47 protein-coding genes and 1 tRNA gene (1 of these 48 running past the window's edge) are annotated in these 57,671 nt (G+C 72.0%); 37 read left to right on the forward strand and 11 right to left on the reverse strand.

Annotation, left to right across the window (positions count from 1 at the left end; all coding sequences use genetic code 11):
- Nucleotides 1-199 precede the first annotated feature (199 nt).
- The 15 genes from NYZ98_RS17680 to NYZ98_RS17750 all read left to right on the forward strand — a co-directional run bounded on the left by NYZ98_RS17680 (nt 200) and on the right by NYZ98_RS17750 (nt 19,710).
- Nucleotides 200-1,231 (forward strand): rod shape-determining protein, encoded by a 1,032-nt coding sequence (locus NYZ98_RS17680; RefSeq protein WP_262843899.1) that lies wholly within the window; start codon nt 200-202, stop codon nt 1,229-1,231.
- Between the two features lie 33 nt (nt 1,232-1,264).
- Nucleotides 1,265-2,971 (forward strand): rod shape-determining protein MreC, encoded by a 1,707-nt coding sequence (gene mreC, locus NYZ98_RS17685; RefSeq protein WP_262843900.1) that lies wholly within the window; start codon nt 1,265-1,267, stop codon nt 2,969-2,971.
- Nucleotides 2,968-3,498: a rod shape-determining protein MreD gene (gene mreD, locus NYZ98_RS17690; protein ID WP_262843901.1), complete on the forward strand. Its 531-nt coding sequence runs from the start codon at nt 2,968-2,970 to the stop codon at nt 3,496-3,498. The genes mreC and mreD overlap by 4 nt, the downstream gene beginning before the upstream one ends.
- Entirely contained in the window at nt 3,495-5,543 is a 2,049-nt protein-coding gene (mrdA, locus tag NYZ98_RS17695) for a penicillin-binding protein 2 (protein WP_262843902.1), read from the forward strand. The genes mreD and mrdA overlap by 4 nt, the downstream gene beginning before the upstream one ends.
- On the forward strand, nt 5,540-6,703 hold the full coding sequence (gene rodA / locus NYZ98_RS17700) for a rod shape-determining protein RodA (protein WP_262843903.1): 1,164 nt from the start codon (nt 5,540-5,542) through the stop codon (nt 6,701-6,703). Before mrdA ends, rodA begins: the two co-directional genes overlap by 4 nt.
- Nucleotides 6,704-6,747: 44 nt before the next feature.
- Entirely contained in the window at nt 6,748-8,670 is a 1,923-nt protein-coding gene (locus tag NYZ98_RS17705) for a TIGR03960 family B12-binding radical SAM protein (RefSeq protein ID WP_262843904.1), read from the forward strand.
- A gap of 217 nt (nt 8,671-8,887) precedes the next feature.
- Nucleotides 8,888-9,634: a TIGR03936 family radical SAM-associated protein gene (locus tag NYZ98_RS17710; protein ID WP_262843905.1), complete on the forward strand. Its 747-nt coding sequence runs from the start codon at nt 8,888-8,890 to the stop codon at nt 9,632-9,634.
- Nucleotides 9,635-9,738: 104 nt separating this feature from the next.
- Complete coding sequence (locus tag NYZ98_RS17715) at nt 9,739-12,738, forward strand: ribonuclease E/G (RefSeq protein WP_262843906.1); 3,000 nt, start codon at nt 9,739-9,741, stop codon at nt 12,736-12,738.
- A 185-nt stretch (nt 12,739-12,923) separates the two neighbouring features.
- A complete protein-coding gene (gene rplU, locus NYZ98_RS17720; protein ID WP_262843907.1) occupies nt 12,924-13,238 on the forward strand; it encodes a 50S ribosomal protein L21 in 315 nt (104 codons plus the stop codon).
- A gap of 12 nt (nt 13,239-13,250) precedes the next feature.
- On the forward strand, nt 13,251-13,508 hold the full coding sequence (rpmA, locus tag NYZ98_RS17725; RefSeq protein ID WP_262843908.1) for a 50S ribosomal protein L27: 258 nt from the start codon (nt 13,251-13,253) through the stop codon (nt 13,506-13,508).
- A 184-nt stretch (nt 13,509-13,692) separates the two neighbouring features.
- A complete protein-coding gene (gene obgE, locus NYZ98_RS17730; RefSeq protein ID WP_262843909.1) occupies nt 13,693-15,042 on the forward strand; it encodes a GTPase ObgE in 1,350 nt (449 codons plus the stop codon).
- An 81-nt stretch (nt 15,043-15,123) separates the two neighbouring features.
- Entirely contained in the window at nt 15,124-16,284 is a 1,161-nt protein-coding gene (gene proB, locus NYZ98_RS17735; protein WP_262843910.1) for a glutamate 5-kinase, read from the forward strand.
- Nucleotides 16,277-17,566, forward strand: coding sequence for a glutamate-5-semialdehyde dehydrogenase (locus NYZ98_RS17740; RefSeq protein ID WP_262843911.1), 1,290 nt, complete (start codon nt 16,277-16,279; stop codon nt 17,564-17,566). Before proB ends, NYZ98_RS17740 begins: the two co-directional genes overlap by 8 nt.
- 76 nt (nt 17,567-17,642) lie before the next feature.
- Nucleotides 17,643-17,822 (forward strand): hypothetical protein, encoded by a 180-nt coding sequence (locus NYZ98_RS17745; protein ID WP_262843912.1) that lies wholly within the window; start codon nt 17,643-17,645, stop codon nt 17,820-17,822.
- Nucleotides 17,823-17,979: 157 nt separating this feature from the next.
- Nucleotides 17,980-19,710, forward strand: a complete 1,731-nt coding sequence (locus NYZ98_RS17750; RefSeq protein ID WP_262843913.1) for a serine/threonine-protein kinase — start codon at nt 17,980-17,982, stop codon at nt 19,708-19,710.
- 222 nt (nt 19,711-19,932) lie between these two features.
- Here NYZ98_RS17750 and NYZ98_RS17755 read toward each other — a convergent pair whose 3' ends face one another.
- Nucleotides 19,933-20,946, reverse strand: a complete 1,014-nt coding sequence (locus NYZ98_RS17755; RefSeq protein WP_262843914.1) for a M48 family metallopeptidase — start codon at nt 20,944-20,946, stop codon at nt 19,933-19,935.
- Between the two features lie 119 nt (nt 20,947-21,065).
- On the opposite strand from NYZ98_RS17755, the gene nadD reads away from it, so the two are divergent.
- The 5 genes from nadD (at nt 21,066) to NYZ98_RS17780 (ending at nt 24,598) form a co-directional block, all read left to right on the forward strand.
- Entirely contained in the window at nt 21,066-21,671 is a 606-nt protein-coding gene (gene nadD, locus NYZ98_RS17760) for a nicotinate-nucleotide adenylyltransferase (RefSeq protein WP_262843915.1), read from the forward strand.
- A 49-nt stretch (nt 21,672-21,720) separates the two neighbouring features.
- Complete coding sequence (gene rsfS / locus NYZ98_RS17765; protein ID WP_262843916.1) at nt 21,721-22,128, forward strand: ribosome silencing factor; 408 nt, start codon at nt 21,721-21,723, stop codon at nt 22,126-22,128.
- Nucleotides 22,121-22,777, forward strand: a complete 657-nt coding sequence (locus NYZ98_RS17770) for a histidine phosphatase family protein (protein ID WP_262843917.1) — start codon at nt 22,121-22,123, stop codon at nt 22,775-22,777. Before rsfS ends, NYZ98_RS17770 begins: the two co-directional genes overlap by 8 nt.
- 209 nt (nt 22,778-22,986) lie before the next feature.
- A tRNA-Ala gene (locus tag NYZ98_RS17775) sits at nt 22,987-23,059 on the forward strand.
- Between the two features lie 207 nt (nt 23,060-23,266).
- Nucleotides 23,267-24,598 (forward strand): D-arabinono-1,4-lactone oxidase, encoded by a 1,332-nt coding sequence (locus tag NYZ98_RS17780; protein WP_262843918.1) that lies wholly within the window; start codon nt 23,267-23,269, stop codon nt 24,596-24,598.
- An 85-nt stretch (nt 24,599-24,683) separates the two neighbouring features.
- Here NYZ98_RS17780 and fdhD read toward each other — a convergent pair whose 3' ends face one another.
- The 5 genes from fdhD to NYZ98_RS17805 all read right to left on the reverse strand — a co-directional run bounded on the left by fdhD (nt 24,684) and on the right by NYZ98_RS17805 (nt 31,371).
- Complete coding sequence (fdhD, locus tag NYZ98_RS17785; RefSeq protein WP_262843919.1) at nt 24,684-25,514, reverse strand: formate dehydrogenase accessory sulfurtransferase FdhD; 831 nt, start codon at nt 25,512-25,514, stop codon at nt 24,684-24,686.
- Entirely contained in the window at nt 25,511-26,476 is a 966-nt protein-coding gene (locus NYZ98_RS17790) for a 2Fe-2S iron-sulfur cluster-binding protein (protein ID WP_262843920.1), read from the reverse strand. The genes fdhD and NYZ98_RS17790 overlap by 4 nt, the downstream gene beginning before the upstream one ends.
- A 61-nt stretch (nt 26,477-26,537) precedes the next feature.
- On the reverse strand, nt 26,538-28,388 hold the full coding sequence (locus tag NYZ98_RS17795; protein ID WP_262843921.1) for an NAD(P)H-dependent oxidoreductase subunit E: 1,851 nt from the start codon (nt 28,386-28,388) through the stop codon (nt 26,538-26,540).
- A gap of 6 nt (nt 28,389-28,394) precedes the next feature.
- Nucleotides 28,395-30,320: a molybdopterin oxidoreductase family protein gene (locus NYZ98_RS17800; RefSeq protein WP_262843922.1), complete on the reverse strand. Its 1,926-nt coding sequence runs from the start codon at nt 30,318-30,320 to the stop codon at nt 28,395-28,397.
- 61 nt (nt 30,321-30,381) lie between these two features.
- On the reverse strand, nt 30,382-31,371 hold the full coding sequence (locus tag NYZ98_RS17805; protein ID WP_262843923.1) for a 2-dehydropantoate 2-reductase: 990 nt from the start codon (nt 31,369-31,371) through the stop codon (nt 30,382-30,384).
- A 223-nt stretch (nt 31,372-31,594) separates the two neighbouring features.
- On the opposite strand from NYZ98_RS17805, the gene NYZ98_RS17810 reads away from it, so the two are divergent.
- From NYZ98_RS17810 to NYZ98_RS17825, 4 genes are all read left to right on the forward strand, one after another.
- Nucleotides 31,595-33,298 (forward strand): thiamine pyrophosphate-binding protein, encoded by a 1,704-nt coding sequence (locus NYZ98_RS17810; RefSeq protein ID WP_262843924.1) that lies wholly within the window; start codon nt 31,595-31,597, stop codon nt 33,296-33,298.
- A 12-nt stretch (nt 33,299-33,310) separates the two neighbouring features.
- Complete coding sequence (frc, locus tag NYZ98_RS17815; protein WP_262843925.1) at nt 33,311-34,537, forward strand: formyl-CoA transferase; 1,227 nt, start codon at nt 33,311-33,313, stop codon at nt 34,535-34,537.
- Nucleotides 34,538-36,670 carry an acetate--CoA ligase family protein gene (locus NYZ98_RS17820; protein ID WP_262843926.1) on the forward strand — a complete coding sequence of 711 codons (2,133 nt, stop codon included), beginning with the start codon at nt 34,538-34,540 and terminating at the stop codon, nt 36,668-36,670. It begins immediately after the preceding gene.
- A 303-nt stretch (nt 36,671-36,973) separates the two neighbouring features.
- The gene (locus NYZ98_RS17825) at nt 36,974-38,359 is read left to right on the forward strand and encodes an OFA family MFS transporter (protein WP_262843927.1); all 1,386 of its coding nucleotides are present in this window, start codon (nt 36,974-36,976) and stop codon (nt 38,357-38,359) included.
- A 221-nt stretch (nt 38,360-38,580) separates the two neighbouring features.
- Here the strand turns inward: NYZ98_RS17825 and NYZ98_RS17830 are convergent, their stop codons facing one another.
- On the reverse strand, nt 38,581-39,327 hold the full coding sequence (locus NYZ98_RS17830) for a GntR family transcriptional regulator (RefSeq protein WP_262843928.1): 747 nt from the start codon (nt 39,325-39,327) through the stop codon (nt 38,581-38,583).
- Nucleotides 39,328-39,435: 108 nt separating this feature from the next.
- A complete protein-coding gene (locus tag NYZ98_RS17835; protein ID WP_262843929.1) occupies nt 39,436-40,737 on the reverse strand; it encodes an MFS transporter in 1,302 nt (433 codons plus the stop codon).
- A 96-nt stretch (nt 40,738-40,833) separates the two neighbouring features.
- Here NYZ98_RS17835 and sucC point away from each other — a divergent pair, with 96 nt between their 5' ends.
- The 6 genes from sucC (at nt 40,834) to NYZ98_RS17865 (ending at nt 48,009) form a co-directional block, all read left to right on the forward strand.
- Nucleotides 40,834-42,006, forward strand: coding sequence for an ADP-forming succinate--CoA ligase subunit beta (gene sucC, locus NYZ98_RS17840; protein WP_262843930.1), 1,173 nt, complete (start codon nt 40,834-40,836; stop codon nt 42,004-42,006).
- A 61-nt stretch (nt 42,007-42,067) separates the two neighbouring features.
- A complete protein-coding gene (sucD, locus tag NYZ98_RS17845) occupies nt 42,068-42,967 on the forward strand; it encodes a succinate--CoA ligase subunit alpha (RefSeq protein ID WP_262843931.1) in 900 nt (299 codons plus the stop codon).
- Between the two features lie 11 nt (nt 42,968-42,978).
- Nucleotides 42,979-43,782: a hydroxypyruvate isomerase family protein gene (locus tag NYZ98_RS17850; RefSeq protein ID WP_262843932.1), complete on the forward strand. Its 804-nt coding sequence runs from the start codon at nt 42,979-42,981 to the stop codon at nt 43,780-43,782.
- A complete protein-coding gene (locus NYZ98_RS17855) occupies nt 43,779-44,657 on the forward strand; it encodes a 2-hydroxy-3-oxopropionate reductase (RefSeq protein WP_262843933.1) in 879 nt (292 codons plus the stop codon). Before NYZ98_RS17850 ends, NYZ98_RS17855 begins: the two co-directional genes overlap by 4 nt.
- Complete coding sequence (gene gcl / locus NYZ98_RS17860) at nt 44,654-46,378, forward strand: glyoxylate carboligase (RefSeq protein ID WP_262843934.1); 1,725 nt, start codon at nt 44,654-44,656, stop codon at nt 46,376-46,378. The genes NYZ98_RS17855 and gcl overlap by 4 nt, the downstream gene beginning before the upstream one ends.
- An 89-nt stretch (nt 46,379-46,467) precedes the next feature.
- Nucleotides 46,468-48,009: an aldehyde dehydrogenase family protein gene (locus NYZ98_RS17865; protein WP_262843935.1), complete on the forward strand. Its 1,542-nt coding sequence runs from the start codon at nt 46,468-46,470 to the stop codon at nt 48,007-48,009.
- Between the two features lies 1 nt (nt 48,010).
- On the opposite strand, the gene NYZ98_RS17870 is transcribed toward NYZ98_RS17865, so the two are convergent.
- Entirely contained in the window at nt 48,011-49,468 is a 1,458-nt protein-coding gene (locus NYZ98_RS17870) for an MDR family MFS transporter (RefSeq protein ID WP_262843936.1), read from the reverse strand.
- A 104-nt stretch (nt 49,469-49,572) separates the two neighbouring features.
- Between NYZ98_RS17870 and NYZ98_RS17875 the strand changes: the two genes are divergently transcribed.
- From NYZ98_RS17875 to NYZ98_RS17900, 6 genes are all read left to right on the forward strand, one after another.
- The gene (locus tag NYZ98_RS17875; RefSeq protein ID WP_262843937.1) at nt 49,573-50,286 is read left to right on the forward strand and encodes a TetR/AcrR family transcriptional regulator; all 714 of its coding nucleotides are present in this window, start codon (nt 49,573-49,575) and stop codon (nt 50,284-50,286) included.
- Between the two features lie 137 nt (nt 50,287-50,423).
- On the forward strand, nt 50,424-51,284 hold the full coding sequence (locus tag NYZ98_RS17880) for a DUF11 domain-containing protein (RefSeq protein WP_262843938.1): 861 nt from the start codon (nt 50,424-50,426) through the stop codon (nt 51,282-51,284).
- Nucleotides 51,285-51,375: 91 nt separating this feature from the next.
- Nucleotides 51,376-51,756 carry a hypothetical protein gene (locus tag NYZ98_RS17885; protein ID WP_262843939.1) on the forward strand — a complete coding sequence of 127 codons (381 nt, stop codon included), beginning with the start codon at nt 51,376-51,378 and terminating at the stop codon, nt 51,754-51,756.
- On the forward strand, nt 51,753-52,142 hold the full coding sequence (locus NYZ98_RS17890; RefSeq protein ID WP_262843940.1) for a hypothetical protein: 390 nt from the start codon (nt 51,753-51,755) through the stop codon (nt 52,140-52,142). Before NYZ98_RS17885 ends, NYZ98_RS17890 begins: the two co-directional genes overlap by 4 nt.
- A gap of 57 nt (nt 52,143-52,199) precedes the next feature.
- A complete protein-coding gene (locus tag NYZ98_RS17895; protein ID WP_262843941.1) occupies nt 52,200-52,961 on the forward strand; it encodes an SRPBCC family protein in 762 nt (253 codons plus the stop codon).
- A 294-nt stretch (nt 52,962-53,255) separates the two neighbouring features.
- A complete protein-coding gene (locus NYZ98_RS17900; RefSeq protein WP_262843942.1) occupies nt 53,256-54,515 on the forward strand; it encodes a CynX/NimT family MFS transporter in 1,260 nt (419 codons plus the stop codon).
- 34 nt (nt 54,516-54,549) lie between these two features.
- Here the strand turns inward: NYZ98_RS17900 and NYZ98_RS17905 are convergent, their stop codons facing one another.
- Nucleotides 54,550-55,572 (reverse strand): aldo/keto reductase, encoded by a 1,023-nt coding sequence (locus NYZ98_RS17905; protein WP_262843943.1) that lies wholly within the window; start codon nt 55,570-55,572, stop codon nt 54,550-54,552.
- A gap of 102 nt (nt 55,573-55,674) precedes the next feature.
- Between NYZ98_RS17905 and NYZ98_RS17910 the strand changes: the two genes are divergently transcribed.
- Nucleotides 55,675-56,661, forward strand: a complete 987-nt coding sequence (locus NYZ98_RS17910) for an AraC family transcriptional regulator (protein WP_262843944.1) — start codon at nt 55,675-55,677, stop codon at nt 56,659-56,661.
- Here the strand turns inward: NYZ98_RS17910 and NYZ98_RS17915 are convergent.
- A protein-coding gene (locus NYZ98_RS17915; RefSeq protein WP_262843945.1) for a CU044_5270 family protein crosses the window boundary here: on the reverse strand, nt 56,618-57,671 show its 3' portion. Its footprint extends 218 nt past the window's final position; the window shows 1,054 of its 1,272 coding nt (coding positions 219-1,272); its start codon lies beyond the right edge, outside the window; its stop codon occupies nt 56,618-56,620. The genes NYZ98_RS17910 and NYZ98_RS17915 overlap by 44 nt on opposite strands.

A 57,671-nucleotide genomic window follows, 5' to 3' on the forward strand; every position in this document is an offset into this window, starting at 1 on the left:
GGGGAAATGGGGGGGTGTCTCGAGGGGTGGCGGGTGGGAAGGGGGGATAAGTGCAGGTAGATGGGGTGTCGTCCTGGAACCGCGCCAAGATTTTTCTGAGCCGGACGGCTCGTTGCTCTCGCGAGTGGGTACGTCACGTTACGATTTGAATGCGAATCGTAATCTCTCGCGAACGACCTGAAGGAAGGTTTCCTTCCCCATGGGCAGCAAGCTGGCATTCCTCGGCCGTGACATGGCCGTCGACCTGGGCACGGCCAACACGTTGGTCTACGTGCGCGGGCGCGGCATCGTGCTCAACGAGCCGTCGGTGGTCGCGATCAACACCACCACCGGCAAGATCGTGGCAGTGGGCATCGAGGCCAAGCGGATGATTGGCCGGACGCCCGGCAACATCGTGGCGATACGCCCGCTGAAGGACGGCGTGATCGCCGACTTCGACGTGACAGAGCGCATGTTGCGCTATTTCATCCAACGGGTGCACAAACGGCGACACTTCGCCAAGCCGCGGATCATCGTGGCCGTTCCCAGCGGCATCACGGGAGTCGAGCAACGAGCCGTCAAGGAAGCCGGGTACCAGGCCGGCGCGCGCCGGGTGTACATCATCGAGGAGCCGATGGCGGCCGCGATCGGTGCCCGGCTGCCCGTTCACGAGCCCACCGGCAACATGGTGGTGGACATCGGAGGCGGCACCACCGAGGTCGCGATCATCTCCATGGGCGGCATCGTGACGAGCCAGTCCATCCGGGTCGGCGGTGACGAGCTCGACCAGGCGATCATCGCCTTCGCGAAGAAGGAGTACTCCCTGATGCTCGGGGAGCGCACCGCCGAGGAGATCAAGATCGCGATCGGCTCGGCGTGCCCGGTCGGGGACGACTGTCACGCCGAGATCCGGGGACGCGACCTGGTCACCGGGCTGCCCAAGACGATCGTGGTGTCGGCGGACGAGATCCGCAAGGCCACCGAGGAGCCGCTCAAGTCCATCGTCGACGCCGTCAAGTCGACGCTGGACAAGTGCCCTCCCGAGCTGTCGGGCGACCTCATGGACCGGGGCGTGGCCCTCACCGGCGGCGGGGCGCTGCTGAAGGGCATGGACGACCGCCTGCGCGACGAGACCGGCATGCCCATCCACCTCGTCGAGAACGCCCTCGACTCGGTGGCGCTCGGCTCGGGCAAGTGCGTCGAGGAGTTCGAGGTCCTGCAGCAGGTGCTGGTGCCGGAGCCGAGGCACTGATGGAGCAGGGGCTTTGATGGGGCCGGGACGCTGATGAGGGATACCCGCCGTGCGCGGTTGATCCTTGGCCTGTTGCTGGCCGTGGCGCTCGTCCTGATCACCGTCGACCACCGCCAGCGCGGTGACTCGCTGTTCGACCCCGTCCGCGCCGTCGGGGCGTCGCTGTTCGGCGTGGCCGAGCGGGCGGGCACCGGCGTCGCGCGGCCGGTGGGCGACTTCATCGACACGTTCACCTCCGCACCGGAGTCCAAGAGGCGCATCGAGGTGCTGCGCGCGGAGAACGCCAGGCTGAGGCGGGAGCTGACCGCCCACAGCCTCGACCGCGAGAGGTCCGCCGAACTGACCCGCATGCTGGGGCTGTCCGGCCTCGGCGGGTACCGCGTGGTGGCGGCGCAGGTGATCGCCAGGCGGGGGGTGCCGGGGTTCGAGGACGCGGTCGAGATCGACGCGGGCACGGGCGACGGCGTGAAGCCGGAGATGACCGTGCTCAATGGGGACGGTCTGGTCGGCCGGGTCGTCCATACCGCGCCGGCGTCCGCCACGGTGGTCTTGCTGACCGACCCGGCGTCGTCGGCGGGGGCGCGTGTGGAGGGGAGCAACGAGATCGGCCTGATCACCGGTCTCGGCCCGGTCGCCGAGGGGCGGCTCGTCCGCTTCCGGCTCCTCGACGCCGCCGCGCCGCTGACCGCCGGGCGGCGCATCGTCAGCTTCGGCTCCCAGCACGGCATGCCGTACGCGCCGGGGGTGCCGCTCGGCACCATCCAGCGCGTGGAGGCCACGCCCGGCGAGCTCACGCGGGTGGCGTACGCGCGGCCGTTCGTGGACTTCAACGCGCTCGACGTCGTCGGGGTGGTCGTCCAGGCGCCGCAGCGTGATCCCCGGGACGCGATGCTCCCCAAACCCCCCGCGGCGGCGGCACGCGCCGATTCCGTCACACCGCCGCACCGTACGTCTCCCCCCGCCTCGCCGTCGCCCGTGCCGTCCTCGACGGCACGGGGTGCGCGTGAGGGGGGCCGAGGGCAGCCGGGCGCCACGCGGGCGCGCCCGGTACGGGTCCAGCGGCCCCAGGCCCGGTCACGCCCGAACGGCGCGCACGGGCGTCCGTCCGGGGTCCGCCATCCGGCGAGCGGCCGCCGTCCGAGCAGCGCTCGCGCTCGTCCGGGTGGCGCCGTGGCTCGCCCGGATGGTGCCGCGGCCCGCCCGGGTGGCGGAGGGCGCGCCCGCTCCACCAAGGATCACGCGGCTCGGGACGGCGACCAGCACCGTCCCGCGGGCAGGCGAGATCACCCCACCAAGATCCGCGAGCACACCGCCCGCGCCTCCGGCGGCGGCGAACGCGGGCACCGTCGATCAAGGAGCGACGAGCTCGAACGGTCGCACGCCGCCGCGCCTGGAGGCTCGGTGGAGCGCTTGCGGGGTGTGGCGTTCGGAGCGTTGAGGAGTGGCGTCTCCAAGGGCTCGCGTGCTGCTGCGCCCGGGGGTGCGGGGGCCGGGGGCCCAGAGCGGTTCCGGGGTGTGGTGGTCGGGGTGTTCAGGAGGGGTGTGCCTGGGTGGCTGGGGGGTGACGGTTCCGGGGGTTCGGGTGCGGGAGCGGCTCCGGGGTGTGGCGGTCGGGGTGACCGGGTGGGGTCGTGTTCGTGGGGCGGGGGCGTCGAGTTGTCGAGGGGGAGTGGGGCCGGCCGGGTGGTGGGGGTTGTGAGGGGGGCGTGGCGAGGTGGGCGAGAGGACATGAAGGCGTGATCCGAGCGATGGCGGCGGTCCTGCTCGTCGGCCTGATCATGGTCGTGCAGGTCACCGTCGTGAACCGCCTTCCGCTGCCGGGCGGCGGCGGCCCTGACCTGGTGCTGCTCGGGGTGGTGGTGTTCGCGCTGGCGCGCGGCGCGGTGGGCGGCGCCGCGATCGGCTTCGCCATGGGATTCGGCACCGACGTGCTGCCGCCCGCCGCCCATGTCATGGGCCAGTACGCCCTGGTCTTCTGCCTGGTGGGCTTCATGGTGGGCCGCGCGGCCGAGCGGGCACCGGGCTCGTCGGCGGTCGCGGTCATCGTCGCGGTGATGCTCGCGCCGGTCATGTCGGCCGGGGTGGGCGGGCTGCTCGGCGATCCCCGCGCCGACTGGCGGACGCTGGCCGCGCTGTGGCCGTCCCTGGTGATGTACAACCTCGCCCTCGCGGCGCTGATCTTCTGGGTGGTGTCCCGGTTCTCCCGCGAGCGCCGCAGGCGCGCGGCGGTGCCCACCGGCGCCTACCCGGTCCGGAGGCATGTGTGATCCGGGTCCGGTCCAGGCTGGTGGTGCTGCAGTTCCTCGTGCTGACCCTGCTCACCGTCCTGACCCTGCGCCTGTGGCAGGTGCAGGTCGTGCGCGGGGCCCAGTTCGTGGCGGCGGCCACTGAGACCCGCACCCGCGACGTGATCGTCCCGGCGGTGCGCGGGCAGATCCTGGACGCCGCCGGGCGGCCCCTGGTGCGCAACCGCACGGCGCTGGTGGTCTCGATCGACCGCGCCGAGATCGAGCGCATGCGGGACGGCGGCAAGGCCGTGCTCAAACGGCTGGCGGCGGTGCTCGGCCGTCCGGTCAAGGAGCTGCGGGAACGCGTCCGCCCGTGCGGGCCGCATGTGACCCGCCCCTGCTGGCCCGGTTCGCTCTACTCGCCGATCCCCATCGACGACAACGTCAGCCCCCGGGAGGCGCTGCAGATCCTGGAGCGGCAGGAGGACTTCCCCGGAGTCATCGCCGAGGTGCAGGCCGTCCGGGAGTACCCGCTCGGCGCGGGCGCCTCGCAGACCCTGGGCTACTTGCAGCCGGTCACCGAAGAGGAGCTGACCAAGCGGTCCAGCCTCAAGGCGAACTTCTCCGGTGTCGACCTCGTGGGCAGGGACGGCCTCGAGTACGTCTACGACGAGGCCCTGCGCGGGTCGCCGGGGCTGCGCAGGGTCCAGGTGGACCGTATGGGCAAGGTCCTCGGGGTCGAGCGGCAGACCTCGCCGGTGCCGGGCGACATCCTGATCACGAACATGGACGCGAACGTGCAGAAGGTCGTGGACCGGGCGCTCGCGAACGCGATGAAGAACGCGCCGAAGGCCGACGGCGCCGCGGCGGTCGTCCTGGACGTGAAGACCGGCGGGGTGATCGCGATCGGGAGCATGCCCGGCTACGACCCGGCGGTCTGGGCCGGCGGCATCTCCGAGAAGGACTACCAGCGGCTGCTGTCGGAGAAGGCGGGCCTGCCGCTGATCTCCCGGGCCACCCACGGCCAGTACGCGCCCGGCTCGACGTTCAAGATCTCCTCGGTGTCCTCGATGATCAGGGACGGCTATCCGCTGCGCGGGAAGTACGACTGCCCGGGCGCCGTCGACGTCGGGGGCCGGTCGTTCCACAACTTCCACGGCATCGGCATGGGCGTGATAGATCTCCACACGGCCCTGGTGAAGTCCTGTGACACGATCTTCTACCAGGCGGCCAACGAGATGTGGCGGCGTGACGGCGGGAACACGCCCGTGCGGCACCCCAAGGAGCCGATGACCACCACGGCCAGGGCGTTCGGGTTCGGGCGGAAGACCGGCATCGACCTGCCGGGGGAGGTGGCCGGGCGGGTGCCCGGCCGCGAGTGGAAGAAGAGCCTCTGGGCGGCCACGAAGCACCTGAGCTGCGCGCGGGCCAGGACCGGGTACCCGGAGGTCGAGAAGAAGGACCCCTCCCGGGCCGCCTACCTGAAGACGCTGGCCCACGAGAACTGCGTCGAGGGGTTCGAGTGGCACGTCAGCGAGGCCGCGAACCTCTCCATCGGGCAGGGGGACGTGCTGGTCACGCCGCTGCAGCTCGCGGCGGCGTACGCGGCCCTGGTGGGCGACGGCAGGCTGCGCAGCCCGCGCATCGCCAAGGCGCTCGTCCGGCCCGACGGCACGCGGGTGCAGGAGATCGAGTCTCCGGTGACCGGCCGGCTGCCGATCGACAAGGAGACCCGCGACTACATCCACGCCGCGCTCAGCGAGGTGACCTCCGACGGCACGGCCGCCGGCGCCTTCAGCGGCTTCCCGATGAACGTGGTGAAGATCGGCGGCAAGACCGGTACGGCCGAGGTCTACGGCAAGGAGGACACCTCCTGGTTCGCCTCGTTCGCCCCGGCCGCCGACCCGAGGTTCGTGGTCGTCGTCACGATCTCGCAGGGAGGCCAGGGCGCCATGGCCGCCGCCCCGGCCGCGCGGGAGATCTACGAGGGCATCTACGGCATCAAGGGCAAGGCGGCCCTGCCGGACGGCAAGCCGGCCACGCGCCTCCCGGCGATCAGGCGGGACGGGACGGTGGTCCAGTGAACCAGGCCCTGGTGCCGCGCGACCGCTCCTTCGTCCGCAGGGCGATGGGCGCGCAGTCGGCGGTGTGGCGGGTCGACGGGGTGCTGCTGGTCGCGGTCATGGCGTTGTCGATCATCGGCACGCTGCTGGTGTGGTCCTCGACGCGCACCTGGGCTGCGGGTGCGCCGACGGGGATGGTCAAGAAGCACGTGCTCAACCTCGCCATCGGGTGGGTGCTGTGCGGCATCGCCGCGCTGGCCGACCAGCGGACGCTGCGGATCTACGCGCCCGCCGTGTACGGGGTGGCGCTTCTCGGGCTGCTCGCGGTGATCACCCCGCTCGGCTCGACGATCAACGGGTCGCATTCGTGGATCCTGCTGGGCGGCGGGTTCGCGGTCCAGCCGTCGGAGCTGGCGAAACCGGCGCTGATCCTCATGTTGAGCGCGCTGCTCGCCGAGCCCGCCCCGGGCACCGACCGGCCCCGGACGCTCGACTTGCTGCTGTGCGTCGCCGCCGCGGCCATCGCGATGGGCATGGTCATGCTCCAGCCCGACTTCGGCACCACGATGGTGCTCGCGGTGATCACCGGTGGCACCCTGATCTTCGCCGGCCTGCGGAAGCGCTACATCGCCGGGCTGGCCGTGGCGGCGGGGTCGGCGGCGGCGGCCGTGTGGCTCCTCGGCCTGCTCAAGCCATACCAGGTGGCGCGGTTCACGGCGTTCATCAACCCGGCCAACGACCCGCGCGGAGCGGGGTACAACAGCACCCAGGCGCTGATCGCGATCGGGTCGGGGGAGCTGTTCGGCAAGGGGCTGTTCCACGGCGGGCAGACCACGGGGCGGTTCGTCCCCGAGCAGCACACCGACTTCATCTTCACCGTGGTGGGCGAGGAGTTCGGGTTCCTCGGCTCGGTCACGGTGGTGGCGCTGCTCGGCGTGGTGCTGCTGCGCGGCCTGCGCATCGCCCGGCATTGCGAGAACCGGTTCGGCGCGCTGGTGGTCGGCGGCGTCGTGTGCTGGTTCGCCTTCCAGACGTTCATCAACGTCGGGATGACCATCGGCATCATGCCGATCACCGGGGTCCCGCTGCCGTTCGTGTCCTACGGGGGGACCGCGACGTTCGCCAACATGATCGCCCTCGGGTTACTGCAGGCGATCCACATCCGCGAGCGCGCGTACTAGGCCGCTGGCGCGAGCCCCGGCGGGCAGGAACTACGCTTGGGGGCATGTCTGTCGAGTCGCTGTTCCCCCGCCTGGAACCGCTCCTGCCCAAGGTGCAGAAGCCGATCCAGTATGTGGGGGGTGAGCTCAACTCGACCGTCAAGGACTGGGACGACGCCAGCGTCCACTGGGCGCTGATGTACCCGGACGCCTATGAGGTCGGGCTGCCCAACCAGGGTGTCGCGATCCTCTACGAGATCCTCAACGAGCTGCCGGGGACGCTGGCCGAGCGCACCTACGCCGTCTGGCCCGATCTCGAGGCGCTCATGCGCGAGCACGGAGTGCCGCAGTTCACCGTCGACGCCCACCGCCCGGTGCGTGCGTTCGACGTGCTGGGCGTGTCGTTCTCCACCGAGCTGGGCTACACCAACCTGCTCACGGCGCTCGACCTGGCCGGGATCCCGTTCACCGCGGCCGACCGTGGCGAGGACGACCCGATCGTGCTCGCGGGCGGCCACGCGGCGTTCAACCCCGAGCCGGTCGCCGAGTTCCTGGACGCGGCGGTGCTCGGCGACGGCGAGCAGATCGCGATCGCCATCTCCGAGGTGATCCGCGAGTGGAAGGGCGAGGGGAGTCCCGGCGGGCGCGACGAGCTCCTGATGCGCCTGGCCTCGACCGGCGGGGTGTACGTCCCGAAGTTCTACGACGTGGAGTACCACCCCGACGGGCGGATCAAGCGGGTCGCCCCCAACCGGTCGGGCGTGCCGTGGCGGGTGCAGAAGCACACGGTCATGGACCTCGACGAGTGGCCGTACCCCAAGAAGCCGCTGGTCCCGCTGGCGGAGACCGTGCACGAGCGGTTCAGCGTGGAGATCTTCCGGGGTTGCACCCGGGGCTGCCGGTTCTGCCAGGCCGGCATGATCACCCGCCCGGTGCGGGAGCGGTCGATCACCACGATCGGCGACATGGTGGAGGCGGGCGTCAAGGAGTCCGGCTTCAACGAGGTCGGCCTGCTGTCGCTGTCCAGCGCCGACCACTCCGAGATCGCGGCGGTCGCCAAGGGCCTGGCCGACCGTTACGAGGGCACCAACACCAGCCTGTCGCTGCCCTCGACCCGGGTCGACGCGTTCAACATCGACCTGGCCAACGAGTTCTCGCGCAACGGGCGCCGCTCGGGGCTGACGTTCGCGCCCGAGGGCGGCTCCGAGCGCATGCGCAAGGTGATCAACAAGATGGTCACCGAAGAGGACCTGATCCGCACCGTCACCACGGCCTATGGCCAGGGCTGGCGCCAGGTGAAGCTGTACTTCATGTGCGGGCTGCCCACCGAGATGGACGAGGACGTCCTCGGCATCGCCGACCTGGCCAAGAAGGTCATCAAGGCGGGCCGTGAGATCACCGGTTCCCGTGACATCCGCTGCACGGTGTCCATCGGCGGGTTCGTGCCCAAGCCGCACACCCCGTTCCAGTGGGCCGCCCAGTGCGACCACGAGACCGTGGACCGCAGGCTCAGGCAGCTACGGGACTCCCTGCGCACCGACAAGCAGTACGGCAAGTCCATCGGCTTCCGCTACCACGACGGCCAGCCGTCGATCGTGGAGGGGCTGCTGTCCCGGGGCGACCGCAGGGTCGGCGCGGTGATCAGGGCCGTGTGGGAGGACGGTGGCCGTTTCGACGGCTGGAGCGAGCACTTCTCCTACAAGCGCTGGATGGACTGCGCCGAGCGGGCGCTGGCCGGTGAGCCGGTCGACGTCGACTGGTACACCACGCGCGAGCGCGAAGAGGTCGAGGTGCTCCCCTGGGACCACCTGGACGCCGGTCTCGACCGTGAGTGGCTCTGGCAGGACTGGCAGGACGCCACGACCGAGACCGAGGTCGAGGACTGCCGCTGGACCCCCTGCTACGACTGCGGGGTCTGTCCCACCATGGGGACGGAGATCCAGATCGGTCCGACGGGCCGGAAACTCCTCCCGCTGACCATCGTCTGACCCGCTGGATGGAAGCAAACACCGGTGGTAACCGTTGACGAGATAGGCCATCCGGTCACGGTGGTCTAGCCTCTTCCCGGAAGACGTGCGACCGGGTGGCCCTGAGGGGCCCGTATCCTGGGAAGATGACCGCCGACGCGAGACAGGAAGGATGACGTAGCTGAAGAACCCTGTTCCTGATGGGCCCCCGCCCCCGCCAGTGGTGCAGCGCCTCAGAGTGCGCTATGCCAAGCGTGGCCGCCTGCGGTTCACCAGCCATCGAGACATCTCGCGCGCCATCGAACGAGCGGTGCGCCGGGCCGGTATCCCGGTCGGCTTCAGCGCGGGATTCTCCCCCCATCCGAAGATCTCGTACGCGGGAGCCGCCCCGACCGGGGTGGCCAGCGAAGCCGAATATCTGGAGATCGGAGTGGTCTCGGCCTGCGAGCCGGACCGCCTGCGTGCCGATCTCGACTCATCTCTGCCGCCGGGACTCGACGTGATCGACGTCGTCGAGGCGCGGACGGGAAGCCTGGCCGACAGGCTGGAGTGCTCCGTCTGGGAGGTCCGCCTGCCCGGAGCGGAGCCGGACGAGGCGAAGAAGGCGGTCGAGATCTTCCTGGCCGCCGAGCGTGTCGACGTCGAGCGCCTGACCAAGAAGGGCCTGCGCCGCTTCGACTCGCGGGAGGCCGTCATCACGCTGACGGCCGACGAAGGAACAGCGAGCCTGGAGCCGAGCCAGCCATGTGCGATACTTCGTATGGTTGTCCGGCACGTTACGCCCGCCGTTCGACCCGACGACGTGCTCACGGGTCTGCGTCTTGTGGCTGATTTCGCGCCGCCGTCACCCCCCGCGGTGACCAGGCTGGCGCAGGGTCCGCTCGACGCGCGCACCGGTGGGACCGCCGACCCGCTCGACCTGGACCGCGACATTCGCGGCGGCGAGCCGGGACCGGCTGTGCAGCACGTCGGTGACCACAAATAGGACTTGGCGCCGGGCCTTCGGAAGGCGGCCTGGCGTACAGCGAGAGACGAGAGCTCCCGCGCGGCGCGGAGACGCGCCCGGGAGCCTGACGGGAGAACGCCCGCATGCTCGACAACGAGCCCATCGTCGGGGCCTCTGGCCCTGCTGATGGGGACACGACAGCACAGCAGGAATCGAAGCCGGTCCGGCGCCGCCGCGCGGCGAGCCGCCCGGCCGGTCCGCCGCCCGAGGAGGCCGAGCGCGCCGCGGGCCTGGTGAACGACCAAGCGGCCGCCGCCTCCGCGCCGGTCAACGGCGTGGCCACGGCCGACACCGCCGCCCAGCCCGCCCCGGGCCGCGCGGACACCATCGCCCCGGGCCGGGCCGGCACCGCCGCCGCGCCCGAGCAGGGCGGGGCGGACACCGCCGTTCAGCCGGAGGGCGCGCCCCCGGCGGAGGTCGCCGAGGCGGCCCCCAAGAGGGCGACCCGCTCGCGCCGCGCCGTGGTCAAGGACCCCGACGCGCCGCCGGCCCCCCGGCGCACGCGTACCAGGAAGGCCGCCGCGCCCGAGGCCGAGGCGAGCGTCTCGGAGGCCACGGGCGTGCCCGCCGACGCCCAGGCCGTGACGCAGGCCGGACCGGCCGTCGCGGAGGCCGAGGCCGGGCCGGTTCCCGCCGAGGCGGAGCAGGCCGGTGGCAAGGCCGAGGCCGCCGTCGCGCCGGCCGAGGCGGACGCCGCCCCGGTCAAGCGCCGGCGCACCAGGAAGGCCGCCCCGCCCGCCGAGGTCCCCGAGACCCCGGTGGAGCGGCCCGCCGCGAGCGTGGTGGAGGCCGAGGTCGCCTCCGCGATCATCGAGTCGCTGCCCGCCGAGGAGCCGCTGGACGACGAGCCCGCCGGTGAGGACATCGCCGAGGAGCCGCAGCCCCAGACGTCGGTGTTCGTCGACCCGTTCGGCCTCACCGCGACCGCCGAGACGCGTACGGCGCCGCCGACCGTGATGTTCCAGGCGCCGGCGGCGGTGTTCCAGCCGATCTTCCAGGCGCCCGAGCCGCGCCAGGCAGAGCCGCGTCAGGCCGTCGTGCCGCCGGTCACCCAGCAGCAGCCCGAGCCGCAGGACGAGCAGGCCGACGAGGCCGAGGACGCCGCCGACGCCGCGCAGGACGATGACGATGACCAGGACGACGCGAGCGGCCGTCGCCGCCGCCGTCGCCGGGGCGGCCGGGGCCGGGGCAAGACGCGTGACGAGATCGAGGACTCCGAGGACTCCGACGACGAGCCGAGGGCGGCGACCGCCGAGCAGGCCGAGCCCGCCGAGGCCGAGCAGTCGCGCGATCCCCGCGACCGCGACCAGGACGACGACGACGCCGGGTCCTCGCGCCGCCGGCGCAGGCGGCGCCGCAGGGGCGGTGACGACGCCGACGCCCCGGTCGACGACCCGCCGAACACCGTCGTGCGCATCCGCGCGCCCCGGGCCGGGCGTCCCACCTCGGTGGACGAGGTCCAGGGCTTCCGCGGCTCCACCCGCCTCGAGGCCAAGAAGCAGCGCCGCAGGGAGGGCCGCGAGCAGGGCCGCCGCCGTCCCCCGGTGATCACCGAGTCGGAGTTCCTGGCCCGCCGCGAGTCCGTCGAGCGCGTCATGGTGGTCCGCCGCCAGGCCGGGCGCACCCAGATCGCGGTGATGGAGGACGGGGTGCTCGTCGAGCACTACGTCGACCGCGAGGCCAGCCAGTCCTACGTCGGCAACGTCTACCTCGGCAAGGTGCAGAACGTCCTGCCGTCGATGGAGGCCGCCTTCATCGACGTGGGCAAGGGCCGCAACGCCGTGCTGTACGCCGGAGAGGTCAACTTCGACACCGCCGGGCTGGAGGGCCAGCCCAAGCGCATCGAGGCGGCCCTGAAGTCCGGGCAGTCGGTGCTGGTCCAGGTCACCAAGGACCCGATGGGGCACAAGGGCGCCCGGCTGACCAGCCAGATCAGCCTGCCGGGCCGCTACCTGGTGTACGTGCCCGACGGCTCCATGACGGGCATCAGCCGCAAGCTCCCCGACAAGGAGCGCAGCAGGCTCAAGGCCATCCTGAAGAAGGTCATGCCGGAGAACGCCGGGGTGATCGTGCGAACCGCCGCCGAAGGCGCGTCCGAGGACGAGCTGAGCCGCGACGTGGCCCGCCTGTCGGCGCAGTGGGAGAACATCCAGCGCAAGGCCAAGTCGGCCAGCCCGCCCGAGCTGCTCTACTCCGAGCCCGACCTGACCATCCGCGTGGTCCGCGACGTCTTCAACGAGGACTTCGCCTCGCTGGTCGTGGCCGGGGACGACGCGTGGGGCACGGTCGACGAGTACGTCCGGTACGTCGCCCCGCACCTGGTCGACCGCCTGACCAAGTGGGAGGAAGGCGACGTCTTCGCCGCCTACCGCATCGACGAGCAGATCTCCAAGGCGATGGAGCGCAAGGTGTGGCTGCCGAGCGGCGGCTCCCTGGTGATCGACCGCACCGAGGCGATGACCGTCGTCGACGTGAACACCGGCAAGTTCACCGGCCAGGGCGGCAACCTGGAGGAGACCGTCACCAGGAACAACCTGGAGGCGGCCGAGGAGATCGTCCGTCAGCTGCGGCTGCGGGACATCGGCGGCATCATCGTGGTCGACTTCATCGACATGGTCCTGGAGAGCAACCGCGACCTGGTGCTCCGGCGCATGCTGGAGTGCCTGGCCCGCGACCGCACCAAGCACCAGGTCGCGGAGGTCACCTCTCTCGGGCTGGTCCAGATGACCCGCAAGCGGGTCGGGCAGGGCCTGCTGGAGGCGTTCTCGACGCCGTGTGACTGCTGCAACGGGCGTGGGCTGATCGTCTCGACCGAACCGGTCGAGTCCAAGCCCGAGCCGAGGGGCACGCAGGGCAAGATGGCGGTCGAGAAGGCGGTGGCCGAGAAGCTGGAGAAGGCCGGTGCCGACAAGGTCCTCAAGGACGCCGGCGTCGCGGTCGCGGCGAACGGCGAGGGGGGCCGTGATAGCGTGACCGATGCGCTTGACGGCTCCTCCGACGAGGACTCCCAGGCGGCACAGCCTTCCGCCCGGGGGCGGCGACGCTCCCGAAAGGCCACCAGACCGGCCGGGCCGGCCGAGTAGCCCGGCAACCCGGCGATCCGTCCGGTTCGACCAGGGCACCCGCAATCCGGTATCCTAGTCAATCGGTGCGTCCGGTGGCGCGCCTAGCTTCGCGCGCCTACCCGGTTCGCCGGTCGTGTTTCGACGGTAGCTGGATGCAGAGGCGCAGCGTTCAGCGAGCAATTAGCCAGAAGAAGGGTTCCGCGGTGTACGCGATCGTTCGTTGCGGCGGCAGGCAGCAGAAGGTCTCCGTCGGTGACGTCCTCGAGGTTGACAAGGTCGCCGGTGAGGTCGGCTCCACGGTGTCGCTGGCGCCGGTGCTCGTCGTCAACGACGGCGATGTCACCACAGACGCTGCCACGCTTGGCAAGTTCCAGGTGACCGCCGAGATTCTCGGCGAGACCAAGGGGCCCAAGATCCGCATTCTCAAGTACAAGAACAAGTCTGGTTACAAGAAGCGCCAGGGTCACCGCCAGCGGTACACCCAGGTGAAGGTAACCGGCATCAACCCCGGGAAGTAGTGGTAGCGAACCATGGCACACAAGAAGGGCGCATCGTCCACCCGGAACGGCCGTGACTCCAACGCCCAGCGGCTCGGGGTCAAGCGTTTCGGTGGCCAGCTGGTGAACGCCGGCGAGATCATCATCCGCCAGCGCGGCACCCACTTCCACCCGGGCGACAACGTCGGCCGTGGCGGTGACGACACGCTGTTCGCGCTGACCGCCGGCCACGTGCAGTTCGGCAACAAGCGCGGCCGTCGCGCTGTGAGCATCGTCCCGGCCGCGGAGTAGATCCGCCGATCGGGAAAGGGCCGCCGCACCACGCGCACGCGTGGCGCCGGCCCGGCCAGAACGTTGATGAGGCGGATCGACTTATCGATCCGCCTCATCGTCGTGAGGGGGCATTAACCGGCGCACAGAGCGCGGCGGTGGCACGGCGTGGACCAGATGGCCACGCTTGTGAGGAGGAGTGGCAGTGGCTGAGTTCGTCGATCAGGTGGTCCTGTACATCAAGGCCGGTGACGGGGGAAACGGCTGCGCGTCCATCCACCGTGAGAAGTTCAAGCCGCTCGGCGGCCCCGACGGCGGGAACGGCGGCCGGGGGGGTGACGTCATCCTGGAGGTCGACCCCAGCACGTCCACCCTCCTGGACTACCACCACCGGCCGCACCGCAAGGCCGCCAACGGCAAGCAGGGCGCGGGCTCGAACCGCGACGGCGCCACGGGCGACGACGTCGTGCTGAAGATCCCCAACGGCACCGTCGTGAAGGACGCCAAGACCGGTGAGGTGCTGATCGACCTGATCGGCGCCGGCACGCGCTACGTCGTGGCCCAGGGCGGCCACGGCGGTCTCGGCAACGCCGCGCTCGCCTCCACCAAGCGCAAGGCCCCCGGGTTCGCGCTGCTCGGCGAGGAGGGCCAGGAGGTCGAGGCCCTGCTGGAGCTGAAGACCGTCGCCGACGTGGCCCTGGTCGGCTTCCCGAACGCCGGGAAGTCCTCGCTCATCGCGGCCCTGAGCGCCGCCCGGCCCAAGATCGCCGACTACCCGTTCACGACGCTGGTGCCCAACCTCGGTGTGGTCACCGCGGGCGAGACGGTCTTCACCGTCGCCGACGTGCCGGGGCTGATCCCTGGCGCCTCCGAGGGGCGTGGCCTCGGCCACGAGTTCCTGCGCCACGTCGAGCGCTGCTCGACCATCGTCCACGTGCTCGACTGCGCGACGATCGAGCCCGGCCGCGACCCGCTGACCGACTTCGGGGTGATCGAGGCCGAGCTGGCCGCGTACGGCGAGCTGGACGACCGTCCCCGCCTGGCGGTGCTGAACAAGTCGGACGTGCCGGACGCGCGCGAGCTGGCCGAGATGGTACGGCCCATGCTGGAGGAGAAGGGCCTGAAGGTCTTCACGATCTCCGCCGCGACCCACGACGGGCTGCGCGAGCTGTCGTTCGCGATGGCGGAGATGGTGTCCGCGGCCCGGGCGGCCAAGCCCGTCGAGGAGCCGACCCGCCTGGTCATCCGGCCCAAGCAGTTCGGCGACGCCGGGTTCACGATCAAGCGGATCAACGAGAAGACCTTCCAGGTGTCCGGCGAGAAGCCCGAGCGCTGGATCAGGCAGACCGACTTCAGCAACGACGAGGCCGTCGGCTACCTGTCCGACCGGCTCGCCCGCCTGGGCATCGAGAAGGCGCTCAGCGAGGCCGGGGCCAAGAACGGCGCCGAGGTGGTCATCGGGCCGATGGAGGGCGGGTACCTGTTCGACTGGCAGCCCGAGCTGGACGCCGAGGCCCACCAGGGCCCGCGCGGGTCGGACAACCGCGTCGGCTGACCCCCGGCCGGTCCCACGGTTTGCGGGTGCCGGCCCCGGCGGGGGTGCCATTGTGAAGCGGAGAAGGCAGGGGGAGCGAAGGTGGGGAGCGTTGACGACGCCGGTCGGGAGCGGGTGGCGACCGCCGCACGCCTGGTCGTCAAGGTGGGGTCGTCGTCGCTGACGACCCCGGGTGGCACGATCGACGTCGACCGGGTGGACGCCCTGGTCGACGTGCTCGCCGCCCGCGCCAAGCAGGGCACCCAGATCGTGCTGGTGTCCTCCGGCGCGATCGCCGCGGGCCTCGGCCCGCTGGGGCTCGCCGCCCGGCCGCGCGACCTGGCGACCCAGCAGGCCGCCGCCTCGGTCGGCCAGGGCGTCCTGGTCGCCCGCTACACCTCCTCCTTCGCCCGGTACGGGCTGCGCGTGGGCCAGGTGCTGCTCACCGCCGACGACATGATGCGCCGGTCGCACCACCGCAACGCGCAGCGGACCCTGGCCCGGCTCCTTGAGCTCGGCATCGTCCCGGTGGTGAACGAGAACGACACGGTCGCCACCGACGAGATCCGCTTCGGCGACAACGACCGGCTGGCCGCCCTGGTGGCCCACCTCATCCACGCCGACGCGCTGGTGCTGCTGTCCGACGTGGACGCCCTGTACGACGGCGACCCCCGGCTGTCGGGGGCGCTGCGGATCCCCAGGGTGAGCGGGCCCGCCGACCTCGAAGGCGTCGAGCTCGGCAGGTCGGGCCGGGTCGGCACCGGCGGGATGATCACCAAGGTGGAGGCGGCGCGCATCGCCACCGGCGCCGGGGTGCCGGTCGTGCTCACCTCCGCCGCCCGCGCCGCGCACGCCCTGGCCGGCGCGGACGTCGGCACCTACTTCCAGCCGGACGGCCGCCACCCCGGCACCCGCCTGCTCTGGCTGGCCCACGCGACCACCGGCAGGGGCCGGCTCCACCTGGACGACGGCGCGGTGCAGGCCGTGGTGGGGCGGCGCATGTCGCTGCTCCCGGCCGGGGTGACCCTGGTGGAGGGCGACTTCAGCGCCGGGGACCCCGTCGACCTGTACAGCTCCCGAGGCACGCCCGTGGCCAGGGGCCTGGTGAACTTCGACGCGGCGGAGATCCCTGAGCTGCTCGGCCGTTCCACGCGCGAGCTGGCCGCCAACCTCGGGCCGGAGTACGAGCGGGAGCTGATCCACCGCGACGACATCGTCATACTGGATCCCACCACCGAGAGCAGGAGCGCGAGGCATGTCTGAGGCCGATGACTTTCTGAAGGTCGCCCGCGCCGCCCGCGAGGCCGCCGCCGAGCTGGCGCCGCTGCCGCGCTCCCCGAAGGACGCCGCGCTGCGCGCCGTCGCCGACGCGCTGGTGGCCCGCGCGAAGGAGATCGTCGAGGCCAACGCGCTGGACGTCGCCGCCGCGCGCGAGGGCGGCACGCCCGAGACGATGATCGACCGTCTGCGGCTCGACGAGAAGCGCGTAGACGCCATCGCCGGCGCGGTGCGCGAGGTCGCCGACCTGCCCGACCCGGTCGGCGAGGTCGTCCGGGGGAGCACCCTGCCGAACGGCCTGGAGCTCCGTCAGCTCCGCGTGCCGCTCGGCGTCGTCGGCATCATCTACGAGGGCCGCCCCAACGTCACCGTCGACGCCGCCGCGCTGTGCCTGAAGAGCGGAAACGCGGTCCTGCTGCGCGGCTCCTCCAGCGCCTACCGGTCCAACACCGCCCTGGTGCAGATCATGCAGGACGCGCTGGCGGGCACCGAGGTGCCCTCGGGGGCCGTGCAACTGGTGCCGGGCACCTCACGGGAGTCCGTCGGGCACCTCATGCGGGCCCGCGGCCTGGTCGACGTCCTGATCCCGCGCGGTGGCGCGTCCCTGATCAACTCGGTCGTGGAGGGGTCGACGGTACCGGTGATCGAGACCGGTGTCGGCAACTGCCACGTCTACGTGGACGAGGACGCCGACCTCGGGGTGGCCATGGAGATCCTGGTCAACGCCAAGACCCAGCGCCCCTCGGTGTGCAACGCGGCCGAGACGTTCCTGGTCCACGCCAAGGTGGCCGAGGCGTTCGTCCCCGCCGCGCTGGCCCGGCTGGCGGCCGAGGGCGTGACCGTGCACGGCGACGAGCGGGTCGCCTCCTACGGCGCCTCCGGCGTCGTGGTGCCCGCCACCGAGGAGGACTTCTCCGAGGAGTACCTCTCCCTGGACATCGCCGCGGCGGTCGTCGACTCGCTGGAGGACGCCGTCGCGCACATCAGGCGGTACGGCTCGGCGCACACCGACGCGATCGTGACGCGTTCGCAGAGCGCGGCCCGGCGGTTCGTGGCGCTGGTCGACTCGGCGGCGGTGGCGGTCAACGCCTCGACCCGGTTCACCGACGGCGGCGAGTTCGGCTTCGGGGCCGAGATCGGCATCTCCACGCAGAAGCTGCACGCCCGGGGGCCGATGGGCCTGCCGGAGCTCACGTCCACCAAATGGGTCTATATCGGCGAGGGTCACCTGCGCACCTCCGCGGGCACCGTCATCGCGGGCGGCTAGCCGCAGTTGTTCTGACACAGAGTGAATGGCGTGTCGCTCCGGGTGAACATGGCGCCGGGGCGATTGACTGGTGCCCATGGGGATCGTCTGCGGATTCGGTTACGCCATCGCGGTGGTGGTGGCGGCTGACCGGCTGATGCTGTGGCTGGAGAGCCGGGGCCACGTCAACTGGCGGCGCAGGGGCCGGAAGGTCATTTCCAGCTATCCCCGGGCAAGGCTGGACAGCCTCTTCGAGGACGCGCCCCAGTCCCGGTAAGAACAGGCTCCCCGGTTCCGGGTAGAGGACGCGCCCGGTCTCCGTACGAGGAGGCTCCCGGTGGCCGGTGCCCCGGCGCGCTTCGAATACGGGTCTCGCGCATTTTCGGCGCGCCGCTGCCAATTATGGACGGATCGGCGCTATGGTGGCGTCTCCTATGGGTGGACGGCGAGTGGGCGGGCTCGGGCGAGTCGGCCCGTACACCATGCTGGAGCGCCTCGGCCGCGGTGGCATGGGCGAGGTCTACCTCGCCGTAGGCCGGCGCGGTGTGAAGGTCGCCGTCAAGATGCTGCGTGATCCGATCGGGGACGATCCCGAGGCGCGATTACGGCTCGACCGCGAGGTGCAGGCGCTGCGGCGGGTGGAGAACCCCTACGTGGCGCGCGTCCTGGACGCCGACCTGTCCGGCGACCGGCCCTACCTGGTGATGGAGCACATCGAGGGGGAGACCCTCCTCGACGCGGTGCGCAGGAACGGCCCCCTGTCCGGCGCCACCCTGATCGACCTCGCACGGGGACTGGCCACCGCGGTCGCGATCATCCACGCGGCCGGGGTGATCCACCGCGACGTGAAGCCCGCCAACGTGGTGCTGGGCCCCGACGGCCCGGTGCTGATCGACTTCGGCATCGCGCAGGTGTCGGACGCGACCCGGCTGACGATGACCGGCACCTTCCTCGGCACCCCCGGCTACTCCGCGCCGGAGGTCTTCGCCGAGGAGGACGTCGGCGAGCCCTCGGACATCCATTCGTGGGCGGCCACGGTGGCGTTCGCGGCCACCGGGCGCCCGACCTTCGGGCGGGGCAGCGTCGAGGCCCAGATGTACGCGGTGCTCAACGGGCGCGCCGACCTCGCCGGGGTGCCCGGGTCGCTGCTGCCGTTGATCAGGGCCTCGCTCAACCGGGAACCGGCCAAGCGGCCGACCGCCGCGCTGCTGTCGGACCGGCTGTCGCGCTTCGCCAGGGCCACGGCGCCCGCCGCGCCCACGCCGGCCCGCCCCGAGCAGCCCGCGGAAGGTCACTCCGAGGGAGACGAGGGAGCGCGCGGCCAGGACGCCGCCGGCGAGTCCCCGGGCAAGACGCGTGCCCGCGAGGCCGCCGAGCCGGCCGGGGACTCCTCGCCCGGATCCCGGAAGAAGGCGCCGCCCCGCCGCCCCCCGAGGCCGGTGGGGGCCACCGAGCGGGTCCGGGTGCGCCGTACACAGGCCGACGCCCCCGAACCCCGCTCGGGCGGCGAGGAGCGCCGTACGGGGGGTGAGGGGCGCCGCGAGGACCGGGTCAGGGTCGGCCGGGCGCGGCGCGTCACCACCGACGTCAAGGAGTCGCTGCTCGGCGCCGACACGCTGCGCGGAGGCGCGACCGCCTCGCCGCCGGGCAGCGCCGTCCTGATCGTGCTGGCCATGGTGGCGGTGCCGTGCGTGGTGGCGTCGGTCATCTGGCCGCTCGCCACCTTCGCGATCACCGCCGTCTTCTGCGTGCTGGCCCGCGCGTGGTGGAGCGGGCACTGGCTCGTACGGCACCGCAGGTCCTCGCGGGTGCGCGGGACGCTGCGGGTGGTGTCGTTCCCGATCGCGCTGGCCGGATCGGCGCTCAGCTCGGTGGTCTGGCCGGGCGTGCCCGCGTCCGCCATCGCCGCCTCGGCGTTCTGGGTGGCCGCCGGGGGGCAGATGGACGACGGGTGGTGGGCGCAGGCCGGGCCCATGACGGTCGCCGGGGTGGTGTTCGGCGTCGTGTGCGGGGGGATCGTCGGGCGCGAGGTCGAGCGGATCGGCATCCACGTGCCCGACCTGCGCAGAGAGGGCCTGCGGGCGCTGTCCGTGCTCGGCGGCTTCGTGGCGCTGTGCGCCGCCGCCGTGCGCGTACTGGCCTGGGTCCTTCCTCACGCCCTCTGAGGGCCCCGTGCGGGCCCAGGCCTGTGCTGAGGGAGGGACGCGCCCCCTGATCGCGCGCCCGGAACGCACGCGCCCGGCCCCGTGGGGCGGGAGGGCGTGCGGGGAGGACCGCCTCCGCGCCCGCCACCCGAGCCGCGTGCGGGGTGGCGTGGACGTGCGGATGACGATGCGGTGGTCCGGCCGCGGTCCATCGCCCGCGGGCCATGGACCACGGGGTGTGCGTCAGTCCCTGCGGGCGAACCGGTTGAAGATCCGCTCGCCGGCGTTGACGGCGCCCTCGGCCACGTCGCGCAGGACGCCGATGAACGGGTCCTGGGACTGGGCCCACGACTCGCGGTAGGAGCGGGCGGCGGCCTTGACCTCTTCGGAGACGCTGGCGTTGGCGTCGTCCTCACGGCGGGGGTAGTTGCCGGCGAGGATCGCCTCGTACTCGCCGTCACGCCGCCAGCGGTCGAGCTCGGCCACGCGCATGACCGCGAACGGGTGGGTGGTGCCGAGCAGGTTGAGGACCTTGAGCAGGCCGTCGCGCACGTCACCGGCGGTGTCGTACTCGCGTGCCTGGTCCAGGAAGGCCTCGATGTTCATCTCGTGGAGGCGGGAGCCGCCGGCGAGCTTCATCAAGGCCCGCATGCCGGCCTCGGGGTCCTGGCCGCACAGCAGGCCGCCGCGGTCGGCCGAGAGCTCGGCCTTGCGGTGCCACTCCTCCAGGGCCGTGACGATGATCCGCAGGCCGATGTAGCCGAGCGGGATCCAGGCGACGCGGGTGGCCAGGCGGGTCAGAATGGCGAGCATCGTGCCGTAGACGGCGTGCCCGGACAGGATGTGCGAGGTCTCGTGCCCGACGACGAAGCGGAGCTCCTCCTCGTCCATCAGGTCGAGCAGGCCGGTGTTGATCACGATGAACGGGTCGTCGAAGCCGATCGCCATGGCGTTCGGCTGCGGGTCCTGCTGGACGTAGATCTCCGGGATGCGGTGGAGGTCGAGCAGGTAGGCGCTGTCGCGGCCCATGTCGTACAGGGCGCGGAACTGGGTCTCGCTCGCGCGCACCGAGGAGGCGAGGAACATCAGCCGCAGGCGGCGCTCGCTGAACAGGCCCGACATCCGCTTGAGCACCGAGTCGAAGCCCGACAGGGAGCGCATCGCGACCAGGGCCGACCGGTCAGCTGGATGTTCGTAGGCCCGGGAGCTGATGCCGGGCAGCTGTACACGGTTGCGATCCGGGGTGGTGGTGGTCATGGTCGGCATGCTACGTCGGGGCGGAACGCCGCGCGCGGCCTTGGGGGCCGGATTGACGCGGGAGGTTTCCGAGGGGGTGGTTCCCGGCCGCCCCCGCCGGGCACGTTAGGGTCCCTCGCATGAGGAATGGGGCTCCCACCAGGCGGCTTGGCATCATGGGCGGCACCTTCGACCCGATCCACCACGGTCACCTGGTCGCGGCCAGCGAGGTCGCCCACCACTTCGACCTGGACGAGGTGGTCTTCGTCCCGACCGGGCGGCCCTGGCAGAAGGCGGACAAGATCGTCTCCGCGGTGGAGGACCGGTACCTGATGACGGTCATCGCCACCGCGTCCAACCCCCGGTTCTCGGTGAGCCGCATCGACGTCGAGCGGCCCGGGCCGACGTTCACGATCGACACGCTCCGTGAGATCGCCGCGCTGTACGAGCCGGACGTGGAGCTGTACTTCATCACCGGCGCCGACGCCCTGGCGCAAATCCTGAGCTGGCGTGATGTCGACGAGCTCTTCACCATGGCACATTTCGTAGGCTGTACTCGTCCGGGTCACGTCCTGCACGACCCGGGACTGCCTGAGGGAAAGGTCAGCCTCATCGAGATACCGGCGCTCGCGATCTCCTCTTCGGAGTGCAGGGAGCGGGTGGCGGGGGGAGAACCCATCTGGTATCTCGTTCCCGACGGGATTGTTCAGTACATCAACAAGCGGGGGCTCTACCGGGCATCCTGATAATGGAACCTGGACCGCGTATCCCTCACAAGGAGGAACAACCCACATCGTGACCGCATCGGAGAAGTCCCTCCAGCTCGTCCGGCTCGCCGCCGAGGCCGCGTCCGAGAAGCTGGCGGATGACATCATCGCCTACGACGTGAGCGAGCAGCTCGTCATCACCGACGCGTTCCTGCTCTGCTCCGCCTCCAACGACCGCCAGGTGCGCGCCATCGTCGACGAGATCGAGGAGCGCCTGCGGACCGACGCCCACGCCAAGCCGGTCCGCCGGGAGGGGGAACGGGAAGGCCGCTGGGTACTGCTGGACTTCCTGGACATCGTGGTCCACGTCCAGCACGAGGAAGATCGCACCTTCTACTCCCTCGAGCGCCTGTGGAAGGACTGCCCGTCGATCTCGCTTCCCGAGAGCGTCACCCAGGGCCAGTCCCAGCGGAGCCGGGAGACGTCTGGTGAGTGAAGGGAGGCACGGCGGGCGGCGGGTCGTCTTCTGGCGCCACGGTCAGACGCTGTGGAACGTCGAGCAGCGCTTTCAGGGGCACACCGACATCCACCTGGACGAGACGGGGATCGCCCAGGCCGATCGGGCCGCCTCGCTGCTCGCCTCCCTGCGGCCCTCGCTGATCGTCTCCTCCCACCTGCGGCGCGCCCACGACACCGCCACCGCGCTCGGGAAGCTCGTCGGGCTCGACGTCATGGTCGACAAGGACCTGCGCGAGCGCGGCGGCGGCGAGTGGGAGGGCCTGACCCGCGCCGAGATCGCGGCCGGCTGGCCGGTGGAGTACGCCGACTGGCAGGCGCCCGGCGGCGAGATGGTGACCGACGTCGCCGACCGCGTCGCCGCCGCCACCCGGCGCTGGGTGGACCGGCTGGAGGACGGCGGGCTGCTCGTGATCGCCTCCCACGGGGCGGCGATCCGGCTGGGGCTGGCCCGGCTGCTCGGCCTGCCCGAGGAGCTGTGGCCCGCCCTCGGCGGCGTCGGGAACTGCTCCTGGTCGGTCATCCACGAAGGCCGCAAGGGCTGGCGCCTCGTCGAGCACAACGCGGGAACGCTGCCCGAGCCGGTGAACAGCGACGACCGCCCCGAGACACCCCCCGCCGAAGGCTGACCCGGCCCCGGGCGCGGCCCGTCCCGGACGCCGCTCGGCGCTGGGGGGTCGGTGCGGGTGGTTTCGGGTGGGGAGGGGCTGGTGCGGGCCCGGTTTCCGGGCTGCGCGGGCCGCCTCCGGCAGGGGGTCGACCTGCCGATTAGGCGAACCGCGGGAAGTCGCTATATGCTCTCGGAGCGCCGCGACGGGATTACCCGGAGCGGCGACAAGGGGCTATGGCGCAGCTGGTAGCGCGCCTCCATGGCATGGAGGAGGTCTGGGGTTCGAATCCCCATAGCTCCACCCCTGGTGAAGCCCGGTCCCCGTCCAAGGGGCCGGGCTTTCCGCTTTCCACGGACACCTGGTCCCCGCCCCTGAGACGGCGGGCTTTCCGCTCCCAGAGCCCGGTGTGATCGCGACCGGGGCTCCCGCCGCCGGAACCGTTGCCTCTAGGGTGCAAGAAGCGGCTGATCTGGCCACACGCCCTCGAAGTCGGAGAATAGGCAGCAAGTGACTGACAAAGTGAGAAATTGGGCGGGAAACATCGTGTTCCGCGCGGAGCACGTGGACCGGCCCTCGTCCCTTTCGCAGTTGCGCGGCCTCGTCTCGCGAAGCCGCGAGGTCCGCGTCCTCGGCAGCGGGCACTCCTTCAACGCCATCGCCGACTCGGCGGGCACCCTGGTCTCGCTCGACGGGCTGCCACGGACGATCGAGATCGACAGCGCCTCGGCCACCGTCAAGGTCGCCGCGAGCGTGCGGTACGCCGAGCTGGGCGCCCGCCTGCATGCCGAGGGCTACGCGCTGCGCAACCTGGCGTCCCTGCCGCACATCTCGGTCGCCGGCTCCTGCGCCACCGCGACCCACGGCTCGGGCGACGCCAACGGGAACCTCGCCACGGCCGTCTCGGCGATCGAGATGGTCACCGCGGGCGGCGACGTGGTGGTCCTCGGCCGGGACACCGACGGAGACCGGTTCGAGGGGGCCGTCGTGGCCCTCGGGGCCCTGGGAGCGGTCGTCAGCCTCACCCTGGACCTCGTGCCCGCGTTCGACGTGCGGCAGTACGTCTACGAGGGACTCGCAGGTGAGGTGCTGGACGAGCACTTCGACGACGTCTTCTCCAGCGCCTACAGCGTGAGCCTGTTCACCGGCTGGCGCACGTCGGTGATCGACCAGGCGTGGGTCAAGCACCGCCTGGACGCCTCGCCCGCTCCCGACGCGTCAAGGGCGGGCGACCCGGCTCCGGCGGGCTCCGTCGGGGCCACCACGGCGGACGGGGCCGGGAACCCGTTCTTCGGGGCCACGATGGCGGACGGGCCCCGGCACCCCGTGCCCGGCGTGTCCGCCGTCCACTGCACGCGGCAGGCGGGCGTCCCCGGGCCGTGGTTCGAGCGGCTGCCGCACTTCCGCCCCGACTTCACGCCGAGCGCCGGGGAGGAACTCCAGTCGGAGTACCTGGTGCCCCGGGAGCACGCCGTGGCGGCGCTGCGCGCGCTCGCGGGCCTGCGTGACCACATCGCCCCGGTCCTGCAGATCTCCGAGATCCGTACGGTCGCCGCCGACCGGCTGTGGCTGAGCACCGCCTACGGGCGGGAGTCGGTGGCGATCCACTTCACCTGGATCAAGGACCCCGCAGCGGTGCTGCCCGTGCTGGGCCTGATCGAGGAGCGGCTGGCCCCCTTCGAGGCCAGGCCGCACTGGGGCAAACTCTTCACGGTCGCCCCGGAGGTCCTGCGGTCCCGGTACGAGCGGCTGCCGGACTTCCGGGATCTGGTCGCCCACTTCGACCCCACCGGCACCTTCACCAACGACTTCCTCCGCGACCACCTCCTCGGCGCCCCCTGACGGTCGCGTCCCGCTCTCGTGGCGTTCAGAGGGTGACGGCGATGTTCACGGGCCCGCCGACGCAGTCGTTCGTGGAGCCGCCATGTCAAAGCGGGAAGGTGAGGCGGTCCTCCCGGGTGTAGACGTTCATGGAGCCGCCGCGCAGGAAGCCGATGAGGGTCAGGCCCGCGTCCGCCGCCAGCTCGACGGCCAGGGACGAGGGGGCCGAGACGGCGGCGAGCAGGGGAATGCCCGCCATCACGGCCTTCTGCGCCAGTTCGAAGGACGCGCGGCCGGAGACCATGAGCACCGTCGACCGCAGCGGGAGCCTGCCGTCGCGCAGCGCCCACCCGAGGATCTTGTCCACGGCGTTGTGCCGGCCGACGTCCTCACGTACGCACAGAGGCTCGCCCGCGGCGGTGAACAGGCCGGCGGCGTGCAGGCCGCCGGTGCGGTCGAACACCCGCTGGGCCGCGCGCAGCCGGTCGGGGAGCGTGGCGACCACGGCGGCCGTCAGCCGCAGCTGGTCGTCGTCGACCGGCCAGCGGGCGACGGTGCGGACCGCGTCCAGCGACGCCTTGCCGCACACCCCGCAGGACGAGGTGGTGTAGAAGTTGCGTTCCATGGAGGTGACCAGGGCCACCGCTCCGCCGCCGAGGCGGACGTCGAGCACGTTGTAGGTGTTGCTCCCGTCCTGCGTGGCGCCCGCGCAGTAGCGGATCGAGTCGATCTCGCCGGGGGAGCCGACGGCGCCCTCGCTGACCAGGAAGCCGGCGGCCAGGTCGAAGTCGTCGCCCGGGGTCCGCATGGTGACCGTCAGCGGGCGGCCGTCCAGCCGGATCTCCAGCGGCTCCTCGGCGGCGAGCACGTCGACCCGCCGCGACAGGGCCTCGTCGCGCAGCCGCAGGATCGGCCGCCGGACCGTCACCCTGCTCACGGCGCGCTCCCCGGGGATCGCGAACCGGAGGCGGCCCTCGGGACGTCGGATCCTGAGGCGAGGGCGTCCTGCGGGGCTTCGGGCGCCGGCCGTGCGGGGGGCTCGGGGCGGACGTTCTGGACGTGCTGGTAGCCGAAGCGGCCCTTGATGCAGAGGTTGCCGTGGGTCACCGGGTTGTCGTGCGGCGAGGTCACCTTGACGATCTGGTTGTCCTGGACGTGCAGGGTCAGGTTGCAGCCGACCCCGCAGTAACTGCAGATGGTGGTCGTCCGCGTCTGGCGGGACTCCTCCCAGGTGCCCGCCGCCCGCATGTCGAACTCGCTCTTGAACGACAGCGCCCCGGTCGGGCAGACCTCCACGCAGTTGCCGCAGTAGACGCAGGCCGAGTCGGTGAGCGGGGCGTCGTACTCGGTGGAGATCGTCGCGTCGAACCCCCGGCCGGCCACGCCGATGGCGAAGGTGTTCTGCCACTGTTCCCCGCAGGCGTCCACGCACTTGTAGCACAGGATGCACTTGCCGTAGTCGCGGACGTAGAGGTCGTTGTCCACCTTCACCGGCTGCTCGACGGTGGCCGCCTGGGCGCCGAACCGGGCGGGCCGGGCGTCGTACTCCTCGATCCAGCCGGCCGCGCCCGGCGTCGCCGACAGGTCGGCCGAGGAGGCGAGCAGCTCCAGCACGATCTTGCGGCTGTGCCGGGCCCGCTCGGTCGAGGTGCCGACGACCATCCCGGCCTCGGCCTTTCGCGAGCAGGCCGGGACGAGGGTGCGGGAGCCCTCGACCTCCACCACGCAGACCCGGCAGGCGTTCTTCGGGGTCAGTGTGTCGCCGTAGCACAGGGTCGGGATGTCCTGCCCGGCCCCGCCGCACGCGTCGAGGATCGTGGCCCCTGCTGGCACCCGCACGGGCGCGCCGTCCACGGTCAGCTCGACCAGGCGCCGGGGCGGCGGCAGCGGGACGCTCATGGGGACTCCACCGTCGGCGCCGGGGCGCTGTTCGGCCGGCCGATGGGGCGGTGCGGGGGCGTCATGACGGCTCCGGGGAGGTGGGGGTGGTGACGGACAGGGGGAAGGCGCCCAGGCGGTCGATGGCGGACTCGACCGCGTTCCACGCCGTCTGGCCTAAGCCGCAGATCGACGCGTCGCGCATGGCCTGGCCCACCTCGCGGAGCAGGGTGAGGTCCTCGGCCCTCGGGGCGCGGCCGAGGCGGTGCAGCGCCTCCTCCTGGCGTACGGTGCCGACGCGGCAGGGCACGCACTGCCCGCAGGACTCGTCCCGGAAGAACTCGGCGATGCGCAGCAGGATGCGGGCCAGGTCGGCGCCGGCGTCCAGCGCCAGGACGACGCCCGAGCCGAGCGTCGCGCCCGCGGCGCGGGTGCCCTCGAAGGTGAGCGGTATGTCGAGGTCGCCGGGGCCGACGAACGCCCCGGCCGCCCCGCCGAGCAGCACGGCCCGCAGGCCGGCGGGCGTACCGCCGGCCAGCGTGAGGAGCTCGCGCAGCGTCGCCCCGAACGGCAGCTCGTAGACCCCCGGCCGCGCCACGGCGCCGGAGACGCAGAACAGTTTGGTGCCGGTGGAGCCCTTGGTGCCGGTCCGCGCGTAGGCGGCCCCGCCGCCCAGGAGGATGGCGGGCACGTTGACCAGCGTCTCGACGTTGTTGACCAAAGTGGGCTTGCCGAACAGCCCCTTCTCGACGGGGAACGGGGGCTTGCTGCGCGGCTCGCCCCGGTAGCCCTCGATCGAGTTGAAGATGGCCGTCTCCTCGCCGCAGATGTAGGCCCCGGCGCCGCGGCGGATCTCGATGTCGAAGGCGAACCCGTGGCCGAGGATGTCCTCGCCGAGCAGCCCGCGCGCCCGGGCCGTGGCGATCGCGTGCCGCAGGCGGGCCGTCGCGCGGGGGTACTCGGCCCGGATGTAGAGGTGGCCCTTGGCGCAGCCGGTGGCGTACGCCGCGATGGTCATGGCCTCCACCAGCGCGTACGGGTCGCCCTCCATCAGCACCCGGTCCTTGAACGTGCCGGGCTCGCTCTCGTCGGCGTTGCACACCAGGTGGTGGGGGCGGACCGGCTGGGCCGCGACCGCCGCCCACTTGCGCCCGGCGGGGAAGGCGGCGCCGCCCCGTCCGACGAGCCCGGACTCCTCGATCTCCCGGATGGTCCCGAGGGGTCCGAGCTCGAACGCCCTGCGCAGCGCGGCGTAGCCTCCGGTCGCACGGTAGGCGTCCAGGCTCGCCGGATCGACGACGCCGACGCGACGCAGGAGCACGAGCCCCGGGTCCCCCGCCTGCGGCACCGCCTCCTCGGCCGCGGGCTCCTCCCGCGCCACGAGGACCTGGTCCCCGCCGGGCGCTCCGGGGGCGGGTTCGGCGGGGGCGTGGACGGTGGCCCGGGGCGGGGCGCCGGCCTCCAGCGTCAGGGCGGCGGGGGCGCGCTCGCACAACCCCAGGCAGGGGGCGGCCACCCATGAGGTGCCGGGCGGGCCGAGCCGCTCCTGGACGTGCCGCCGCACGTCCTCGGCGCCGCGCGCGTGGCAGGCGAGGTCGGTGCAGACGTGCAGCACCCGGGCGGGGCGCGGCTTCAGCGACAGCAGGGAGTAGAACGTGGCGACGCCGTACGCCTCGGCGGGCGGCACCGTGAGGCGGCGGCAGATGTAGTCGAGGGCGCCCTCGCTGATCCACCCGACGCGGTCGTTGACGGCGTGCAGCGCCGGCAGCAGGAGGTCACGCCGCTCGCGGGCCGCGTGGCCTCCCGAGGCGAACCGGAGGTCCTCGTCGGTGCGCCGCCCGCCGTGCCAGGACGAGGGGGGCGGCCCGAGGACCGCGTCGACGGCGGCGCGTTCCTCGTCGGCGGGTTCGGCGTCGCGGAACCTGAGGTCCACGGCCCCTCACCCGGCCTGGGCGGGGACGAGCCTGTCGACGCGGACGGCCGCCGCCTTGAACTCGGCCGTCCCGGCGATGGGGCAGGTCGCCTCGATCGTGAGGGCGTTGGTGTCCACCTCGTCGGGGAAGTGCATGGTCATGAAGACCAGGCCGGGGCGCAGGCCGGGGTCGATGTGCACCGGCGCGACCACCGAGCCGCGCCGCGAGCTGATCCTGGCCTTCTCGCCCTCGGCCAGCCCGAGCCGGGCCGCGTCCTCGGGGGAGAGCTGGACGCGTTCGCCCTGGCGCAGCGGGGAGGCGAACCCGGACGACTGCACGCCGGTGTTGTAGGAGTCGAGCGTGCGGCCGGTGGTGAGGCGAAGAGGGTACTCCTCGTCGAGCAGGTCGACGGGGGGTGAGTGGCGCAGGACGGCGAACGGGGCGGCGGGGCCGCGCCGTGCCGGGTCGCTCTCCCACAGCCGCCCGTGCAGGAACGGGGGTTCCAGGCCGTCCTCCGAGGGGCACGGCCACTGGATGCCCTGGAGGTCGGCCAGCCTCTGGTAGGTCATCCCGGTGTGCGCGGGCGACAGCGCGCGGACCTCGTCCCACACCTGCTCGGCGCTGTCGTGGTTCCAGTCGTGGCCGAGGCGGCGGGCGAGGGCGCACAGGATCCAGATGTCGTCACGGGCCTCGCCCGGGGGAGTGATCGCCTGCCGCACGCGCTGCACCCGCCGCTCGCTGTTGGTGAACGTGCCGTCGCTCTCGCACCAGGCCGCGCCGGCGGGCAGCACGACGTCGGCCATCTGGGCGGTCTTGGTGAGGAAGATGTCCTGGACGACGAGGTGGTCGAGCATGCTCAGCCGTTTGACGCAGCTCAGCGAGTCGGCCTCGGACTGCACGGGGTTCTCGCCGATGAGGTAGCAGGTGGTGACCTCGCCCTCGGCCATGGCCTCCAGCATCTCGGTGAGGTTCAGCCCGTACCTCGGCTGGATCGGCACCTGCCAGGCCCGCTCGAACCTGGCGCGGATCACCGGGTCGAGGATGTCCTGGAAGCCGGGCAGCCGGTTGGGGATGGCGCCCATGTCGCCGCCGCCCTGCACGTTGTTCTGGCCGCGCAGCGGCGACAGGCCCGAGCCGTACCGGCCGACGTGGCCGGTGAGCAGGGACAGGTTGATGAGCGCACGCACGTTGTCGGTCGCGTTGTGGTGCTCGGTGATGCCGAGGGTCCAGCAGAGCTGGGCGCGGTCGGCGCGGGCGTAGGTGTGGGCGAGCTCCCTGATCGCCTCGGCGGGCACCCCGGTCACCTGCTCGGCCGCGGTGAGCGTCCAGGGCTCCACGGACGCGGCGAACTCCTCGTAGCCGGTGGTGGCGCGCTCGATGAAGGCCGTGTTCCGCAGGCCGGCGTGGATGATCTCACGCGCGACCGCGTGGGCGAGCGGGATGTCGGTGCCGACGTTCAGCCCGAGCCACCGGTCGGCCCACTGGGCCGTGCCGGTGCGGCGGGGGTCGACGGCGAACATCCTGGCGCCCTTGTGCACGCCCTTGAGCACGTGGTGGAAGAAGATCGGGTGGGCGTCGCGCGCGGCCGACCCCCACAGGACGATGACGTCGGCGTCCTCGACCTCCTGGTAGGAGGAGGTGCCGCCGCCGCTGCCGAAGGCGGCCGACAGGCCGGCGACGCTCGGCGCGTGGCAGGTGCGGTTGCAGGAGTCGACGTTGTTGGTGCCGGCCACGACGCGGGTGAACTTCTGCGCCACGTAGTTCATCTCGTTGGTGGAGCGTGCGCACGACAGCATGGCGAAGGCGTCGGGGCCGTGGCGGCCGATGTTGCGGCGGAAGCCCTCGGCGGCGCGGTCGAGCGCCTCCTCCCAGGTGGCCCGCCGCAGGACGCCGTCCTCGCGCACGAGGGGGTGGGTCAGCCGGTCGTAGTGCTCGGCTCGGTTCTTCTTCACGGGCGTGTCCTCCGGGCGGGGTGGATCAGAGAATACCGTATGCAATCTACGGTATGTATTCCTAGGACGCGGGCACAAGGTTGCGCCGCACCTGCTCGTCCAACAGGTCGGTCACCGCGTGGATCGAGCGCAGCGCGGGCACTTCGGTGCCGGTCAGGTCTGCCAGCTCGACCACCGCCGACAGCAGGACGTCCAGCTCCAGCGGCTTGCCCTTCTCCAGGTCCTGGAGGGTGGAGGTCTTGTGCTCGCCGGCCCGCTCGGCCCCGGCGATGCGGCGCTCGATGGAGATGTTCGGGTCGCATCCGACCCGCCGGGCCACCTCGACCGTCTCGCGCATCATCGCCACGACCAGCTCCCGGGCACGGCGGTGCCGGCAGATGCCGGCCATGGTCGCCCGGGCCAGCGCGCTGATCGGGTTGAACGCGATGTTGCCCATCAGCTTGATCCAGATGTCCTGCCGCAGGTCGGGCTCGACCGGGCACTTGAGCCCGCCCTCGATCATGGCCGCGCTGAAGTCGGCGCAGCGGCCGGACGGGGAGCCGTCGGGCTCGCCGATCGAGAAGCGCGTGCCCTCGAGGTGGCGGACCACGCCGGGGGCCTCGATCTCGGTGGCGGCGTAGACGACGCAGCCGATCGCGCGTTCCAGGGGGAGCGCGGCGGTGACCGCCCCGTCCGGGTCGACGCTCTGGACGCGGTACCCCTCATAGGGGCCGGGCAGGCGGTGGAAGTACCACCAGGGGATGCCGTTCTGGGCGGCGACGATGGTGGTGGTCTCGTGGAGCAGGGGGCGGACCATCGGCCCGGCCGCCGCGTAGGCGTTGGCCTTCAGCCCGAGGAAGACGTGGTCGACCGGCCCGATCTCGCTCGGGTCGTCGGTGGCGTGGGGGTGGGCGGTGAAGTCGCCCCGGGGGCTCAGCACGCGCACACCGGACTCGCGCATGGCGGCGAGATGTGCCCCTCGGGCGACGAGATGCACCTCGGCGCCCGCCCTCTGCAGGGCGGCGCCCACGTACGCGCCGATGGCACCGGCGCCAAGAACAGCGACCTTCATGAAGCAGCTCCGGTCTCGCGTCGATGATTGTATTCGGTATACAGTATGGAAAAGTTCGGGTCAAGGATCCTGGCGGCGACCGGGCGCCGATCCCCTCGTGGGGCGGGCTTCGCGGTCACATCGGCGCGAGAGCCGCCGTGAATGGGTCTGGACAACACGTCGCGAGGGGGTTAACGATGGCTCTCATACGGTATGCAGTATGCACTTTGAAAGGATGGACCCGATGTCCCAAGCAGTGACCCAGCCCGCAGAGCCCGCCCCCGAGCGCATCTCGGGCGGTCACCTCGTGGCCAAGGCCCTGAAGGCTGAGGGCGTCGATGTGATCTTCACGCTGTGCGGCGGCCACATCATCGACATCTACGACGGCTGCGTCGACGAGGGCATCGAGGTCATTGACGTGCGCCACGAGCAGGTGGCCGCGCACGCCGCCGACGGCTACGCGCGGATCACCGGCAAACCCGGGTGCGCGGTGGTGACGGCCGGCCCCGGCACCACCGACGCGGTCACGGGCGTGGCCAACGCCTTCAGGGCCGAGAGCCCCATGCTGCTGATCGGCGGGCAGGGCGCGCTCAGCCAGCACAAGATGGGCTCGCTGCAGGACCTCCCGCACGTCGACATGATGACGCCGATCACCAAGTTCGCGGCGACGGTCCCCTCGACCGAGCGGGTGGCCGACCTGGTGTCCATGGCCTTCCGCGAGTGCTACCACGGCGCGCCGGGGCCGTCGTTCCTGGAGATCCCGCGCGACGTGCTAGACGCCACGGTCCCGCTCGACAAGGCGCGCATCCCCAAGGCGGGGCACTACCGCGCCTCCACGCGCCAGGCCGGCGACCCCGCCGCGATCGAGCGCCTCGGCGACCTCATCGCCCACTCCGAGAAGCCCTGCGTCCTGCTGGGCAGCCAGGTGTGGACGTGCAGGGCCACCGCCGACGCCGTCGACTTCGTCCGCGCGCTCAACGTGCCGGCGTACATGAACGGCTCGGGCCGGGGCACGCTGCCGCCCGGCGACCCGCACCACTACCAGCTCTCCCGGCGGTACGCGTTCTCCAACGCGGATCTGATCATCATCGTGGGGACGCCCTTCGACTTCCGCATGGGCTACGGCAAGCGGCTGTCCGACGACGCGACCGTCGTGCAGGTCGACCTCGACTACCGCACCGTCGGCAAGAACCGCGACATCGACCTCGGCATCGTCGGCGACGCCGGCCTGGTGCTCGCGGGCGCGGCCGCCGCGGCGACCGGCAGGGAGGACAACGGCAGCGCCCGGCGCAAGAGGTGGATGGAGGAGCTGCGCGAGGTCGAGACCAAGGCGTTCGAGAAGCGGTTGCCCCGCCAGCTCTCCGGCTCCCGCCCGATCGACCCCTACCGGCTCGTCCACGAGATCAACGAGTTCCTCACCGAGGACACCATCTACATCGGCGACGGCGGCGACATCGTCACCTTCTCCGGCCAGGTCGTGCAGCCGAAGTCGCCGGGCCACTGGATGGACCCCGGCCCGCTCGGCACCCTCGGCGTCGGCGTGGCGTTCGCGATGGCGGCCAAGCACGCCCGCCCGGACAAGGACGTGGTCGCCCTGTTCGGCGACGGCGCCTTCAGCCTCACCGGCTGGGACTTCGAGACCATGGTCCGCTTCGACCTGCCGTTCATCGGCGTCGTCGGCAACAACTCCTCGATGAACCAGATCCGCTACGGCCAGGCCGCCAAGTACGGCGAGGCCAGGGGCCGGGTCGGCAACACCCTCGGCGACGTCAGGTACGACGAGTTCGCGCGCATGCTCGGCGGTCACGGCGAGGAGGTCCGCGACCCGGACGACATCCGTCCCGCGCTTGAGCGGGCCCGCGCGTCGGGCAAGCCGGCGCTGATCAACGTATGGATCGACCCGGACGTCTACGCCCCCGGGACCATGAACCAGACGATGTACAAGTAGGGAAACCAGGAGATGAGCAGAGCACTCGAAGGCGTGCGCGTCCTCGACATGACCCACGTGCAGTCCGGTCCGTCCTGCACCCAGATCCTCGGCTGGCTCGGCGCCGACGTCGTCAAGCTCGAGTCGCCCTCGGGCGACGTCACCCGCGGGCAGCTCCGCGACGTGCCGGGCGTGGACAGCCTCTATTTCACGATGCTCAACTGCAACAAGAAGAGCATCACGCTCAACATGAAGAGCGAGCGCGGCAAGGAGATGTTCACCGGGCTGGTCCGCGAGGCGGACGTCCTGGTGGAGAACTTCGGCCCCGGCGCGGTGGACCGCATGGGCTTCACCTGGGAGCGGCTGCGCGAGCTCAACCCCCGCCTGGTCTACGCGTCGATCAAGGGGTTCGGCCCCGGCCGGTACGCCGACTTCAAGGCCTACGAGGTGGTCGCCCAGGCCATGGGCGGCTCCATGAGCACCACCGGCTTCGAGGACGGCCCGCCGCTGGCGACCGGCGCCCAGATCGGCGACTCCGGCACCGGCGTGCACACCGTGGCGGGCATCCTCGCCGCCCTCTACCAGCGCGAGCACACCGGCCGGGGGCAGCGCGTCCAGGTGGCCATGCAGCACGCCGTGCTGAACCTGTGCCGCGTCAAGCTGCGCGACCAGCAGCGGCTGTCGCACGGCGCGCTGGCCGAGTACCCCAACCGCACGTTCGCCGAGGAGGTGCCCCGGTCGGGCAACGCCTCGGGCGGCGGCCAGCCGGGCTGGGCGGTCAAGTGCGCCCCCGGCGGCCCGAACGACTACATCTACGTGATCGTGCAGCCGCCCGGCTGGCGGCCGATCGCCCAGATCATCGGGCGTCCCGAGCTGGCGGAGGACCCCGAGTGGGCCACGCCCGAGGCCCGGCTGTCCAAGCTCGACAAGATGTTCCAGCTCATCGAGGAGTGGACGAGCCTGCACGGCAAGTGGGCGGTGCTCGACGCGCTCAACGCCGAGAACATCCCGTGCGGCCCGATCCTGTCGACCAAGGAGCTCATCGAGGACGAGACGCTCAGGAGCCAGGGCGTGATCGTCGACGTGGAGCACCCCGAGCGCGGGAGGTTCACCACGGTCGGCAGCCCCATCCAGCTCTCGGACTCCCCGGTCACCGTCACCACCCCGCCCCTGCTGGGCGAGCACAACGCCGAGGTCTACGCGGGACTCGGCCTGTCCGCCGGCGACCTCGCGGAGCTGCGACAGAACGGAGTGATCTGAATGGCCGGTAGCGGTGACACGGTCCGCGAGGTCCTGGACAAGGCCCGGGCCGAGGGCCGTACGGCGCTGACGGCCCCCGAGGGCAGGAAGATCTGCGAGGCGTACGGCATCGTCACCCCCGGGGAGGGCCTGGCCACCACGGCGGACGAGGCGCTGGCCATCGCGGCCGGCATCGGGTTCCCGGTCGTGATGAAGATCGTCTCCCCGGACATCCTGCACAAGACCGAGGCCGGCGGCGTCATCGTCGGGCTGCGCACGCCCGAGGAGGTGCGCGCGGGCTACGACCAGATCATGGCCGCGGCCGGCGCCTACGACGCCGACGCGGCGATCGACGGCGTCCAGGTGCAGCGCATGATCGGCGCCGGGCACGAGGTGATCATCGGCGCGGTCACCGACCCGACGTTCGGCAAGATCGTGGCCTTCGGCCTCGGCGGCGTGCTGGTGGAGGTGCTCAAGGACGTGACCTTCCGGCTGGCGCCGCTCACGCGCGGCGAGGCCCTCGGGATGCTGGACGACATCAAGGCGGCCGAGGTCCTGCGCGGGGTGCGCGGCGCCGAGGCGGCCGACCGGGAGGCGCTGGCCGCGATGATCGAACGGGTCGGCGCGCTCGTCGCCGACTTCCCGGAGATCTCCGAGGTCGACCTCAACCCCGTATTCGCGAGCGCGTCAGGGGCGACGGCCGCCGACGTGCGCGTCCTGCTCGACCCCGAGCCCGTGCGGCCGGTGGAGCGGCTCTCGCGCACCGAGATCCTCGCCTCGATGAACCGCATCTTCAAGCCGAGGTCGGTCGCGGTGATCGGCGCGTCGGCCGAGACCGGCAAGATCGGGAACTCGGTGATGCGCAACCTCCTCGACGGCGGCTACCGGGGCCAGGTCTTCCCGATCAACCCCAAGGCGTCCGGCATCATGGGCCTGCCCGCCTACGCGAGCATCGCCGACGTGCCGTTCGAGGTGGACGTCGCGGTGTTCGCGATCCCGGCGAAGTTCGTGGCCGCCGCCCTGGAGGAGGCGGGCGCCAAGGGCGTGGCCGGAGCCATCATGATCCCCTCAGGTTTCGCCGAGACCGGCAACCACGAGGGCCAGGCCGAGATCGTCGAGATCGCCCGCCGGCACGGCACGCGGCTGCTCGGGCCCAACATCTACGGCTATTACTACACGCCGGAGAACCTCTGTGCGACGTTCTGCACGCCCTACGACGTGAAGGGCGGCGTGGCGCTCACCTCCCAGAGCGGCGGCATCGGCATGGCCATCCTCGGCTTCAGCCGCACCACCAAGATGGGCGTGTCGGCGATCGTCGGCGTGGGCAACAAGGCCGACATCGACGAGGACGACCTGCTCACCTTCTTCGAGCAGGACGAGAACACCCACTGCGTGGCCATGCACATGGAGGACCTCAAGGACGGGCGCGGCTTCGTCGAGGCCGCGCGGCGCGTCTCACGCCACAAGCCGGTGATCGTGCTCAAGGCCGGGCGCACCGCCATGGGCGCCCGCGCGGCGGGCTCGCACACCGGCGCACTCGCCGGCGACGACAAGGTGTACGACGACATCCTGCGCCAGGCGGGGGTCGTCCGGGCGCCCGGGCTGAACGACATGCTGGAGTACGCGCGCTCCCTTCCGCTGATGCCCACCCCCCAAGGGGAGAACGTCGTCATCATCACGGGCGCGGGCGGCTCGGGGGTGCTGCTGTCCGACGCCTGCGTCGACAACGGGCTGACCCTCATGGAGATCCCGGAGGACCTCGACCAGGCATTCCGGGCGTACATCCCCCCGTTCGGCGCGGCCGGCAACCCGATCGACATCACCGGCGGCGAGCCCCCGAGCACCTACGCCAACACCGTCAGGCTGGGGCTGTCCGACCCCCGGATCCACGCGCTGGTACTCGGCTACTGGCACACGATCGTCACCCCGCCGATGGTCTTCGCCGAGCTGATCGCCCGCGTGGTGGCCGAGGAGCGGGCCAAGGGCAACGAGAAGCCCGTGGTCGCCTCGCTGGCCGGGGACACCGAGGTCGAGGAGGCCTGCGCCTACCTGTTCGACCACGGCGTCGTGGCCTACCCCTACACGACCGAGAAGCCCGTCGCCGTGCTCGGCGCCAAGTACCGCTGGGCCAGGGCGGCGGGCCTGCTCGGCTGAACCCCCGGAAGGCGCCGGGCGGAAGGTCCGCCCGGCCGGGCCCGGAGAGTACCGGGCGGTGGGCCTTCTGGCCGGTCCACCGCCCTCCCGCCCTCCGCGCCGCCTTCCGCGCACCAGATCGACCGCGTCCGCACCGCCCCGTGCGGGGCGGGAAAGGAGGCCCGTATGTCCACGTGCACATGATCATCCCCCCGGTCGCGTGACCGGGGGAGAGGTCGCCGGTCGCGGTCAGCCGCGCCGGCCGGGATCGACAGGACGCCGGGGGACAGGGAGCAATGGTCAGCGCCGAGGAAAGCAGTTCACATGACCACAGTGGTACCAAGTCATCAGGAGATCACCGACAGTAACGGCCGTGTCTACCGGATCGGCGAGAGCCCCCGGGACATCATGGGACGGCCACGCTGGCTGATGGTCCTCCTGCCGTGGATCGGCATGATGGGCATCAGCGTCTCGGAGTACGCATTCGGCTCCGCCGAGGAGACGTTGCACGACGCGCACGGGTGGTCCTCCACCAACATCTTCTGGCTGCTCAGCGTCTGGGTGTTCTTCCAGGCGGCGGTGGCCTTCCCCGCCGGGTACCTCCGGGAGACCGGCAGGCTCTCGGCCAGGGCGGCCATGATGCTCGGGGCGGGCGGCGCCTTCCTCGGCTACCTCGCGCTGAGCCACGCGCCCAGCATCTTCTGGGCCTACCTCGGGTTCGGCCTGTTCGGCGGCGGAGGCGCCGGGCTGGTGTACGCCACATGCATCAACATGGTCGCCAAGTGGTTCCCCGAGCGGCGCGGCGGCAAGACCGGGTTCGTCAACGGCGGGTTCGCCTACGGTTCGGTGCCGTTCGTCTTCATCTTCACCACCTACATGCACACCGAGAACTACCAGTCCGTGCTGGACCTGGTCGGGGTGTACGTCCTGGTCGCCGTGCTCGTCAGCGGGCTGTTCTTCAAGGATCCGCCGAAGAACTGGTGGCCCGCGCACGTCGACCCGTTACGCGGTCAGGTCAGCTCGCGCAGCCTGCGCAAGAACCCGCCGGCGGTGCGTCAGTACACGCCGAGGGAGGCCGTGCGCACCGGCATGCTCCCGCTGATGTGGGTGTGCCTGCTGTTCACGGCGGGCGTGAACATCTTCGGCATCGCCTTCCAGGTCCCGTTCGGAAAGGAGATGGGTTTCGCCGGCGGCATCGTCGCCCTGGCGATGAGCCTGAAGGCCATCGTGAACGGCACCGGGCGCGGCGTCATCGGCTGGATCTCCGACCTGGCCGGACGGCGTCAGACGCTCACCATCGTGTGCGTGATCCTGGGGCTGGCCCAGTTCGCGGTGCTGTGGTCGGGGTCGATCCACAACATGCCGTTATTCCTGCTCTCCTCCATGGTCTCCGGCTTCGGCGGCGGGGCGATCTTCCCGCTGTTCGCGGCCATGACGGCCGACTACTTCGGTGAGAACAACAACGCCACCAACTACGGTCTGGTCTACTCCTCCAAGCTGGTCAGCGGCCTGCTCGGATCGGGGATGGGCGCGGTCGTGGTCGGCGCCTGGGGGTACGGCGGCGCGTTCGTCATCGCGGGAGGCACCAGCCTGCTGGCGGGCGCGCTCTCGCTGATCCTGCGTCAGCCGGGACGGCCGCGCAGCGCCACGGCGGCGCCCGTGCCGTCCGGCGCGACCCTGACACCCGCGTCCGAACAGGCTTCTGGCTGAGCCCGCGGACACGGCGTAGAGATCGGCTCGTTGGTCCGGCCTGACCGGAGGTTCAGGCGTGCGGCGACGCGTCGGCCGTCATGAGGGCGTCCCCTGCTCTCGGCGGCCGGCGCGTCGCCACACGCCTCCCCGGCGCGAAGTACGCGAAGTAGATGAAATGCCTTCTCGTCGAATCTCCTCCTCGGATGTTTCGCCGGAGCGAGCCATGAATGACGTTCATGTCAATTCCCGAGCGCGGCGGGGGCCCGCCGCTTCCTGCGCTTGCTCGGGAGCGGCTCGGCGGGCTCGTCCTCGCCGAGCTGGCTCAGGTAGAGGTGGCGGGTCTGTTCGGTGTGGTTCTTCATGATCTCGCCGGCCTGGTCCTCGTCGCCGTCGGCGATGGCGGCGATCAGGGCGGCGTGCTCCTCCCAGGAGGCCCGGCCGCGCTGGCGGGCCACCGGCGTGTGGTACCACCGGACCCTGCGGGACACCTGGGCGGCGAGGTCGCTCAGCACCATGTTGCCCGAGAGCTCCATCACGGTGGCGTGGAGCTCGGAGTTGATCGCCACGGCGCCCTCGACGTCGTCGGCCTCCACGGCGGCCAGGCCGCGCGAGCACAGGGCGCGCAGCAGGGCCACGCCCTCCTCGGTGTGGTGACGGGCCGCCAGCCGCGCGGCCTCGGTCTCCAGCAGCGCGCGCACGGCGAGGAGCTGGTCGGCCTCCTCGGCGGTGGGGGCGTGCACGAACGCGCCGTGGCCGGGGTGCAGGTCGACCCACCCCTCACCGCTGAGGAGCTGCAGCGCCTCTCTGATCGGCTGCCTGGACACGCCCAGCATCTCGGCGAGCTCGCTCTCGGCGAGATGCTGTCCGGGGCGCAGATGGCTGCTGATGATGAGTTCGAGCAGCGCCTCGAAGACGCTCTCTCTGAGCGGGACAGGACGCGCGATCTTGGGTGCGGCTGCCTTGCCCGCCAGATCCGACCGCGACATTTCAACTCCAGAACGGTGACGGGTGCGCCGGATGCGTACCCACTTGTTGTTTTTCGTCAACTGCCTACAGCATACAGTCTTGATTGGCTCGCTCTAAGGTGAGCCCGATCACACACCGGTGGGCAGGGTGGCCGGGCGCCCCGGCACCCGCAGGTTCCGGCTGGCGGTCGCCGTGAGCGCCGCGACCAGCGCCGCGAGCGTGAACGCGGCCGGCAGGCTCGCCGTCGTCCAGGCCGCCGCCGCGAGCCCGACGCCGATCAGCCCGGCGACCGCCTTGGTGCTGTAGACCACGCCATGGATCTCCGCCGTGCGCTCCTCGCCGAAGAAGTCGCGCACCAGGCCGGCGATGAGCGGGTAGAACGCGCCGCCTCCCGCGCCCGCCAAAGCGGCCCCGATGAGCAGGGCGGCGGCCGAACCCGTGGCCGAGCCGACCGCGAGCGGGAGCTGGCCGGCGCAGAGCACGGCGAGGACCGCGGCGAGCACGCGCCTGCGCCCGGCGACCTCGGAGACCACCATCGCGCACGCGCGCCCCGCGCCGTTGAGCGTGATCAGCAGGGTGAGCCCGGCCCACGGCGCCGCGCCGCCCGCCGACGCGACCGCGACCACGTCGAAGACCGAGACCGCGCCCGCGAAGACCAGGATCGCCGCCAGCTTGGACAGCGCGCCGGTGCGCAGCGCCTGGCCCATGGAGAACTGGCGCACGGCGGGCGGGGTCCTGCGCAGCATGAGCCGGTCGAGCGCGTGCCGGCGGGGGTCGACCCCGGCGGGCCACCAGTGCGGCGGGGGGAGCCGGACGAACACGGCGGCGGTTCCGACGGCGGCCAGCGCGACCAGCGCGGACACGGCGAACGCCGGCCCGAGGTGGCGGGGGACGAGACCGGCGACCACGGCGAGCGGCGCGGCGCCGTAGGCGTAGGCGCCGGTCACGAAGCCGACCCGCGTCGCGGGCCGTTCGGGGTACCAGCGCGCGACCGTCTCGGTGCAGACCCCGTACACCAGGCCGCCGCCGACGCCGCCGAGCAGCGCGTACCCGGCCGCCGCCACCGGCGAGCCGCCGGGCAGGGCGACCGCGAGCAGACCCGCGGCGCTCAGCGCGGCCCCCGCCCAGAGCGCGGCGCGCACGCCGAGCGCGCCGCGTCGCAGCAGGCGGATCGTGGGGATCGCGGCGGTGGCCTGGCAGACGATCCAGACCGCCAGCGGCGCCAGGACCGAGAGGACCGGGCCGCCGCGCGAGGCGAGCAGGGCGGGCGCCGCCGCCGCGTACCCGTACTGCAGGGGGGCGATGGCGAGCATCGCGGCCCAGGGCAGCCAGAACATCCAGGCCCTCGACCGGCCGAGCAGGTGCCGGTCGCTCTGCCCTACGAGGTAGGGACGGCCGCGCCAGTCACGGATCAGCTGTGTTTTCTCCATACTGTATGGAATAACTCTGATGGGATCGCCTGTCGAGGCCTGGACGGCGGTTCTTCCATACGGTATACCGTATGGAAGAACCGTAAGAGGAGTCGCATGGACCTGTTCGAGTACCAGGCGAAGGAGCTCTTCGCGCGGCACGGCGTCCCCGTCCCGCGCGGCCGCGTCGCGTCCACGCCCGAGGAGGCACGGGCGGTCGCGGCGGAGCTGCGGACGCCGACCGTGATCAAGGCCCAGGTGAAGACCGGGGGCCGTGGCAAGGCGGGCGGGGTGCGCCCCGCGCCCGGCCCGGCCTCCGCCGAGGTCGAGGCCGCGCGGGTGCTCGGCATGGACATCAAGGGGCTCACCGCCCTGACGGTGCTCGTCGAGCAGGCCACGGTGCCGTTGGAGGAGTACTACGCGGCCTATCTGGTGGACCGGGCGGGCGGTGCCTTCATCGCGATCGTGTCCGCCGAGGGCGGCATGGACATCGAGGAGGTGGCCGCCACCCGGCCGGACGCGCTGGTCACGACGCCGGTCGATCCCGCCGTCGGCATGGACGGCAGGTCGGCGCGGCTGCTCGCGTCGCGCGCCGGGCTCCCCGCCGACGTCCAGGACGCGGTCGCCGACGTGCTGGTCCGCCTGTGGCGGGTCCTCGTCGAGGAGGACGCGCTGCTGGTCGAGGTCAACCCGCTGGCCGTCACGCCGGACGGCCGCGTGCTCGCCCTCGACGGGAAGGTCACGCTCGACGACAACGCCGCCTTCCGGCACGGGCACGACGCGTTCGCCGAGGTGCCCGCGGCGCACGGCGCGGCGGGGCTGGAGGCCAGGGCCAAGGCCAGAGGGCTCAACTACGTCAAGCTCGACGGCGAGGTGGGCGTCATCGGCAACGGCGCGGGCCTGGTCATGTCGACCCTCGACGTCGTGGCCTACGCCGGCCAGTCCTCCGGCGGCGCGCGGCCCGCCAACTTCCTCGACATCGGCGGCGGCGCGTCCGCGCAGGTGATGGCCGACGCCCTGGAGATCGTCCTGTCCGACCCGGACGTGCGGGCCGTGCTGGTCAACGTCTTCGGCGGCATCACCGCCTGCGACGCGGTCGCCCACGGCATCGTCTCGGCCCTCGGGATGCTCGGCGAGCACGGCGTGCGCCACCCGATCGTGGTCCGCCTGGACGGCAACAGCGCCGAGGCCGGGCGCGCCGTCCTCCACGCGGCCGGGCATCCGCTGGTCCGCGTCGTCGCGACCATGGACGCCGCCGCGGAGCTCGCGGCGAGCCTGGCCGCCGCGTGAACGGCATCGGCCTGCGGGCATTCGAGGCGGGCCGCGTGGGCGGCCGGGAGGAGCAGCGACGATGGCCATCTTCCTGACCAAGGACAGCAAGGTGCTCGTCCAGGGCATGACCGGTGCGGAGGGCGCCCGGCACACCGCGCGGATGCTCGCCGCCGGGACCGAGATCGTGGCCGGGGTCACCCCCGGCAAGGGCGGCAGGTCGGTCGACTTCGGGGAGCGCGCGCTTCCCGTCTTCGGTTCGGTGGCTGAGGCGACGGCCGCGACCGGCGCCGAGGTGTCGGTCGTCTTCGTGCCGCCGAGGTTCACGCGCGACGCCGTCGAGGAGGCGGTGGACGCGGGCGTGGCGCTGTGCGTGGTGATCACTGAGGGCGTGCCGGTCCACGACACGATCCGGTTCGTGGCCCGCGCCCGGGCCTCGGGGACCACCCGGATCATCGGCCCGAACTGCCCGGGACTGATCAGCCCCGGGCAGTCGAGCGCGGGCATCATCCCGGCGGACATCACCACGGCGGGTCGTATCGGGTTGGTGAGCAAGTCGGGGACGTTGACGTACCAGTTGATGTACGAGCTGCGTGATGTGGGTTTCTCGACGGCGGTGGGCATCGGTGGTGACCCGGTGATCGGGACGACGCACATCGACGCGCTGGAGGCGTTCCAGGCGGATCCGGGTACCGAGGCGATCGTGATGATCGGTGAGATCGGCGGGGACGCGGAGGAGCGTGCGGCGGCCTACATCGAGGAGCACGTGACCAAGCCCGTGGTGGCCTATGTGGCGGGGTTCACCGCGCCTGAGGGTAAGACGATGGGTCATGCCGGGGCGATCGTGTCGGGTTCCGCGGGGACGGCGCAGGCCAAGAAGGAGGCGCTGGAGAAGGTCGGTGTGCGGGTCGGCAAGACCCCCAGCGAAACCGCCCGCCTCATGCGCGCGCTCCTCGGTGGGTCCGGGCGGGGTGGCGTGTGAGGGGCGGGGGAGTGGGGGCGGGGCTCCGGTTCGATGTCAACCTGTCCATCCTGTTCACCGAGCTGCCGCTGCTGGAGCGGCCGGGAGCGGCGGCCAAGGCCGGGTTCGACGCCGTCGAGCTGTGGTGGCCGTTCGACCGGCCGGATCCGCCCGAATCGGACCTGGACGCCCTGCGGCGGGCCATCGAGGACGCCGGGGTCCGCCTGGTCGGGCTGAACTTCGACGCCGGCGACATGGGCGCGGGCGACCGCGGCCTGCTGTCGCGTCCCGGTGACGCCGACCGGTTCCTCGCCAACGTCGACGTCGCCGCCGGGTTCGCCGGGTCGCTCGGCTGCCGGGTGCTGAACGCGCTGTACGGCAACCGGGTGCCCGGCCTGCCGGAGGCGGCCCAGCGCGAGCTGGCGCTCGCCACCCTCTCCCGGGCGGCGGGCGCGGCGGCGAAGGCCGGCGCCACGGTCGTGGTCGAGGCGCTCAACTCCTACGAGAACCCCGGCTACCCGATCACGTCCTCGGCCGCCGCGTTCGCGCTCATCGAGCAGGTGGGCGCCCCCAACCTCGCCTTCCTCGCCGACCTGTACCACCTGCACCGCATGGGAGAGGACGTGCCCGCGTTGATCGACCGCGACGCCGGCCGGTTCGGCCACGTGCAGATCGCCGACGACCCCGGCAGGGGCCGGCCCGGCTCGGGCGCCATGCCGTACGACCTGATCTTCGCGCGCCTGGCCGCCGCCGGATACCGGGGCCACGTCGGTCTCGAGTACCGGCCGGCCGGTCCCAGCGCGGAGAGTTTCACCTGGCTGGAGGAGACCCCTTGACGATCACGCGAACGGCGTTCATCGGGCTCGGGATCATGGGCGGGCCGATGGCGGCCAACCTGGTCCGGGCCGACTATGACGTGACCGGGTACGACATGAGCCGCGAGGCGGTGGAGCGCCTGGTCGCCGCCGGCGGCAGGGCGGCGGCGTCGGTACCCGAGGCGGTGGCCGGCGCGGACGTGGTGATCACCATGCTGCCCGACTCGCCCCAGGTCGAGGAGGTCGCGTTCGGCGGCGACGGGCTGCTGGAACACGGCAAGCCCGGCATGTTCCACGTGGACATGAGCACCATCAAGCCCGAGACGTCCTGCCGGGTGGCCCAGGCGGCGACGATCAAGGGGATCCGGCCGCTCGACGCCCCGGTGAGCGGCGGCGAGCGCGGCGCGGTCGACGGCACGCTCTCGATCATGGCCGGTGGCCACGCGGACGACTTCGAGGCGCTCCGCCCGCTGTTCGGGGTCCTCGGCACGACGGTCCGGCACGTCGGCCCCTCCGGCGCGGGGCAGACCGTCAAGGCGGCCAACCAGCTCGTGGTCGGCGGGATCTTCGGCCTGGTCGCGGAGGCGATCGTCCTGCTGGAGGCCTCGGGCGTCGACCCGGAGAGCGGGCTCGACGTGCTCGCGGGCGGGCTGGCCGGCTCGCGGATCCTCGAACTCCGGCGGCACTCCATGATCAAAAGGGAGTTCGCGCCGGGTTTCCGTATCGACCTGCACCACAAGGACATGGGCATCGTGCTGGCCGCCGCGCGCCGCGCGGGCGTCGCCCTTCCCCTCACCGGCCTGGTCGCCGAGCTCATGGCCGCCGCCAAGGCCCAGGGGCACGGCCACCTCGACCACTCCGCGCTGCTCAAGGTGATCGAAAGGATCAACGGGTGAAACGGATCCCCTGCATGGAGGCCGTCGTCGCCGTCCTCGCGTCCGAGGGCGTCGACACCGTCTTCGGCATTCCAGGCGCGGCGATACTCCCGCTGTACGCGGCGCTGCGGAAGAGCCCCGTCCGGCACATCACCGTCCGCCACGAGGAGGGCGGCACGCACGCCGCCGACGGCTGGGCCCGGGTCACCGGCAACGTCGGCGTCTCCATCGGCACCTCGGGCCCGGCCGGCACCAACATGATCACCGGGTTGTACACCGCGCTCGCCGACTCGATCCCGATCATCTGCGTCACCGGGCAGGCCGCCAGGAACAAGCTCCACCAGGAGTCCTTCCAGGCCGTCGACATCGTCGAGATCGCCCGGCCGGTGACCAAGTGGGCCGTGCAGCTCAAGGAGCCCGCCCAGGCCCCGTGGGTGTTCCGCGAGGCCTTCAGGGTCGCGCGCTCGGGGCGTCCAGGACCGGTGCTGATCGACCTCCCCATCGACGTGCAGCGCGGGACGTGCCTGTACGACGAGGAACTGGACGAGCCGTTCCCCGTCGACGTGCCAGAACCGACCCCGGCCTCGGTACGGGCGGCGGTCGGGCTGCTGGCCGAGGCGGCACGGCCGCTGATCCTGGCCGGCGGCGGCGTCGTGGTCGGGGACGCCTCGCGGGAACTGCGCGCGCTCGCCGAGTACCTCCAGGTCCCGGTGCAGGTGACGCTCATGGGCAAGGGCGCCTTCCCCGAGGACCATCCCCTGTTCGCCGGGATGGCCGGCATCCAGACGCAGACCCGCTGGGGCAACGCGGCGTTCCTCGAAAGCGACCTCGTGCTCGCCGTCGGCGCCAGGTTCGGCGACCGGCACACCGGCGACCTGGAGGTCTACCGGCGCGGGCGCCGTTTCATCCACGTGGACATCGAACCCACCCAGATCGGCCGGGTCTTCGAGCCGGACCTCGGCGTGGTCGGGCACGCCCGGCCCGCGCTGGCCGCCATGGCCGACGAGGCCCGCCGCCTGGTCCGGCCCCGCGAGACGGGCCGGTGGGCGCGCCGGGTCGGCGAGCTGCGCGCGACGCTGCCCCGGCGCGACGACTTCGACGACGTGCCGATCAAGCCGCCCCGGGTCTTCAAGGAGATCAACGACTTCTTCGGCAGGGACACCACGTTCGTCACGGCCATCGGCCTGTACCAGATCTGGTCGGGGCAGTTCCAGCGCACCTTCCTGCCCCGCCGCTACCTGGTCTGCGGCCAGGCGGGGCCGCTGGGCTGGGAGATCCCGGCGGCGATCGGGGTCAAGTGCGCCCACCCGGAGCGCCAGGTCGTGGCCGTCGTCGGCGACTACTCCTTCCAGTTCATGATGGAGGAGATCGCGGTGGCCGCCCAGTACCGCATCCCGTTCGTGATCGTGATGATCAACAACGAGTACCTCGGGCTGATCCGGCAGGCCGAGCTGCCGTACGACATGAACTACGCGGTCGACCTGCACTACGGCGAGGGCGGCATCGACCACGTCAAGCTCATGGAGGCCTTCGGCTGCCCGGCCAGGCGGGTCGAGGTGCCGGGCGATCTCAAGGACGCGCTGGCGTGGGCGAGCGCCGAGGCGGAGCGCGAACGCCTCCCCGTGCTCGTCGAGGTCATGGTCGAACGCGAAGCCAACGCCGCCATGGGCCCGTCCCTCGACGCCATCACCGAATACGAACCCCTTCCCGAGATGGCGCTGGCCGTCGACTGGTCCGACTGACCACTTTCGCTTCCCCCATCTCGGAGGCGCGCCGAGATGGGGGAACAGACGGGGTCGTCCGGTTCGAGGGATGGATGAGGAGGCAAGTCATGCCGCTGGTGCTGAAGCCCGGGACCTCGTGGTCCGACGCCTACGAACGGTGCCGTGCCGCGGCGCCCGAGGCGTTTCATGACGATCGGGTGCTCAACCGGTGGGGAGGGTACTGGCGGCGGGACGGCCGGCCGGCGCCGGACTTCTCCCCCGTTGACGGCACCGCCGTCGCCGGCCCGCCGAGGCTCGACCGGCCGGCCGCCGTCAAGGCCGTGCGGGCGAGCGTCGACGAGCACGCGCGGTGGCGCCACGTGCCGCTCGGGGAGCGGGCCGCACGGGTGACGGCGGCGCTCGACGCGATCGAGGCCCACCGCGACCTGCTGGCGCTCCTGCTGGTGTGGGAGATCGGCAAGCCGTGGAAGACGGCACGCGCCGACGTCGACCGGTGCGTCGAGGGCGTCCGGTGGTACGTCGCGGAGGTGGGCGGGATGGTCGCCGGCCGCGTCCCGCTGGACGGCCCGGTGAGCAACATCGCGAGCTGGAACTACCCGATGAGCGTGCTCATGCACGCGATGCTGGTCCAGGCACTGGCCGGGAACGCCGTCATCGCCAAGACCCCGACCGATGGCGGGCTCGCCTGCCTGACCCTGGCGTGCGCGCTGGCCGTCCACGAAGGGCTGCCCATCACCCTGGTGAGCGGCGGGGGAGGGGAGCTGTCCCCGGCGCTGGTGCGCGGCTCCGGCATCGGCTGCGTCTCCTTCGTCGGCGGGCGGGGCTCCGGCGCCCAGGTGGCGACCTCGCTGGCCGGCCTCGACCGCCGGCACGTCCTGGAGCAGGAGGGGCTCAACTGCTGGGGGGTCTGGGAGTACGGCGGCTGGGAGCTGCTCGCCGGGCAGATCCGCAGGACCTTCGACTACGGCAAGCAGCGCTGCACCGCCTACCCGAGGTTCGTCGTGCAGCGGTCGCTGTTCCACGAGTTCCTGGACGCCTACCTGTCGGCCGTCCGCTCGGTGCGGTTCGGCCATCCGCTGGCGGTGGAGGACCCCGGCGATCCCCTTCCCGAGCTGGACTTCGGACCGCTGATCAACAGTACGAAGGCCAAGGAGCTGGCCGACCAGGTCGACGAGGCGATCGCCCGGGGCGGGGTCCCCCTCCACCGGGGCTCGCTCGGCGAGGGGAGGTTCCTGCCCGGTCAGGACACGTCCGCGTACTTCGCGCCGGTCGCGCTGCTGACCCCGCCGGGCTCCTCGCCGCTGTTCCACGCCGAGCCGTTCGGCCCGGTCGACACCGTCGTGCTGGTGGACACCGAGGCCGAGTTCCTGGCCGCGATGAACGCGAGCAACGGCGCGCTGGTCGCGACGATCTCCTGTGACGAGGAGGAGACCGCACGGCGGCTGGCGGGCGAGGTCCGCGCGTTCAAGGTGGGGATCAACGGGCCCCGGTCCCGTGGTGATCGCGAGGAGCTCTTCGGCGGTCTCGGAGCCTCCTGGCGCGGCGCGTTCGTCGGGGGCGAGCTGCTGGTGCGCGCCGTCACCCTCGGCCAGGAAGGCGAGCGCATCCCCGGCAACTTCCCCGACTACACTCTGTTACCCCGCCGCTGACCTACAGGGTGGGTTTGCGGGGGATCAGGGTGGCGGGGACGAGGGCCAGGGCGCCGAGGGCCACCGCCCACCAGAAGCTGCCGGAGAAGGCCTGGGTGACCGCGCCGGCGGCGTCCGCGCCGTGGGCGGCCGCGTCGGCGAGCGTGCCGTCCGAACCCGGGACCCCCGACCGGAGGCGGATCTGCAGGACCACGGCCAGCATGGCGACGCCCAGCGAGCTGGCCACCCGGATGGCGATGTTGCTCACGGTCGTCGCCGCCGGGATCGAGGTCTTCGGCATCCCCTGGTAGAACGCGGCCGACATCGACGGCAGGATCAGGCCGTGCCCGAGCCCCACGACGAACAGTGCGACGGCGAGCACCGGCACCGCGGTGGCGGCGTCGATCTGGGTGAGGGCCAGCGTTCCCGCCGTGGCCACGGCGACGCCGGTCATCCCGATGCCACGAGAGCCGAGGCGGTCGGTGAACCGCCCGGCCAGCGGCATGGTGATGATCGCGCCGACCCCCAGCGGGGCGAGCAGCAGGCCGGCGTCCAGGGCGCTCGCGCCTCTCATGATCTGGTAGTAGAGCGGCGTCAGGACCAGCACACCGAAGATCGCGGCCGAGTAGAGGACCAGGGTGCCCACCGCCAGCAGGAAGCCGCGGTACCGGAACACCCGGAGGTCGAGCAGCGCCCGCTCGCCCCTGCGCAGTGACCACACGACGAACGACACGATCAGCACCAGGCCGGCCCCGAGCCCGGCGAGCGCGCCGGCACCGGTGAGGCCGTCGCCCTCGCCGACCTGGGAGAGCCCGTACACCGTGGCCGCGAGGCCGGGCGACAGCAGCGCGAGGCCGACCCCGTCCAGCCTGCTGTCCGCGCGCCGGTCCTCGTCCTTCGGGAGCAGCCGGATGGCGAGCAGGAGCGCGATCGCGCAGAACGGCACGTTGACGTAGAATAGCCAGCGCCACGCCAGGTGGTCGAGGATCCCGCCGCCGAGCACCGGCCCGAGGACGGGCGCCAGCATGCCCGGCACGGCGATCACGGCCATCGCCCGGCCCATCCGCTGGGGGCCCGCCTCGCGGGCGAGCATGCTCTGGCCGACCGGCATGAGCAGCCCGCCGCCGATGCCCTGCACGACGCGGAACGCGATGAGGCTGGGCGCAGACCAGGCGATACCGCAGAGCAGCGAGCCCGCGATGAACAGCGTGAGCGAGGTCAGCCACATCGTCTTGGCCCCGAACCGCTCGACCACCCAGCCGGTGATCGGGATCGTCATCGACAGGGCCAGGGTGTAGCCGGTGATCACCCACTGGATCGTCGAGAGGGAGGTGTCGAAGTCCCTGCCGAGCGTGTTGATCGCGACGTTGACGATCGTGGTGTCCAGGATCGTCATGATCGCGCCGAGCGCCACCACCAGCGCCATCCGTTTGAGCGCCGGATCGAAACCGGTGGGGGCCTCTTCGGTCGTCGTCGTCATGGGGGAGGGTCCTCTCCTTTTCGTACGCTGTAGCGTCTGACCGTACACCGTATCGCCTGTTCCGTACACCGTAGCGATTTGCGCTACGCCGTACAATGTGCCGTGTGAACGAGGCCGGAGAGCGGGCGCGCGGCCCGGTGTGGGTGCGCGAGGCGGGCAAGCGGCGATCGGCGCTGTCGCGTGAGGCGATCGTGGACACCGCCGTCGCCCTCGCGGACGCCGAAGGGCTGGCGGCGGTCTCGATCCGCCGCGTCGCGGGCGAACTGGGCGCCAGGGCCATGAGCCTCTACACCCACATCGAGCGCAAGGAGGACCTGCTCGACCTGATGTTCGACAAGGTCGCGAGCGAGACGTGCGTGGCGGGCGGGCTGCCGCCGGGGTGGCGCGAGGGGGTCTCGGCGATCTCCAGGGCCACGCGGAACGCCATGCTGCGCCACCCGTGGATGGTCGACCTGGCCGCGCAGCGTCCGAAGATCGGGCCCAACAGCCTGCGCCACGGCGAGCAGTCGCTCACGGCGCTCGCCGGCCTCGACCTCGACGACGAGGCGAAGGGGCTCATCCTCACGGCGGCCGACGACTACACCTTGGGGCACACGATCCGCGAGGTCTCCAGGGGCGTCGCCGTGCGGCGGGATGGGGGCAGCCAGGCCGAGCGGGAGGCGCTCCTCCAGCCCTACATCAGCGAACTCATGGAGACCGGAGACTTCCCGAACCTCGCCCGGTTCATGAAGACGGACTTCCCGGGTGCGGTGGACAACTTCGAGCGCGGCCTGAAGTGGCTGCTCGACGGTCTCGCGGCCGACCTGTCCCTCCCCTGACCGCGCCCGCGCCGGCCGGGGAAGATGTCCACAACTGGCCACTACCTATCGTGACCAATTAACTGCAATTTGCTGTCGTCGGCGGATATCTGCGGCGATAGTCGGAGGGTTCAGGTCTTCGACGTCGAAAGGCTGCGATGAGATCCCTCCGGCACCCCCTCCTCCTGGTGGCCACGGCCATCGCGATGGTCATGTCCCTCGCCAGTCCCGCGGCCGCCGACCCGCCCGAGGTGACGCTGTCCCTGTCGCCCGCTCAGGTCACCACCGGAGGCTCGGTGACGGTGGGCGTCACGGTCACCAACGTGCACGGCTTCACCGTCCTCAACGCGGCCGCCAGGCTGTTCACCAGCCCCGTGGCCCTGCCGTCCTACGCCACGCTGACCGGCTGCGCGGGCGCGGCGGGCGCGTGCTCGACCGTGTCCGACGGCACCGGGCCGATCGGCTTCCAGGCGCCGGTCGGAGCACTGGCGGGCGGCGCCTCGGCCACCGTCACGTTCACGCTGGCCATCGCGCAGAACGCCCAGCCAGGCGAGCGGACGTTCCAGGGTGAGCTGCGCGGCTCCAACTACGCCTCCGAGATCGTCAACGGGCCGGTGCTGACCATCGTCAGCGAGGCCGACGCGGCCGTGGCGCTCACCGCCGCCCCCAAGCTCGGCCTGCTCGTCCCGAAGATCGAGTTCACCGTGCGGGTCACCGACAACGGGCCCGGCGTGCTGCGCGACGCCACCGTCACCACCCCGCTCCCCGCCGGGTTCACCGCCGTGTCGAGCGACTGCGCCACCGCCTCGGGCACCGTCACCTGCACGACGGGGCAGGTCGCGCTCGGCGGGTCGGTGACCAGGAAGTTCTCGGTCCCGGTGGGGCTGCTGAGCATCGGGGTGCCGTACACCTTCCGTGCCACGCGCACCGCGTCCGACCCGGCCGACCCCGTGTCCTCCAACGACGCCGCACAGGTCCGCTGCACCGTCCTGTCGATCGTGCTCGTGACCTGCTCCTGATCCCGGCTCCGGCCGGCGCGTGGCGGGTCCGCGGGGGCGGACCGAAATGAGGATCGGGGTGGCGGGCCGATAATCTACCTGCCATGACCCCGTGTTCCCCGGCCGTGCGATGATCGGCGCCCTCGCCACCGCGCTGATCATCGGCTCGCTGCTGCTGGCCGCGCTGTGCGTGATCGTGGCACTGCGGGACCGGCCCATGGGCATCGTGCTGCTCTCGGGCATCGGCCTGCTGGAGCTCGCGCTGCTGACCCAGGCGGGCGTCGGGATCGCCAAGGTCGTCGGCGGCGAGCATCCCGCAGAGACGGCGACGTTCATCGGCTACCTCGCGGGTTCGATCCTGATCCCCCCGGTCGCGGCCTTCTGGGCGCTCGGCGAGCGCACCAGGTGGGGCCCGGCGGTCGCCGCCGTCGGGTGCTTCGCCATCCCCGTCATGGTCGGCAGGTTGCTGCAGCTCTGGCAGGGGACCGCATGACCGGTACGCGGGTGAACACCGGGCCCGGCCGCCTGCTGGTCGCCGTCTACGGCGTCTTCGCGCTCGCGGCCGGCGCCCGCGCCGCGGTGCAGATCGCGACGAAGTACCACGAGGCGCCCCTGGCGTACGTGCTGTCGGCGTTCGCGGCGGCCGTCTACATCGTGCTCACCGTGGCGCTCGCGCGCGGCGCGCGCGGGACGGCCCTCGCCGCCTGCGTGATCGAGCTGGCCGGGGTGCTGGTCGTCGGCACGCTCAGCGTCATCGATCCGGCCGCGTTCCCGCACGCCACGGTGTGGTCGGGCTACGGCAGCGGCTACGGTTTCATCCCCCTGGTGCTGCCGCTGGTCGGCCTCCTGTGGATTTTCCGCACCCGCGGGCCCGAATAGGCCAGGGTCTGCGGGGCAGGGCAGGTCTTCGTACCCACAAAAAAGGGAGGAAGCCTGATGAGCACCATCGAGCACTCGGTCGACGTGGCCGTGCCCGTGCGGACGGCCTACAACCAGTGGACCCAGTTCGAGAGCTTCCCCGAGTTCATGGAGGGCGTGGAGTCGGTCAAACAGATCGACGACACCCGCTTGCTGTGGAGCGTCCAGGTCGCCGGCGTGCACCGCGAGTTCGCGTCGGAGATCACCGAACAGCGGCCCGACGAGCGGGTGGCGTGGCGGTCGCTGGAGGAGCCCTGGCAGGGCGGCGTGGTGACCTTTCACCACATCACCGACGACACCACGCGGGTGATGCTCCAGATGGAGTTCTCCCCGGAGGGGTTCGTCGAGACCGCCGGCGACAAGCTGCAGCTCGTCCGCATGCGGGTCCACGGGGACCTCGAACGGTTCAAGAAGTTCATCGAGTCCAAGGGGCATGAGACCGGTGGCTGGCGCGGTGAGGTGCCCGCGCCCCTCGACGGCGACCACAGCGCCGCGGCCCGTACCGCTCCGGACGCCGACGTGATGCGGGGCACCGGCGCGACCGCCGGGTCCGGCGTGGTTCCGGAGACGATCCCGGCCGCGCGGCCGGAGGCCGTCCCCGGCGCGATGGCGGGTCCCGGGCCCGTCCACCGCCCCGACGACCCGATGCCGCCGCAGCCGGTCCAGCGGGAGTACCCGCCGGACGCGGCGCTCCCGGCGCCGGGCAGCGGGCCCGTCTCTCCCACGGGCACGCCCCGCTGGGACGACGAGCCGCCGCTCACCCCGGAGCGCCTCGCCTGACGCGCTGACCGCGTCCGGGCGGCACCGGAGTCCAGGCGACACCGAAAGGGGACAGGGCCGACCCTGTCCCCTTTCCCATGTCACGAAATATCGGGCCCTGAACTGGAGTTGGAGCCGGTCGGGGGTGGAAGCGGGAGGCCGGGGTCAGGAACCGGTGCCGGGTAAGGCGGGGTGGGGGCCGGGAGGCAGGACGGGGCGGAGGGGAATGTGGGGGGCGGGATCTGTTAGTCTTGGGGATGTCCAATCATCCTATGATTCGACAACCCCTCGACACGCGAAGGACTGACCCCCGCGATGACCGTGCTCGCCCCGGACGGGCCCCTGACGACCGCACAGGCACGGAGGCCGGTGACCGCACCGGCGCGGAGGCCGGCCCGTACGGGATCGATCGCGTGGCTGGTCGTGCTCGGCATCGTGCTCGCCGCGCTCAACCTGCGCACCGCCGTGACGAGCGTCGGACCGGTACTCCAGCAGGTGAGTCAGGCGCTGGGCATGTCGGGGGTGGTCACCGGCCTGCTGACCACCCTGCCGGTGCTGTGCTTCGCGGTGTTCGGGTCGGTGACCCCGTCCCTGGCCCGGCGCGTCGGCGAGCACCGCCTGCTGCTGGCGGCGCTGGTGTTCCTCGGTGCGGGCCTGCTCGTCCGCGCCCTGGTCGGCTCCGCCTTCGTCTTCCTCGCGGCCAGCGTGCTGGCGCTGTCCGGGGGCGCGATCGGCAACGTGCTGATCCCGACCCTGATAAAGCGCCACTTCCCGCGCCGCACCGGGGCGATGACCACCCTGTACGCGACGGCCCTGGCCGTCGGCACCATGCTCGCCGCCGCCGCGACGGTCCCGATCCAGCGGGCCGCCGACGGCAACTGGCACGTCGCTCTCGGCGTGTGGGCGGCACTCGCCGCTGTGGCCGCCATTCCGTGGCTTGCGCTTCTGCGCAGTGAGCCGGAGCGGGACAGCGCGCGAGACGGCGCCGGGACGCGAGCCCTGGTGCGCACCCGGCTGGCCTGGGCCATCGCCGGATACTTCGGCAGTCAGTCGCTCGTCGCCTACGTGATGTTCGGCTGGCTGCCCCAGTTCCTCCAGGACAAGGGGTACACCGCCGCCCAGGCCGGTGCCAGTCTGGCGGTGTTCGCGGCCCTCGGCATCCCCGTCGCGCTCGCCGTGCCCGCCATCGCGGCGCGCACCGCCGGCCAGCGCCCGATGATCGTGGGCTTCGCCGCCCTCTACGTCGTGGGCTTCGCCGGCATGCTGGCCGCCCCGGTGTCGACCCTGTGGATCTGGGTGATGGTGGTCGGCGTCGGCATGGGCTCGTTCCCGCTTGCGCTCACGCTGCTCGCGCTCCGCACCCGCCGGGCGGAGGTGACCGCCGCGCTGTCCGCGTTCGGGCAGAGCACCGGGTACCTCATCGCCGGCGCGGGCCCGATCGTGGTGGGCGTGCTGTACTCCGCGAGCGGCGGCTGGGCGCTGCCGTTCGCGCTCCTGTTCGCCGTGATCGCGGCCCAGGTCGTGACCGGTTGGTACGCGGCGGGCGACCGCTACCTCGAGGACGAGCTCGCCTGAGACGCGCCGTGGCCCGGCGCGCCTCGGTGTCCGCTCAGGCGGGCACGGGGTCGCGCCAGCTCTGGTCCGCCTGGATCCAGCCGGGGTAGCGCGGCGGGACGCGGCCCGCCGCGTCGAGCTCGCCGAGGTCCTCGGGGGTCAGCTCCACGTCGGCCGAGGCGAGGTTGGCGGTCAGCTGCCGGGTGTTCCTGGCCCCCACGATCACGCTGGTCACCGCGGGCCGGGTCAGCACCCAGGCCAGCGCCACCTGGGCGACGGTCGCGTCATGACGGCCGGCGACCACGCGCAGGGCGTCGACGATGTCGTAGGCGCGCTCCTTGTCCACCGGCGGCAGATCGGCCTTGCTCCGCCGGGCGTCCCGGTCGGCCGAGCCGGCGCGGTCGAACTTCCCGGACAGGAAACCCCCGGCCAACGGGCTGTAGACCAGCAGTCCCAGCTTCTCCTCGAGCAGCATCGGCACGAGCTCGGCCTCGATGTCCCGGCCGGCCAGGGAGTAGTACGACTGCGAGGAGACGAAGCGCGACAGCCCGCGCAGGTCGGAGACGCCGAGCGCCTTCGACATCTGCCACGCCGCCAGGTTGGACGCGCCGATGTAGCGGATCTTGCCCTGGCGCACCGCGTCGTCGAGCGCGGCGAGCGTCTCCGCGATCGGGGTGATCGCGTCGAAGTTATGGATCTGGTAAAGATCTATGTGGTCGGTCCGCAGCCGCCGGAGGCTGCCCTCCAGCGCGCGCGTGACGTGCAGCCGGGACAGGCCCACGTCGTTGGGGCCGGTGCCCATGCGGGCGGCGAGCTTGGTCGCCAGCACCACCTCGTCGCGCCGCGACGCCAAGATCCGCCCGAGCATGGTCTCGCATTCGCCCGCGGCGTACATGTCCGCGGTGTCGACCAGGTTCACGCCGGCGTCGAGCGCGGTGCCCACCAGGCGGCCGGCCGCTTCCAGATCGAGGCCGCCGATGATGTTCCACGGCGCGGTGTCACCTCCACCGAAGGTCATGGTGCCGAGGGCGATGCTCGAGACGAACACCCCGGTATCGCCGAGCGGGTTGAACCGCATGTGCGTTCCTTTCTGCTGACTCGTGGTTCAACCTAGGCAGGGCATGACGCATAATCCATGGTCAGGAGTCCAGGATCCTTCTTCGACCGTCCAGGAGGGCACGTGGATCCGCTGTCCGACGTACTCGCGCTGCTGGACGTCCGCGCGGCGCTTCCGTCCCGGTTCGAGGCGACCGGGCGGTGGGCCCTGCGGTTCGAGCCCTACCAGCACCTCAAGGTCGGCGCCGTGCTGGAGGGCCACTGCTGGATCAGCTCGGAGGGAAGCGACCCCGTGCACCTGCGGGCGGGGGAGTGTTACCTGCTCGCCAGCGGGCGGTCGTTCACCTCCGCCTCCGACCTGGACACCGAGCCGGCCGACGGCATGGCGGTGTTCGCCAGGAGCTGGCCGGACACCGTGTACCACACCGGCGCCCCCACCGGGCGGGACGATCCGGGCCGCACGGTCCTGGTCGGCGGGGCCGTGATGTTCGACGACACCACGTCCATGCTGCTGCTGGACAACCTGCCCTCGTGCGTGCGCATCGCCGCGGACAGCCACCGGGCCACCGTGCTGCGCCCGACCCTGGAACTGCTCGGCGCGGAGACCTCGGCCGACTCGCCGGGGTCGGCCACGATGCGGGAGCAGCTGACCACCGTCCTGTTCGTCCAGGCGCTCCGCACACTGCTGTACTCGGACGCCTGGGCGGACGGGCGGCCCACGGGGTGGCTGGGCGCGCTGGGCGACCAGCACGTCGGAGCGGCGCTGACGGTGATCCACCGCGAGCCTTCTCGCCGGTGGACGGTCGCCGACCTGGCGGCCGAGGCCGGCATGTCGCGGAGCGGCTTCGCGTTGCGTTTCCGCACCCAGGTCGGCCTTACGCCGCTCGACTACCTGGCCCGGTGGCGCGTACGCTCCGCCGCGCGGGCGCTGCGGTCCACCGACCGCACGGTCGCCTCGATCGCGGCGGAGTTCGGGTACGCGTCCGAGGGCGCCTTCAGTTCCGCCTTCAAACGGGTCACCGGCCAGGCACCGACCGAGCACCGCCGCGCCCCCGAGGGGATGCCGGTCAGTCGTGGTGCGGGTCCTCGCTGGTCCATCCGGCCTGCTTGACGCTGGTCTGCATGAGCAGGGTGCCGGCGCCGAGTCCCCGGTAGGTTCCGGCGGTGATCGTCTGCTTCTCGCCGATGACGGTGTGGGTCTCCGGGTCGAAGATGATCATGTATTCGAAGGCGGCGTCGCTCTCGTCGATCATCTTGCCGTCGGCCGCGATCCCGATCCCCGCGCGGCCGTCGGAGGTCGTGACGTCCTGCCGGGAACGCACGCCCGGCAGGTCGGCCAGCACCCGGAACGCCTCGGCCCTGACCTTGGGCGACGCGGGCTGGTCGATCAGGAACACGAACCCCTGCTGCAACTTGGCGGCCGGCCCGGCCTCCTGTCCCGCGGCGCGGGGGAACAGCAGCTCCTGGAACCGGCCGGGGTCGGCGGCGATCCTCTCCTTGTCCTGCCAGTTCAGCAGGGTGGCCGGGGAGCACTTGGGGGCGGCCTCCGGCCGGGCGCAGAGCTCCTTGAGCGAACGGGCGGCCTGCCGCTTGTCCTCCGGTGAGGCCTTCTCCTGCCGCCAGTCGCCCTCGCCGGTGGTGTAGGTGACGAAGTCCTCGTTGTTGCGGACCTTGAACGAGGAGGGGGAACCCGCCGACTCCCAGGCGGCCTTGTCCCGGTCGGTCAGGGGGTGGGCGGGCAGGTCACGCTGGAAGGTGACGTCGGTGTCGCCGGCCGAGGGGGAGCGCCATCCGTCGAACTCGCTGGGAGCCAGGATGGTGTAGCTGGCGGGCCCCTCGACGGTGCCGGTGGAGCCACCGACCGTGTGCAGCCGCCAGAACCGGCCCTCCGGCTCGGCCGCCGCCGTCCGTGCCGCCGCCAGCAGGATCGTCCGGGCCGTCGGCTGCCCGGAGGCGGTCGACAGGGCCACCGGCGGGGCGGGAACGGTGACCGGGCCGTCACCGGAGCCGGAGCCGGTGATCGTGATCGCCACCGCGGCGATCGCGGCCGCGGCGGCGAGCCCCACCGGCACGGTCCCCCGCCGCCACCCGCGAACACGCAGGACCGGCACGTCGGCCCAG

Origin of the sequence: Sphaerisporangium corydalis, assembly GCF_025506355.1 — a bacterium.
Taxonomy (GTDB): Bacteria; Actinomycetota; Actinomycetes; order Streptosporangiales; family Streptosporangiaceae; genus Sphaerisporangium; species Sphaerisporangium corydalis.

Bases quoted from the DNA above. Each gene is read 5' to 3' on its own strand.
- NYZ98_RS17890 (WP_262843940.1), top strand. From the start codon at position 51,753: ATGACCGGTACGCGGGTGAACACCGGGCCCGGCCGCCTGCTGGTCGCC.
- mreC (WP_262843900.1), top strand. From the start codon at position 1,265: ATGAGGGATACCCGCCGTGCGCGGTTGATCCTTGGCCTGTTGCTGGCC.
- NYZ98_RS17755 (WP_262843914.1), bottom strand. From the start codon at position 20,946: ATGACCACCACCACCCCGGATCGCAACCGTGTACAGCTGCCCGGCATC.
- NYZ98_RS17870 (WP_262843936.1), bottom strand. From the start codon at position 49,468: ATGACGACGACGACCGAAGAGGCCCCCACCGGTTTCGATCCGGCGCTC.
- NYZ98_RS17825 (WP_262843927.1), top strand. From the start codon at position 36,974: ATGACCACAGTGGTACCAAGTCATCAGGAGATCACCGACAGTAACGGC.
- NYZ98_RS17805 (WP_262843923.1), bottom strand. From the start codon at position 31,371: ATGAAGGTCGCTGTTCTTGGCGCCGGTGCCATCGGCGCGTACGTGGGC.
- NYZ98_RS17880 (WP_262843938.1), top strand. From the start codon at position 50,424: ATGAGATCCCTCCGGCACCCCCTCCTCCTGGTGGCCACGGCCATCGCG.
- NYZ98_RS17865 (WP_262843935.1), top strand. From the start codon at position 46,468: ATGCCGCTGGTGCTGAAGCCCGGGACCTCGTGGTCCGACGCCTACGAA.
- NYZ98_RS17750 (WP_262843913.1), top strand. From the start codon at position 17,980: ATGGGTGGACGGCGAGTGGGCGGGCTCGGGCGAGTCGGCCCGTACACC.
- NYZ98_RS17820 (WP_262843926.1), top strand. From the start codon at position 34,538: ATGGCCGGTAGCGGTGACACGGTCCGCGAGGTCCTGGACAAGGCCCGG.
- NYZ98_RS17790 (WP_262843920.1), bottom strand. From the start codon at position 26,476: ATGAGCGTCCCGCTGCCGCCGCCCCGGCGCCTGGTCGAGCTGACCGTG.
- NYZ98_RS17830 (WP_262843928.1), bottom strand. From the start codon at position 39,327: ATGTCGCGGTCGGATCTGGCGGGCAAGGCAGCCGCACCCAAGATCGCG.
- NYZ98_RS17680 (WP_262843899.1), top strand. From the start codon at position 200: ATGGGCAGCAAGCTGGCATTCCTCGGCCGTGACATGGCCGTCGACCTG.
- NYZ98_RS17895 (WP_262843941.1), top strand. From the start codon at position 52,200: ATGAGCACCATCGAGCACTCGGTCGACGTGGCCGTGCCCGTGCGGACG.
- NYZ98_RS17715 (WP_262843906.1), top strand. From the start codon at position 9,739: ATGCTCGACAACGAGCCCATCGTCGGGGCCTCTGGCCCTGCTGATGGG.
- rpmA (WP_262843908.1), top strand. From the start codon at position 13,251: ATGGCACACAAGAAGGGCGCATCGTCCACCCGGAACGGCCGTGACTCC.
- NYZ98_RS17745 (WP_262843912.1), top strand. From the start codon at position 17,643: ATGGGGATCGTCTGCGGATTCGGTTACGCCATCGCGGTGGTGGTGGCG.
- NYZ98_RS17905 (WP_262843943.1), bottom strand. From the start codon at position 55,572: ATGCGGTTCAACCCGCTCGGCGATACCGGGGTGTTCGTCTCGAGCATC.
- frc (WP_262843925.1), top strand. From the start codon at position 33,311: ATGAGCAGAGCACTCGAAGGCGTGCGCGTCCTCGACATGACCCACGTG.
- NYZ98_RS17705 (WP_262843904.1), top strand. From the start codon at position 6,748: ATGTCTGTCGAGTCGCTGTTCCCCCGCCTGGAACCGCTCCTGCCCAAG.
- nadD (WP_262843915.1), top strand. From the start codon at position 21,066: ATGAGGAATGGGGCTCCCACCAGGCGGCTTGGCATCATGGGCGGCACC.
- sucD (WP_262843931.1), top strand. From the start codon at position 42,068: ATGGCCATCTTCCTGACCAAGGACAGCAAGGTGCTCGTCCAGGGCATG.
- NYZ98_RS17740 (WP_262843911.1), top strand. From the start codon at position 16,277: ATGTCTGAGGCCGATGACTTTCTGAAGGTCGCCCGCGCCGCCCGCGAG.
- NYZ98_RS17810 (WP_262843924.1), top strand. From the start codon at position 31,595: ATGTCCCAAGCAGTGACCCAGCCCGCAGAGCCCGCCCCCGAGCGCATC.
- sucC (WP_262843930.1), top strand. From the start codon at position 40,834: ATGGACCTGTTCGAGTACCAGGCGAAGGAGCTCTTCGCGCGGCACGGC.
- NYZ98_RS17900 (WP_262843942.1), top strand. From the start codon at position 53,256: ATGACCGTGCTCGCCCCGGACGGGCCCCTGACGACCGCACAGGCACGG.
- NYZ98_RS17835 (WP_262843929.1), bottom strand. From the start codon at position 40,737: ATGGAGAAAACACAGCTGATCCGTGACTGGCGCGGCCGTCCCTACCTC.